Source organism: Actinophytocola sediminis (genome assembly GCF_054779715.1).
The window spans coordinates 115,344-173,014 of sequence record NZ_BAAGXS010000029.1; the positions used below are offsets into that span (position 1 = coordinate 115,344).

Here is a 57,671-nt window from a genome sequence, read left to right on the forward strand (position 1 = left end):
GGCGCTGGGTACCGACCGCTCGATGCCCAGCCGGGCGGCGCGGGCCAGCTCCGGGCCGGGCGACTGGCTGAAGGCCCTGGTGAGCCGGGTGGCCTCGGCGACCTCGTCGCGGCGGGGCGCGTAGGCGGGGGTGAACAGCGCGATCACCACGCCGGCGATCGTCGGGTGCACCCCGGACAGGTACATGGCGATCCACACCGCGACGCCGAACACGAAGTAGGCGGGTCCGCGCCAGACCCGCAGGTAGCGCAGCCCGACCATGAGCGCGAGCCCAACCAGGGACACCACCAACGGCGTGAGGGACAGGTCCTCGGTGTAGAACAGCGCGATGATGGTCAGCGCGCCGACGTCGTCGGCCACCGCGAGGGTGAGCAGGAACATCCGCAGCGCCCCCGGGCAGGCCGGGCCGACCAGCGCGAGCACGCCGAGCAGGAACGCGGTGTCGGTGGAGATCACCACGCCCCAGGCGCGCGCCGCCTCGCCGCCGGGGTTGAACAGCAGGTACACCGCCGCCGGCACCGCGAGCCCGGTGACCGCGGCGGCCAGCGGCACCGCGGCCGTGCGCCGGTCGGCCAGCTCGCCGACCGCCAGCTCCCGCTTGACCTCGAGGCCGACGACGAAGAAGAAGAACACCATGAGCCCGTCGTTGACCCAGTGGCGCAAGTCAAGCGACAGCTCGCCGCCACCAAAGCTGATGGCCAACTCGGTGTGCCAGAAGGCGTCGTAGGACGCCGACCACGGCGAGTTGGCCCACAGCAGCGCGATGACGGTCGCGGCCAGCAGCAGCCCGGCGGCCGCGGCCGGGTTGGCGAGGTAGACCCGGAACGGGCGCGCGAGCTGGGCCAGCACGTCCCGGGTGCGGGTGGTCGTGCCGTCCCAGCTCGGTGGTGGTGCAGACGAACTCACCTGCGGATATTAGCCCGGGACCGGGCCGGATGCCGGCACCCTTGATCGTCGACGGACGCGTGTGTCAGTGTCGGTGCCATGGACATCGAGGTGTCGACCCGGGACCTGCCCGGCCTTGGCACGCGGTACGAGATCGGTTGTGCTGACGGGAGCCGGATCAGCGTGGTGGTCCGGCACAACGGCATGCGCGACCTGTACACGTTCGAGCCGGGCGCGGACACGCCGAGCAGCTCGCTCCAGCTGACCGACGCGCAGGCGCGCGCGCTGAGCGCGGTACTCGCCGGCGTGCACTTCCGCCCGACCGGGGACGAGGCGCCGGCGGCCATCGGCGGCGTGGCCATCGACTGGGTCACCGTCGTGGCCCCCGACCACGCGCTGGACGACCTGGCCGCCGCGCATCCGGAGGCCGCGGTGATGGTCCTGGTCCGCGGCGAGCACACCACGATGAGGCCGGCCGGCGAGATCCTGCGCGCCGGCGACCGGCTACTCGTCGCCGGGACCGGTGCCGCGTTGACCGCGCTGCGCGCCCAGCTCACCGTTTCCTGAACCCGGGATGCGGTGGGTCGGCCTCGGGTAGGCGGGGGCGAACGCCGCGCCGGCCGAGTCCTCGGTGCTGGTGACCCCGCACGCGCGGTCGGCCGCCGCCACCGCGGCCGCGCACGCCCGGTCCAACTCCGCCGGCTGGCAGCCGATCCGCAGGTTGATCGTCAGCCGGGCGCCGAGCGCCTCGACCGGGCCGACCACGTCCACGCTCGGCTCGGCGCCGGCCTCGGTCAGGCTGGCCCTGGTCAGCCCGCCGGCACTCGACACGCTCACCTTGGCGTGCCCCACCAACATCCCGGCCGCCGACGCCCACGCGGACAGCGTCGACAACGCGGCCACCGCCCAGGTCCCGGGGGGCGAACCGGTCCTGGACGGTCATCTCATGGTTCAGCCAGGCCAGTTCGGCCTCGGCGGCCGCGTACCGGTCATAATCCAGGTCGTAATCCGGCCGGTCCGGTGTCTCCGCTTCGCCGAGCCAGTGGTCGACCAACTCGCCGACGGCGCCCGAGCGGGCCGAGTAGCCGACCACGCGCGCCGACGGGTACCGCCGGGCCAGCTCCGCGACCAGCGGGCCGGTGCCCACCAGGTCCAGCTTGTTCAGCGCCAGCACGTCGGCCTCCGCCAACTGGTGGGCGTACAGGTATCCGGTGTCCGGATCACCGCCGGCCGCCCAGACACGGGCGAAGGACCGGTACCGCACGGGGTCGACGACCGCGGTGAGCGGCGCCACCCGCACCGCGTCGCCGTGGTGGGCGCGCAGCGGCCGCACGACGGTCGCCCGCAGGTCCGTGCAGCTGCCGACCGCCTCGGCCAGCACCACGTCGGCGCCACCGTCGACCAGGCGGGTGACCACCTCGGCCAGTTCCGCGAAGCGGCAACAGAAGCAGCCGGCCACCACCTCGCCGACGGCGTCGGTGACCGTGCGCGCCAGCTGGGTGTCGACCAGGTTGTGGCCCTGGTCGTTGGTCACGATCGCCGGCCGGTGGCCGCGCCGGCGCAGCTCGCGCGCGGCGGCGAGCAGGGTGGTGGTCTTGCCGGCGCCGAGGAAGCCGCTGACCGGACAGAAGATCGCGCTCATGGGAATCGATTACCTCAGGTGAGGTCGACGGACAGCGAGGCCCCGGTCTGGACGGTCACCGGCTCGCGCAGGGTGATCAGCACCCGCAACCCGGTGACCGCGAACTCGGCGGCGCCGCCGTTCACCCGCACCGAGGCCACCGGTCCGGCCGCCTCGAACGCGAGCGTGCGCACCCGCAGTCGCCCGTACCGCAGCTCCAGCACGCACTCCTGCCGGCCGTCCTGTCTGGTCTGCCGGTACAGCCCCCAGCCCTCCGCGCCGGTGAACGCGGCGGCGAAGCGCTCCGGTGTAAGCCTGGGCGCGAACCCGATGTGTCCGCGCGGCCCGTGGTACTCGTAGCCGCACGCCGCGAGGTAGACGCCGTAGCTCATCATCGCCCGCGCGTAGTGGTCGCTGCACTCGATCTCGTTGTACGGGTTGCGCCGGTTGGCGTCGTGGCGGTCGTGCACCGCGCGGGTGACCGCGAGTCCCTCGTCCACCATGCCCTCGGCGATCAGGTGCGCGGCGAACTGGTACTCCTGCCCGGTCCACACCTCGTTGAAGTACCCCACGACGAACCCGTCGCCGGCCTCAGTCGACCCGCCGTGGGGCCAGGTGCACATCACCGTGCCGGCCTCCCCCGGCATCGCGTACACCCGCGCGCCGGGGATCCCCGGTGCCCGGTAGGACCCGGCGTCTGGCAGGAAGTTGTTGCGGAACAAGCTGGTCAGCGCTGTCCTGGACTTCTCCGGCGAGAACACCCTTGGCAGGCCGAGCTGGCCAGCGTAGGTCTGCGCGTACAGCTGGTCGATGTGGCAGCCCCGGTTGGAGTTGGGCGCGTCGGGATGGGCCGGGTCGACCTTCTGGAAGAAGTAGCCGTACTCCGCGTTCCACAGTGCACTGTCCAGATAGGCCGAGCCGCGGTCCGCGATCCCCGTGTACCGGTCGGCCAGCGCGCTGTCCCCCAGCTCGGTCGCCATCGCGGCGCCGGCGTGCAGCGCGGCGACGTAGAGCCCGCTGATCCACGGGATCTCGCCGAACCACTGGGCGTCCAGGGTGTTCCACTGGCCGCCGTCGAGAATGCCGTCACCGTCGCCGTCGGCACTGATCACCCACGCCAGTGCCTTCTTCACCGCCGGCCAGACGCCGCGCAGGAACGTGTCGTCCGGCGACATCTGGTGTTCGCGGTAGACCCGCAGGATCGTGCCGCACTGCCCGTCGGCGAACCAGCCCTCGTCCGCCTCTCCCCGGTTGCCGATCTCGCCGTTGTCGCGCAGCGCGATCCCGAGGTCGACCCGCTCGCGGGTGTCCCGCTCCAGTTCGGGGAACAACCTGGCGACCGACTGCGCGTAGTTCCACACGTGCCCGCAGGTGCCCGCGCAGCAGTAGATTCCCTCCCAGGCGTAGAACCGGCCGTTGTCGAACCGGAAACAGGTGTTCGTCGCCAGGGTGGACACTGTGGACAGTGTGCGTTCCAGGAACCAGTGCGGCAGCGTGGAGTCCTGGTACCAGGTGCGTACCCAGGTCTCGGTGCCGCCGGTCAGTCTCGGCAGTTCGGCGGCCAGGTGGGTGACCACCTCACCCGCCGAGGCGAACCGGGTGGCGTAGTGGTGGCGCAGGCGCTGACCGTCGCGCAGCCAGCCGAACGCCGCCGGCTGCGGGATGGGAAAGTGCCAGCCGAGCAGGAAGCGCACCGTGCCCGACTGTCCCGGTTGGACGGTGAGCGGCACCGTGACGGTGCCCGACTCGCCGCCCTCGGTGGCCACCACGGCATCGGGATGGGTCGCGGCCAGTGCGAACGTGCCGAACTCCGGCAGCGTCTCGATGGGCTGGCGGCGCACCGGCCGGTCACCGAACATGATCCGGCCGACGTTGACATGTCCCCAGCCGGCGGCGATCGAGTCGACCACCTCGAGTCGCGCCGTCCGGCCGGCCCAGCGGCTGACGTCGACCGACATGGCGGTGAGCGGCTCCATCTCCCGGCCGGTCATGCTCGCCACGGCCTCGCCGTCGACCACGAGGTTCACACAGGTGCGGCCGGGATGGGCGCCGCCGCCGACCCACATCGTCAGGTAGCGGCGCTCGACGGTGAACTCCCGGCTGGTCAGTTTCCCCTGGTAGGCATCGGGATCCCCGCCTGCGCGGAAGTTGTAGGAGGTGACGAACCGGCTGCCGACCACGTTCAGGTCGGTGATCTCGCCGACCGGGCGGCGGAAGTCCGGTGGCGTCTGCGCCGGCGTGACCGGCCCGGCGCCGAACGCGTCCCCGGTGACCGTCCAGCCGTCGAACGTGCCGGCTTCCCAGTCCTCGAACAGGATGTCGGGTCGGTCGGTGAACACGATGGTGTCGCAGTTGACATGGGCCCACGGCACGCTCGCGCGGTCGGCGATCCGGATACGCGCCGTCCGGCCGAGGTGCTCGCCGAGGTCGAGGGTGGCGGCGACCATCGGCTCACCGAAACGGCCGGTGGCGTTCGCCACGACCGCGTCGTCCACCAGCACCTCGACCCCCACCTCACCCGGCAGGCCACCGCCGCCGATGCCGACCGCGACGTAGCGGCGCTCGACGGTGAACTCCCGGCTGGTCAGCGTGCCCTGGTAGGAGTCGGGATCGCCGCCGGCGCGGTGGTTGTGCGAGGTGGCATACCGGCTGCCGGACAGCAGCAGGTCACCGAAACGGCGGACGTAGCCGGGGACCTCCTGCTGGGTGACCGGCCCGGCGCCGAACGCGTCCCCGGTGACCGTCCACCCGTCGAACGTGCCGGCTTCCCAGTCCTCGAACACGATGTCGGTACTGCCCGGCGTGGTGCCGGCGACGGCGGAGAACTCGACCCCGCGCAGTTGTCTCGCGCGCAACTGTCCGGCGCGCAGCTCGGTCGGCTGCTGGTCGCGCGTGGTCAGGCAGACCGGGTTGGCGCTCGAGGCGACCAGTTCGGCGCGCACCGCCGCGCCGGTGGTGTTGCGCAGGGTGAAGGTGACGGTCGTCGCCGGCAGCGTGGAGTCGTCCACCGCCAACGGGATGAACGGGGCGTACGCGGTCGCGGTGATCTCCAGCGGGCAGTCCGGGGCGCGGTAGGTCACCGTGCCGACCGGGTACTGGCCGACGAACCGCACGTCGGCGAAGCCGTCCGCGTCGATGGTGTGGCTGGTGGTCGCCCGGCCGCTGGTCGTGCGCAGGGTGAAGCCGAGCGGGAACGGTGAGCTCGGGGTCAGCGGCTCGGCGTAGTGCGGGCCGGCCGCGGTGGCGCCGCCGAGCGGAAACGTGGCCGGGTTGAGGATGTCCCAGGCCCACAGCCGCCCGTCACCCGCCAGGTACACCTGACCGCCGCAGCCGCCGCCGACCGGCATCCCGATGCGGGCGAGGGCCTCGCCGGTGTACTCGGTCGGCCGGCCGCGGTCGACGAGCGCGGCCAGCCGTTCCCGCGTGAGGTTCTTGTCGGCCGGCACGACCACCAGGCCGTCCGGGTCGAGCCCGAGTGCCGCCGCCACCGGGGCCGGGGCGGCCAGCGCGCCGAGCCCGGCCATGCCGGCGGCGAGGAAGGCCCGCCGGTTGTGCCCGGCCGGCGGACAGCAGGTGCCGTCGGCGCAACAGTCCACAGTGGAGTCATGGTGGTCGGATGCGGTCGTCATTGAGGCAGCCTCCACGAGTAAACGATTACTCGGGAGCGTAGGTGCTCGATCCGCCTCGGTCCAGTGCCCGCGCTAGCTTCGGTAGGACTCGGGGATGGTCACCACCTCGCCCGAGGTGGTCGCGGTGTCCAGCACGCGCAGCGCCGCGGTGAGGACGCGGTGCTGCTGGGCGGTGTCGTGCGGTGCGCCGAGCGCGGCGCCCATCGGGGTGTCGGCCGAGGCGATGCGGGGCGCGCCGAGCTGCGCGGCCACCGTCGGCAGGGACGCGATGATCACCGTCGGGATGCCGGCCTCCTCGATCAGCCGCTGCAACACCACGGCGGACCGGTGACAACTGCCGCACGCGCCGACCAGCGCGACCGCCGCCGCGCCGCACTCCCCCAGCCGGCGCACCAGCTCCGGGCCGGTGCGGGTCTTCACCAGCTCGATCTCGGTCCCACCGCCCTGCATGGCGAAGTGGGTCCGGCAGACCCCGCCGATCGCCCCCTGGTCGGCCAGTTCGCGCAGCCGGGCGAGCGGGAACAGGCAGTTGGGGTCGGCGTTGACATCGCTGTTGTCGTAGCTGCCGGACGCGAAGGTCAGCTCGGCATCCGTTGTGGTGGCGGGGATCTCGCGCAGGCTGTAGTCGGCGTAGGGGCGGAACGGCTGGTCGCCAACGGTGTGCGCCCCGGCGGAGGACACCAGCGCGATCGTGGTCCGCGCGAGTGGCGCGGCCAGTGGGGTCAACGGCGTAGGCGCGGTCGCGGACACCGGCACCTCACTGCGGACGCCGTCGGTCAGCGTCGGCGGGCCGTCGCCGGCGGCGGCGTCCACGAGCCGTTGGTTGGCGCGCGCCACCTCGGGATCCCACGACGCCGGCGGCGGCAGGGTGTCCTTGCCGTACAGCATCGTCTTCAGCATCGCCACACAGCGCCGGGCGTCGGCGGCGTCGGCGGTGTTCTCGCCGAGCACGTCGGTCTCCTGACCGCCCGTGGCCTTGTTCACCTCGACCAGTGAGTACAGGTACTCGTTGCCCGCCACCATGCCGCGCGCCGCCGACCAGCACACCCCGACGGTCGGCGTGCCGTACTTGGCGATCTCCGCGATCTCGGCGGCGAAGTCGATGTGGTTGTTGCCGAAGCCCTCGGTGGCCACCACCGCACCGTCCACTCCGGACGCGGCGACCATGGCGCCGACCCGCCGGGCGACGAAGTGCTTGGCCGACTCCCGTTCCGGGCTGCCGACCACGATCACCCCGGTCAGCCGCAGCTCGGTGTCCTCGGCGATGGCGGCCACCAGCGGATCCCGGTAGTAGTGCAGCGTGGTCTCCTTGCTGGAGGGCCCGACGCAGCACAGCGAGTGCAGCGCACCGTCGCGCAGTTCGTTGACCCGCAGTTGTTGGGGCAGGTTGCCGAGGTCGATGAGCGAGGCCGCGCCGCGCACGCCACCCGGCTCGGCGGGGAAAACCAGGTTCTCGTGCATCGCGCCCTGGCCCATGACCAGCTTCACCAGCGCGATCCTCGGCCCGGCGCCCGTCGGCTCGGTGTATGTGCGGCGTTCGGTGACCGCGGTGGCCGGGGCGTCGAGCAGCGCGCGCCGCAACCGGTCAGCCACCAGGTCGGCGGCCCGGTGGGCCGCGGCCGGCCCTGGGCGCTCCATCCGCTGGCCGGCCGCGATGGTGACCGCGACGCGGATGATCCAGTCGCCGGGGTCCGGGGTGCCGGCGGCGGCGTCGGCGATCCGCTCGGACAGCGTGCCGGCGGAGTTGCCCGCCTCGCCGAGCTGCGTGCCGTCGGCGTCCACGCCGGTCACCACCAGCACGACGCCGCCGGCGACCCGGGTGCGGCCGGTGCCGATACGGCCGTCGACCTTGGCCGCGAGCGGCAGCACGTCGAGGATGGTGTCGGTCGGCACGTCCCGGCGATCGGGCGCGATCACGTCGACGGCCAGCGCGGTCACCAGGGGGACGGCGAGGCCGGCGGCGATGTCCTCGGCGACGGTCAGCGCGCCGGCCCGCCAGGCGGTCGCCTCGGCGAGGGAGACCGTGTCGACCGGCAGGGTCTCCGTGGTCAGGATGGGCGGCGGCAGGATCTCGCAGTCACAGCGCGGGCCCATGCTGATCTCCATCACGCGCACCTCGATCAGTAGTGAACGGAGTTACACTGCTGACGGTAAGCCGGCACGTTCTCAGGAGTCAAATGAACTTTGGTGCTTACGCTGGCCGGGCGGTGCTCACGGCGGTCGATCTGGTCAACACCCGCGGCACCGACCGCGACGACCTGACAGCCGAGGCGGCCGCCGAGCTGCTGGCCCACCGAGGCTGGGTGGTGACCACCGCGCCCGAGTTGGCGCGGCTGCGGGCGCTGCGCGACACGTTGCGGCACGCCTTCGACACCGAGGACGAACGCGAGGTGGTGCGCCAGCTCAACCACACGCTCGCTGAGCTGCGCGCACTCCCCCAGCTCACCGACCACGACGGCGGTTGGCACTGGCACTACGCCCCGGAGGGCGCCGGCATCGCCGACCGGGTGGCCGCCACCACCTCGGCCGCCCTGCTGGCCGTGATCGCCGACGGCGGCGCCGAGCGGCTGCGGGTGTGCACCGCCGACCGCTGCCGCAACGTGTTCGTCGACCTGTCCCGCAACGGATCCCGCCGCTACTGCAGCTCCCGCGCCTGCGGCAACCGCACCCACGCCGCCGCCTACCGCGCACGACTACGCGACACCCCGCCCTGAGCCGGTGCGGCGCCCTGAATGAGGCATTGGCGACGCTCACCGTCCCGAATGAGGCATTCAGGGCAGTTGACCCGTCCTAGCGCGTCATCGTTCGCAGGTAGTCGGCGAAGCCCTCAAGGCCGTCGAGGTTGCGGGGGCCGCTGATGCCCTCGCTGTAGTCCAGGACATAGAAGTTGTCGCGCACGACGGCCGGCAGTGTCGCGGTGACCGGGGACGACTTCAGGAAGTCGATCTTCTCCTGGGCCGGCTGGTCGCCGTAGTCGAGGATGATGATCACCTCCGGCTGGGCACGCACGACCGCCTCCCAGCCGACCTGGGTCCAGCGCTGGTCGAGGTCGGCGAAGATGTTGCGGCCGCCGGCGAAGGAGATGATCTCGTTGGGCGGCACCTGGTTCCCGGCGGTGAACGGCTGGTCGGTGCCCGAGTCGTAGAGGAACACCGGCACCGGATCTCCCTGCGGCACAGCGGCTTTGACCGCGTCGACGCGCGCGCGGTAGTCGGCGACCACGTCGGCGGCCCGGTCCTCGACGCCGAAGATCCGGCCGAGTCGTTCCAGGTCGGTGTAGAGCGCCTCGAACGGCGTCCGCCGCTCGGGGTGGTTGGGGTAGTTGTAGCAGGACTCGGTGTGCATGAAGCTCTGGATGCCCAACCCGTCGAGGATCTCCGGGGTGATGCCGCGCTGGTCGGCGAACCCGGAGTTCCAGCCGGCCACCACGAAGTCCGCGGCCGCGTCCACCACCAGCTCCCGGTTGAGCAGGTCGTCGCCGAGGAACTCGACCTTGGCGTACTCCTCGGCCCACGGCGACTCCTCGACCGGCGGGTTGGCCGGCGGCATCACGTAGCCGTGCACGTGGTCGGTCAGGCCGAGGGCGAACATCTTGTCCGCGCTGCCCGCCTCGTACACCACCGACCGCCGGGGCGTGGTGTACTCGACCTCCTCGCCGCAGCGCGGCACGGTGACCGTGCGAGTACCGGCCTCGGGCGCCACCTGCGCGCCGCAGCCCGTGAGCACCACCGTCACGGCCGCGAGCGGCACCAGTCCGCGTCTCATCGGCTTCCTCTTCCTGTTGAGTCCTGTGTGGACAGTGAGTGGAGTAGTTGGGGCACACCGGTCAGCGGATGGCGGACGACGGTGACCTCGACGCCGAACACCTCCATGACCAGTTCCTCGGTCAGCACCTCGGCCGGCGGGCCGGCGGCGACCAGCGCGCCTGCCCGGAGCACGCCGACCCGATCGCACGCGGCGGCGGCCAGGTTCAGGTCGTGCAACACGACGAGCACGGTGAGCCCGGACTCGCGCAGCAGCGTCAGCAGTTCGATCTGGTGGCGCAGGTCGAGGTGGTTGGTCGGCTCGTCCAGCACCAGCACCTGGGGTTCCTGAACCAGCGCGCGGGCGATGAGCACCCGTTGCCGCTCGCCGCCCGACAGCGACAGCACCCCGCGCCCCGCCAGGTGCAGCACGTCGAGCCGGGCCATCGCCTGCTGGCACAGGGTGTGCTCGCGCCGGTCGAGCGGGCGGTTGCCGGCCAGGTGCGGGGTCCGGCCGAGCGCGACGACCTCCTCGACAGTGAAGTCCAGTTCCAGGCTGGCTTCCTGGGTGAGCGCGGCCACCGTGCGCGCGCTCTCCCGCAGGCCGACGGTGGCCAGGTCGGTCTGTCCTATCCAGACGGTGCCGTGGCTCGGCGCGAGTGCCCGGTAGACGCAGCGCAGCGCGGTGGACTTGCCCGAACCGTTGGGGCCGACCAGACCCACGATCTCGCCGGCGGGCACGTCCAGGTGCAGCTCACGGACGATGACCTGGCCGTCGACGGTCACCGACAACGCGTCGAGCCGAAGTTCCGCCGGCATGTCAGCGCCCCCCGAACAGGTAGCCCTTGCGGCGCATCAGCATGACGAACACCGGCACGCCGACCAACGCGGTGATCGCGCCGAGCGGTAACTCGCGCGGTGCCACCAGCGTGCGGGACGCGAGATCGACCCAGATCATGAAGACCCCGCCCACCAACGGAGCCACCGCCAGCACCCGGGTATGCCGGGCGCCGACCAGGATGCGCACCAGGTGCGGGATGACCAGGCCGACGAACCCGATGGCACCGCTCACCGCGACCATCGCCCCGGTGGCCACCGCGGTGAGCGCGAACAGCCGCCGCCGCAGGCGACTCGCGTCCACGCCGAGGCTCGCGGCCGTCTCGTCGCCCAGCGCCAGCACGTCCAGTCCCCTGCTGTGCCGGCGAAGTATCCCGATGCCGACCAGCACGACCAGCACCACCACCGGCAGCGCTCCCCAGGTGGCCGCGCCGAAGCCGCCCATGGTCCAGTACAGCACCGTGCTCGTCGCCTCGCTGTTGGGCACCAGGTAGATGAGCACGCTGAGCACCGCCTGGAACCCGAACGCCAGCGCGACTCCGGTCAACACCAGCCGCAGCGGGGTGATCCCGGCGCGCGACCTGGCCGCCAGGTACACCAGCACCGAGGCGCCGAGCGCGCCGAGGAACGCGCCGGCCGACACCGCGTACACGCCAAGACCCGCCAGCCCACCGGTCACGCTCACCCCGACCGCCCCCACCGACGCGCCGGAGGACACGCCGAGGACGAACGGGTCGGCGAGTGCGTTGCGTACCAACGCCTGCACCGCGACCCCGACCGCGGCCAACCCGGCGCCGACGACCGCCGCGAGCAGCACCCGAGGGGTGCGGATCTGCCAGATGATCTGGTAGCGGGTGGCCTCGTCGGCCGGGATCGTGCCGCCGGTCAGCGCCGCCCACAGGTAGCGCGCGGTGTCCGCCGGCGCGACGACCGCGGACCCCAGGCCGATGGCCAGCAGCGCCGAGGCCACCAACACCACGGCGAGGCCGATCGCGAGCAGCACGTGAGTCCGGGGCACCCGCCGAACTTAATGTTTATGGTTTTCGTTTTCAATAGATCTGGATCACAGTTGGGCACCGTGGTAGCTGATCGTCAGGTGTCCGTGGCGGTCGCGGTCGACGCTGGCGTCGACCTGGTACACCGCCGCGAGCCGTTCGGCGGTCAGCACGGCCGCCGGTGGCCCGTCGGCGACCAGCTCCCCGCCGGCCAGCAGCACGAGCCGGTCGCAGTAGCGCGCGGCCAGCCCGAGGTCGTGCAGCGCGACCAGCACGGTCTGGTCGGTGCCGGCGAGCAGGGCCATCAGCTCCAGCTGGTGGCGGATGTCGAGATGGTTGGTCGGCTCGTCGAGCAGCAGCCCCCACGGCCGCTGGGCCAGCACCCTGGCGATGTGCGCCCGTTGCCGCTCGCCGCCCGACAGCGTGCTCCAGTGCCGGTCGCGCAGCCCGGTGAGATCCAGGCGGGCGAGCGCGGCGTCGATGATGGCGTCATCGGCGGGACTCAGCCCACGCCACCGGTCGCGGAACGGGGTGCGGCCAAGCGCGACGACGTCGGCGACCCGCACGTCGCTGTCGCTGTCGCTGGACTGCTCGACGAACGCGAGCCGTTGGGCGATCCGGCGCTGGCTCCAGGTGGCGATGTCGAGCTCGTCGTAGCGCACGGCGCCCGCGGTCGGGGTGCGCAGGCCGGCCAGGCAGCGCAGCAGCGTCGACTTGCCGGAGCCGTTGGGGCCGATGAGACCGACGGTCTGGCCGGGGTCGATCGCCAGGCCGATGTCGTTGATGATCGGCCGGCCGGCCGCGCGCCAGGTGAGGTGCTCGGCGGTGATCCTCACAGCTCACCTCGACGCCGCAGCACCAGCAGGAACAGCGGCACCCCGACCAGTGCGGTGAACACGCCGACCGGGACCTCGCGCGGCGCGAACGCGACGCGGGCCAGCGCGTCGGTCCACACCAGGAAGATCGCGCCGGCCAGCGCGCTGGCCGGCAACAGCGTGCGATGCCGCGAGCCGAGCAGGAACCGGACACCGTGCGGCACGATCAGCCCGACGAACGCGATCGCGCCGACCGAGGCCACCACCACCGAGGTCAGCACCGCGGTCAGGCCGAGCAGCACGAGCCTGGTCGACCGCACGTCGATGCCGAGGGAGGCCGCGGTGTCCTCGCCGAAGGCGAGCCCGTCCAGCGCGTTGGCGTACAGCCACAGCACCACCAGCCCGACCGCGCCGACCACGGCGGTCACCACCAGCGAGTCCCACCGGGACGGCGCCATCGAGCCGAGCAGCCAGTAGGTGATCGCCCGGGTGGTGTCCGCGTCGCTGGAGGCCATCAACACCAGCGAGGTGACCGCCTGGAAGAACAGCCCGATGACGATCCCGGTGAGCACCACGCGCACCGAGCCGAGCCCACGGCGGCCCAACAGCGCCAGCAGCACCGCGAACGAGCCGAGCGCGCCGAGCACCGCGCCCCCGGACACGCTGAGCGCGCCCCCGCCGACGCCGAGCACGACGACCACGACCGCGCCGGTGGACGCGCCGTGGGACACCCCGAGCAGGTAGGGCTCAGCGAGCGCGTTGCGGGTGACCGCCTGCAGCACCGCGCCACAGATCGCCAGCACCGCGCCGACCACCGCGGCCATCAGCACCCGGGGGATCCGCAGGTCCCAGATCAGCGAGTCGAGCAGCCGGGGCAGCGGCTCGACGTCGAACCCGAGATGCCCGGCCAGCACCCGGCCGAGCTCGCCGTAGCCGAGGTCGCCGCTGCCGACCACCGCGCACACCGCGAGCGAGGCCACCAGCGCCACCGCGCCGACCACGAACCACGCCCAGGTCGGCAGGCCGGCGCGGCGGCGGGTTCGCGGTGCGGTGGCCCGCTCGACCGGGGTGGCCGGGTGCAGCAGGTCGGGCACGATGGTGGTGCTACTGGACATGGCCGAGTGCGCGCATGCCGTCGACGAACAGCTCGACCGCGCTCGCCGAGCGCACCGACGGGTCCATGCCGATGCCCGGCACCTCGATGATCTGGTTGTCCCGCACCGCCTTCAGCTGGGACATCACCGGATGCGCCGCCATCATCGCGATCTTCTCCGCCGCGCTGTCCCCCTCGGCGCCGCGCTCGGACAGGTCACCGACCACGATCACGTCCGGGTCCCGCTCGGCGATCCGCTCCCAGGACACCTCCGGCCAGTCCTCGTCCACGTCGTCGAACACGGTGCGCCCGCCGACCAGCCTGCTCATCTCCGCCGGCAGACCGCCGTCGCCGGCGACGTAGGGGACGCCGTTGAACGTCGAGTACAGCCACAGGATCGACGGCTCCCCCGGCGCGTCCCTGCCCGCCTGTTCGGCCGCGGCCACGACCGCGCGCTGCTCGGCGATCAGCGCGGCGGCCCGGTCCTCGACCCGGAAGATCCGGCCGAGGGTCGCGTAGTCGGCGAACAGCAACTCGAACGGCGAGGCGCCGGCCTCGTTGTCTCCCGGGCATTCCACCGCGCTGACGAACGAGGGCAGGCCGAGCTCGGCCAGTTCTTCGCGCGTGCCCACCCGGTCGGGCGTGTACTGCGCGCGGAAGGAGGCCACCACCAGGTCCGGAGTGGCCGCCAGCAGTTGCTCGGCGGTGAGCAGTTTCGGGCTGAGCACCGGGATCGTGGCGTAGTCGGCCTGGTACTCGGGAGCGACCCTGGTCTTCAGGTTGGACGTGCCGGCCAGCCGGTCGGCAAGGCCAAGGGCGAGCAACGTCTCGGTCGACGACTGGTCCAACGTGACCACCCGCGCCGGCACGTCCGGAAAGGACAGTTCCTGGCCGCAACTGGTCACAGTGGACGCGACGCCGGCATCGGCCTGTTCGGCCGCCGGATCAGCGCATCCGGTGACCCCCAGCAGGCTCACCAGCACGGCGGCCAGGCCAGCCAGGACACGTCCGGTCATCGACAACCTCCAGTCAGGAGTACCCGATCTATGGCATTGAACTTGTTTTTGCAACACTGTTGCAAGAACCAGTGGGGAGGTTGGTGTGGTGACTGCGTCGTCGGCGTCGAACGCGGCGAATCGCCGGTCGATCCTGCGCGAACCGAGCTTCGTCCGGTTGTGGGTGGGCACCACGGCCTCCGGTCTGGCCACCTGGGCGCTGCCGTTCGTACTCGGGCTGGCAGTGCTCGAGCATGAGCTGAGCGTAACCGGACTCGGCGTCGTGCTGGCCGCGCGCACGGCCGGCTTCCTGGTCGCGGTGCCGGTGAGCGGCGTGTTGGCCGACCGCCACTCCCGGCGCGGCGTGGTGTTGGCGGCCGGGCTCGCGGCCGCGCTGGCCACCCCGGTGATCGCGGTCGGGCTCGGCTCCTCGGTGCCGCTGATGGCCGTGGCCGCCGCGGTCGTCGGCGCGGGGCAGGGTGCCTGCCGGCCCGCGTTCCAGGCACTGGTCGCCGAGGTCGTCGACAAGCGGCGCCGGCAGACGGCCAACGCGGCGATGGCCCTGGCGATCAGGCTCACCACGCTCACCGCGCCCGCGCTCACGGCGCTGCTGGCCGTCGTGGTCGACCTCGGCGCGCTGCTCGTGGGCACCGGCGTGGTCTGGCTGCTCGCCGCGCTCATCCCGCCGGCCGGCGGGCGCGTCCCGGCCGTGACCGCCCGCGGCTCGTTCGTCCGCGAGTTCACCGACGGCCTGCGGGAGGCGCGGCGGCATCCGTGGTTCCTCGCCGGGCTGGGCGCGCTCACCGCGGTGATCGCCACCGGCTACTCGGCCACCAGCGTCGCCCTGCCGCTGATCAGCCGGGACCGGTACGACACCGAGCTGGTGCTGGCCGCGTCGCTGACCGGCTACACCGTCGGCGGGCTGCTCGGCGCGCTGGTGGTCACCCGCTGGCGGCCCCGCGCCCAGGGCTGGACCGCGCTGGCCGCCCTCGCCTGCTACGGCTTCGCGCCGCTGGCGCTGCTGCTGCCGGTGCACTGGCTGCTGATCGTGGCCGCCTACGTGGTCGCGGGCCTTGGCATCGAGATGTTCAACGTGCCGTGGTTCACCGCCACCCAGCGCGAGGTCGACCCGGACAAGCTGGCCAGGGTGTCCGCGCTGGACTTCCTGCTGTCCTACGGTCTCGCGCCGGTCGGCCTGGTGCTGATCGCGCCGGCCATCGACGCGTTCGGGGTGAGCGCGGTGCTCGGCGTGTGCGCGGCCGTGTGCTTCCTGGTGCCGGCCGCCGCCGCGCTCGTGCCGAGCACCCGCCACTTCGCCAGCGACCCTGTTCCCGACCGCGCAGGAGCCAGCCCATGACTGTTCCCTCCGAGGTCGGCATCGCGCCGGCCCGCGTCGAGGCGCACAACGCCGACAAGGCCAGGCAGACACTGGCCGAGACCGGCGCGGTGGTGCTCACCGGCCTGCCTGCCACCGAGGACGCCCTGGTGGTCGCCGCCGCGCAGCTCCACGGCGGGGGCCTGCGGCAGCTGTTCCCGATCCGGGAGCGGCCCTCCCGCGCCGGCGGTCCGGTGCATCTGCACGCGGACAGCTTCGACCAGGTCGTCGACATCGGCGGGGTGCCGACCCGGCGCCGGGACCCGGACGAGGACGCGGTCCTGGTCCAGTGTGTCCAGCCGCCGCCAGCCGGTGGCGAGTCGTTCGTCGCCGACGCCTACCGGTTCCTGGACACCTGCGCCGACCAGGAGCTGCTCGAGTTCCTGACCGGCGTGGACGTCGACCTGTACGGCGCGTGGGCCGGGCTGCGTGGGCTGCCGGCCACGCCGAGGGTCGCCCGGCACGTCGAGTACACCCGCACCGGGCGGCGGATCGCCCGGCGCACCGACGGGGCCGTGCCGCTGCACCGCGATCCCCGCGCCGACCACGTCACCGCGATGCTCGACCGCTTCGGGCGGACCGTGCACGCGATCGAGCCGGCGCTGCCCAGGATCCCGCTCGGCGAGGGCGACATCCTCGCGCTCGACAACTACCGCTGCTGGCACGGCCGCGACGCCCACCCCGGCGAGCGGTCGGTGCGCATCCTCACCCTGCGCACCGACCAGGCGGCCTGACCGGTCAGGAGAAGGCCGGGTCGTCGATCACCCAGCGCCAGGTGCCGTCGGCCTGTCGCCTGGCGACCTCGGCGGTCGTGCCGGCGCCGTCACCGGCGTCGCCGGCCAGCCGGGCCCGCCAGGTCGCCGAGGTGATCGCGAGGTCGCCGGCGACGATCACCTTGCGGGTCTCGCCGTCGATGTGCTCGATCGTGGTCAGCAGCTCGTCGATCATCGTGCGCAGCGCCGCCTCGCCGGTGCGCGTCGAGCCGTCCAGGTGCACCGCGAGACCGGTCGGCTCGTAGAGCGCGAGCAGCGCGTCGGCGTCCTTGTCGTTGATGGCCGCGGTGAACAGCCGGTGCAACTGGGCGGGGTCGGTAGCCCGCATGCGGAACTCCTTCGTTGTCGTCCGATGCCTACGGCCGTTGATCGTGCTGGCGACGCCGCGTGGTCCGCCATCCCGTGTTCGCGGGGTACCTGCCGGGACGCCGGTCGGCGATACTGGACCCGATGAGCGGTCATGACTCGGCCAGGGCGGCGATCGAGCGCGCGTGCGGCACCGCCACGTCCCTGCCGGAGGTGTTCGCTGGCGTGGCGGCCGGCCTCACCCGGGTGGTGCCCGCCGACGACTTCTGCCTGAACAGCGTGGATCCGGCCACACTGCAGGAAACCTTCTCCCACAACACGTTGCGGCCAACCCCGGACGTGCTCGCCCGGTTCTTCCAGCTCGAGGCCGACGGGCAGGACGTCAACGCGGTGCCCGCGCTGGCCGCCGATCCGGTTGGCGGCGCGACGCTGCACCAGGCGACCGGCGGCGACCCGGCGTGCAGCGCGCGCTACCGGGACGTGCTCACGCCCCTGGGCCTGGACCGCGAGCTGCGCGTGGTGATCCGCGACCGGCGGGTCCCGTGGGGCGTGGTGAACCTGTTCCGGCGCGCCGGGGCACCCGACTTCTCCGTGGCGGAGCTGGACTTCGTCGCCTCCCTCGGGCGCACGATCGCCGACGGCATCCGGCGCACGCTCGTGCTCGGGGTCGCCGACGCCCAGCCCGACGACACCGGCCCCGGCGTGCTGATCGTCGATCCGGCGCACCCCGCCACGGCCAACCACCGCTCCCCCGGCGCCGACCACTGGCTGACCGGGCTCGACGCCGCCGACTGGCACGTGGCCAGGGTCGCGCGCCAGGCGCACACGGTGGCCGGGCCGGCCAGGACGCACGTGTGCACCCGGCGCGGGCGCTGGCTGACGCTGCACGCCGAGCCCTACGGCGAGGGCACGCTGGCCTCGGTGGTCGTCGAGCCGACCCGGCCGGCGGCGATCGCCGACCTGGTGGTCGAGGCTTACGGGCTGTCGGCCAGGGAGCGGGAGATCGTCGGGCTGCTGGCCGGCGGGCACACCAACGCCGAGATGTCCCGGCGGTTGGGGCTGTCCCCGCACACCGTCGGCGACCACGTCAAGAGCGTGTTCGGCAAGCTCGCCGTGCACAGCCGGGCCGAGCTGACCTCACGGCTGTTCTTCCACCACCCGGCCAGCACTGGCCTGACCCGCACCGGGAGCCGACTGCCCTGAATGCCCCATTCGGGACGGTGAACGTCGCCAATGCCTCATTCAGGGCATCGCAAGTGGGGCGCGCCAGACGATTCGGAGGCAGCGTGGCTTGCCGTTGAGCCGCGCCGGGCGGCCGCCCGGCGCCGGCGCGTCGGCGTGCTCGACGCTCTCCCCGCCCCGCGCGGCGTAGAAGGTGCGTGCCGCCGAGTTCTGCTCGAGTACCCACAGGTACAGGCCGGAGGTGGGGCGGCTGCGCTGGACGGCGCGGGCGGTCTCGGCGAGCAGCTGTCCGCCGAGACCCTGGCGCTTGCGCGTGGACCGCACGTGCAGGTTGTCGAGCAGGGCGCCCCAGGCCGGCGACGCGTCGAGCATCGTGTGCGCGAAGCCGACCAGTTCGCCGTCGCACTCGGCGAGCACGGTGTGCGGCGACGCGGTCGCCAGCCGCTCGGCCCACAACGTGGTCAGGAACCCGGGCACCTCGTCGTCGAGGAACTCATCGGTGTACGCGCCGCGGTAGTGGCGCTGCCAGCTGTCGGCATGCAGCGCCGCGACCGCGAGCGCGTCGTCCTGGCCGGCCGTCCGGAACCGCACTGACATCACACCAGTCTGTCAGCAGTCGAAGCGTCCCAGGGGCCGGCCCGGCTCCTCCGGGCTGATCAGGTGCCGACCCGGAGCGTGATCATGTTCCAGGACAGCGCGGGCAGCACCGCGGTGACCGTGCCGTCGGTGATCTTCGGGTCGGCCAGGTGCACCGGGGTGACCCGGTCCGGCGCGGCGGCGGTGTTGGTCGCCTCGGGGTCGTCGTCGAACAGGGCCACGTGCTCGGCGACGGTCAGGTTCGGCAGCGACCGCACGTCCACCTCGAGTGCCAGCGGCTGGTGCTGGTCCCGGTTGACCGCGAACAGCGTGACCGCACCGGACTCCTCGTCGTGCACCGCGGTCGCGTCCACCACCGGCACCTCGCCGAGCGAGGTCGTCTCGTAGGTCGGGCCGACGGGTTCGATCCGCAGCACCGAGCCCCGGCCGTGCCGGGCGGTCAGCGCGAACGGGTGGAAGATCGTCTGCCGCCACGCCGGCCCGCCCGGTTCGGTGCGGATCGGCGCGATCACGTTGACCAGCTGGGCAAGACAGGCGATCTTGACCCGGTCCGCGTGCCGCAGCAACGAGATCAGCAGCCCGCCGACCACCACCGCGTCGACCACCGAGTACTCGTCCTCGATCAGCCGAGGGTGCTCGGCCCAGTCGAGGCTGGCCTCGCCGCCGAACCTGCTCTGGTACCAGACGTTCCACTCGTCGAACGACAGGTTGACCCGCTTCTTGTGGCCGCCGACGGCCCGCACGTGGTCGGCGGTGGCGATCACCGCCTCGATGAAGTTGTCCATGTCGACCCCGCTGGCCAGGAAGCCGCCCCGATCGTCGCCCCGCGGTTCGTAGTAGCTGTGCAGGGACACGTAGTCGACCAGGTCGTAGGTCTCGGCCAGGACCGTCGCCTCCCAGCTGCCGAAGGTCGGCATCTCCTGGTGCGAGCTGCCACAGGCGACCAGCTCGATCGACGGGTCGACCCGGCGCATCGCCCGCGCGGTCTCCACCGCGAGCCGGGCGTACTCCTCGGCGGTCTTGTGCCCGAGCTGCCACGGCCCGTCCAGCTCGTTGCCCAGGCACCACAGCTTGATGCCGTGCGGGTCGGCGGTGCCGTTGCGCCGGCGCAGGTCCGACCAGTAGGTGCCGCCGGGATGGTTGGCGTACTCGACGAGGTCGCGGGCCGCGTCGATGCCCCGGGTGCCGAGGTTGACCGCCATCATGGGCTCACTGCCCATTGCCCTGGCCCACGTGGTGAACTCGTCGACGCCGACCTGGTTGGTCTCCAGCGAGCGCCAGGCGAGGTCGAGCCTGGTCGGCCGGTCGGCCACCGGCCCGATGCCGTCCTCCCAGTGGTAGCCGGAGACGAAGTTGCCGCCCGGATAGCGCAGAACCGGCGGCGCCAGCTCCCGCACGAGGTCGGCGACGTCGCCGCGGAACCCGTCGCCGTCGTCGGTGTCGTGGCCCGGCTCGTGGATGCCGGTGTAGACACAACGACCCATATGCTCCACAAAGGATCCGTAGATCCTCGGGTCCACCTCGGCGATGCGGAACGCTGGGTCGACTGTCAGTGCGGCGTGCAGCATGAACTATCCCTTCAGCCCGGTGCCGGCGATACCTTCCACGATGCGGCGCTGGAACAGCAGGAACACCAGCACCAGTGGCAGTGCGCCGAGGACGGCCGAGGCCATCGTGTCGGCGTAACGGATCCCGTAGGTCCCCTGCACGGTAGCCAGCCCGACCGGGATTGTCATGATCTCCGGATTGCTCAGCGCCAGCAACGGCCACAGCAGGTCGTTCCACGTCCAGACGAAACTGAAGATGGCCACCGCGGACACCGCGGGACGGGCCAGCGGCAACACGATCTGCCGGTAGGTACGGAAGAACCCGGCACCGTCGATCCGCGCCGCCTCGTCGAGGTCCTTGGGGATCCCGTCGAAGAACTGCTTGAACACCAACACCGCGATCGCGATCGGGATCTGCGGCAGGATCACCGCCCAGTAGGTGTTCAACATGTTGATGCTGCCCAGTTCCCGGAACCGGGGCACGATCAGCACCTGGCTGGGGATCATGATGCCCACCAGGATGAACCAGAACACCAGCCAGCGGAACCGGAACCGCAGCCGGGACAACGCGTAGGCGGCCAGGCTCGCGGTGAGCACCGTGCCGGCCGCCGCGAGCGCCGAGGTGATGAAGCTCGCCGCGTACCAGCTGAGAATGTCTCCCTGGGCGAGCAGCGCGCGAAACGAAGCGAACGTCGGATTCTCGATGGCCCAGGTCGGATTCGTGGTCTCGCCGTTGGGTTTGAGCGAGGTGTCCACCGCCCAGGCCAACGGCACCAGCCACAGGATCGCGAACGCGATCAGTACCCCGGTACAACACCGGTTGAACAACCGGGTGCGTCTGTCCGCCGCGGCGACATTCCGTTGCGCGTCGGCCGCGCTCGGCTGCCGAACGTCCTGGTAGGCAAGGATGCTCATGTCACAGCTCCGGTTCCTGGCGGCGGGTCATGACCAGCCAGATGGTGGACACCGCGAGGATCACCACGAAGAACAGCGTGGACGCGGCGGCGGCGTAACCACTGCGGAAGTCGGTGAACCCGACGTCGAAGACGTACTGCAGCACCGAGCGGGTGGCGAAGTTCGGCCCGCCCTGGGTCATGATGTACATCTGGTCGAACACCTTCAGCGACGCGATCACCTGCAGCACAACGACAAGCGAGGTCGTCCTGGCCAGCAGCGGCACGGTGATCAGCCGGATCTGCTGCCACGGCCCGGCGCCGTCGATCGCCGACGCCTCGTACAGCTCCCTCGGGATCTCCTGCAGCCCGGCGAGATAGAGCACGAAGTTGAACCCGAGCGTCCACCACACCGTGGTGATGGCCAGCGACACCATCGCGAAGTCGGGATCGCCCAACCAGTTCGGCTCCGGCAGGCCGAGCGAGGTCACCGCGCGGCTGAGCAGCCCGAGTGCCGGGGTGTACATCCAGATCCAGATCAGCGCGACGACCGACGACGGCAGAACATAGGGCAGGAAGAACGCGAGCCGGAAGAACCACCGCGACCGGCCGGCCCGCTCGGCGAGCAACGCGAACACCAGGCCGAGTGCCACCAGCGGCGGCGTGGTGAGGATGGTGAACCAGAGCGTGTGCCACAGCGCCGACCAGAAGTCGCTGCTGGTAAGGGCTTCCGCGTAGTTGGCGAGACCGGCGAACTCACCGAGCCCCGGGAAGACCATGCTGGTGTGGAAGAAGCTCATCACCAGGCCGTAGATCGCCGGGCCGACGGTGAACAGCAGATACAGTCCGATGAACGGCGCGAGGAACAACACCGCTGGCCGCCCGTGCCCGGCGAGCAGGCGCTCCCGGGGCCGCTGGCGCGGATCGGTTCGCCGGTCGCCGACCATGGCCGGTTCGGTGGTTTCGGTGCTGGCCACGGCCAACCTCCTCATTGAGGGTCACACCGGGGACGCGGTTCTGGCGAGTTCGGACAGCTTCGACCGGATCTGCGCGATCGCGGCCGCCGCCGACAGTTCGCCCGCCTCGACAGCGCCGACGGCCGAGCCCATCACGACCTCGAAGTTCGACCCGGAGCCGGAGTACCAGCCAGGCTGGTCGTAGACGGCGGTGTCGGCGGCCTCGGCATACCGCGACTGCGGGACGAGCCTGGCGTACCGGTCGCTGGTGGCGACGGGTTGCCAGGTCGGCACGTGCCCGCCCTCGGCCCAGGTGAGGCTCTGGTCGAGCATCGAGCGCACGAAGCCAAGCGCGCGGTCCAGACCGGCGCGGTCCTGGTCGGGCCGCACCGGCAGCACGAGCGTGTGCGAGTCGGCCTGCACCGCGTGCGGACCGCCGAAGATGTTGGGTACCAACGCCATGCTGAACGGCATGCCGGCGGTCTGGAAGGTGGAGATCTCCCACTCGCCGTTGAGATGGAACCCCGCCGCGCCGCTGGCGAACAGCGCGATCGCGCCCTGGTAGTCGACGCTGCCCGGCATCAGTCCTTTCTCGACGGTCAGCGTGCGGAGGTAGTCGAACACCTGGGCGGCCTTGGCGTCGTCGAGCACGATCCGGGTGCCGTCGTCGGCGAGCACCTCGCCGCCGAGTTGGGCGTACAGGGTCTGGAACAGCCGCCACGGCGACGCGACGTCGGAGTTGATGCCGTGCGTCGCGCCGTACTGCCCGGTGACCTCCTTCGCCTTGGCCAGCGCGTCCTGGAACGCGTCCGGCCCGACGATCGGCCGGAGGTTGCCCTCGGCGTCGAGCAGGCCGGCCTGTTCACAGATCTCGGTGTTGTAGAACAGGACGAACGGGTGGGTGTCGATCGGTATCGCGTAGATCTTGCCGTCGACCAGGCCGGCCTCCCAGGCCCGCTGGTTGAACCGGTCGGCGGTCATGCCGTGCCGCTCGAGGTCCTCGGGCAGCAGTTCCTGCAACAGGTTTCCCCGCACCAGGGTGGTCATCCTGGTCAGGTGGGCGGCCGCGACGTCGGGCGGGAAGTCGCCGACGGTGGCCAGCGCCAGCTTGGTGTAGTACGGGTTGCCCCACGCGAGCGTGATGGCCTGCAGGTCCAGGTCCGGATTGGCCTTGCGGTACTCGTCCTGCATCTGCTGCATGCGCACGCCGTCGCCGCCGCCGAACAGGTTCCAGTACACCACCGTTCTCGGGTCGGGCGGCGTGCTGAGCAGCCCGGCGCCCACCGAGGAACACCCGGTGACGGCGGCGCCGGCGCCAAGCAGGGTCGCGCGGAGCAGGTCGCGGCGGCTGAGCCCGTTCATGGTCCGGCTCCTTGCGTCGGTGGAGCGGAAGTGAACGCTAACATCATGACGGCCGCGTTGTTATTCCGCAATCATGGCTGCTATCAGCTATCTATGTGAGCGTAAACATCAGATAGGGCAAGATCTGGGCCATGACGATCACCGCACACCGCACCGCCGTCCTCGCGTTGCACTGGCAGGTCAACGTGATCAAGCCGGCGGGCTTCTTCGGCGGAATGCTCAGCGAACCGGTGGCCCGCAGCGGCGTGGTCGAGCGCGCGGCGCGCTTCCACGACACCGCCGCGGCGGCCGGCGCCTCGGTGTTCTTCACCCGGTTCACCATTCCCGCCGACGAGGGCGAACTGGTGCGCAACACCGGGTTCATGCGCGCGGTCGGCGAGGCGAAGGACGCCTTCCTGCCGGACTCCCCCGGCGCGCGGCTCATCCCGGAGATGGCCGCCGGCGCCCGGATCGTGGACAACCAGAAGCTGTCCGGGCTCGCCGGCAACGACCTCGCCGCCCGGCTGACCGCGCAGGGCGTCGACACCGTGCTGATCACCGGCGTGGCCACCAACCTCACCGTCGAGCAGACCGCCCGGCACGCCACCGACCTCGGCTTCGTGGTGCACGTGGTCAGCGACTGCGTGGCCGCGGCCACCGAGGACGCGCACACGGCCTCACTGGCCAACCTGGACCTCGCCACCGCGGGTTGCCTGACGGCCAACCAGGTGGCGGCCAGGCTCGGCGACTGACCCGCCGCCAGCGGACCTCCCCACGGGTATCGTCCGCCCGACGGGGAGGTGTCGACAGGTGCTCGAAGCGCTGGGGTGCACGCCGACCGAGGACGCGGTCTACCGGTACCTGCTCGGCCGGGCGTCGGCCGGCGCCGAGGCGGTCGGCGCCGCACTGGGGCTGACCGAGGGCGAGGCGGCCGCCACGCTGACCGCGTTGACCGCGCTCGGGCTGGCCGCCAAGGCCGCGGGCACCACCGCCTACCTGGCCGCGCCGCCCAACATCGCGGTGCGGGCGCTGCTGCTGCGCAAGCAGGAGGAGCTGGTCGCCGCCGAGACCCAGCTCGAGGACCTCGTCGAGACCTACCGGCGAGGCTCGGCCCTGCGCGGGGTCACCGAGATCGTCGAGGTCGTGGTCGACCCGTCCGCGCTGCGCTACCGCGTCGAACAGATGGTGCGCGACGCCCGGGAGGAGTTCCTCGCGGTCGTCACGCCGCCGTTCGCGGTCATCCCGCCAGAGCAGGGCGGCGCGATCCCGGTCCGGGTCTCCGGCGCGAACCGCACCGTCTACGACCGGCGCGTGCTGGAGGTGCCGGGGGTGCTCGCGATGATGCCGGCCAACCTCGCGCGCGAGGAGGAGTGGCGGGTCCACCCGAACGCGCCGATGAAGCTGTTCATCGTCGACCGGCGGATCGCGCTGCTGTCCGCGGTCTACGCCGACACCGGCCCGCCGGGATCGATGCTGGTGCACCGCAGCACCCTGCTGGACGCCCTGGTCGGCTACTTCGACCTGCTCTGGTCCCAGGCCGTCCCGCTGACCCTGGACGACGACCAGGCGGCGGCCAACGGCTCCCCACTGTCCCAGGAGGACCAGACGCTGCTCACCATGCTGCTCGCCGGCCTGACCGACCAGGCGATCGCGCTGCGGCTGGGGGTCGGGCACCGGTCGGTGCAGCGCAAGGTCCGGGCACTGATGGACCTGGCAAGTGTCGACACCAGGGTGCAGCTGGGCTGGCACGCGCACCGCAACGCCTGGTTGGGGGGCCCGGCGCCGGCCGCGCCCCCCGGCCAGCTCAGCGCGCGCTGACCCGCCAGGCGCCGGTCACCGTCTGGTCGACGACGTTGCCGTCCCGGTCCTCGGCCCGCACCCGGATCGCGACCGCCGACGCGTCCTTCTTCGGCGTGCGCACCCGGAAACTCCGTGCTCCCGTGCCGGTCGGCGGCCTGGCGGCCGAGGTCGGTCCAGCGCCGGCCGCCGTCGTGGCTGACCCACGCCCGCAGCCGGATGCCGCCTGGCCCGGTGCGCACATAGGACGCGGCCACGGTGAACTCGTAGGCCGAGCCGGCGCGCACCGCGTTGTCCATGCCCACCGGCACGTCGTAGGCCAGGTTCATCGTCGGCAGTTCCTCGGTGGCCGGCCCGAACTCGGCGTCGGCCTCCCAGACCGTGCTGGACCTCGTGGCCAGCGGCCGCGTCCACTGCTCGGCGTCCAGCTCGACCCGGTACCGGCCGGGCTCGGTGGCGTCGAGCCGGCAGGTGCCCGAGGTCGCGCACAGCAGCTCACCGTCGCGCAGGTACCGGAACGCGATCGCCCCCGGCGGCGGGCTGGCGTACTCGAACGACATCGCCGGCGTGGTGGTGAACGGCGTGGCCGCCAGGGACACGGCCTGGTAGTAGGACGTGACCACGGTGGTGATGCCCTTGGTCACCCGGGGCACGACGGGCACGTCGAAGTGGCGCTCGGTCACCCGCGCCCCCTCGGCGTAGGTGGTGTCGCTGCGCTCCTGGGACCGGCGGTCACCGGCGGGGAAGAACGTCCAGTGCCGCCACGCCACCCCGGGCGAGACGTACTCGGTACGGCGGAACGGCGCCCGGAACGGGGTGTACCGGTTGTCGCGCATCTCGCGGTAGACCGTGCCGGGGACGTCCGCGTGGTACCGCGCGTCCACCCGCGCGAGATCGTCGCCGTCGTAGCGGTAGGTGATCCCCGCCGGCAGCCGACCGGTCACGGTCTCCTCCAGGTCGTAGACATAGCCGCTTGGCCGGTCGCCGCCGGTGGTGATCGTCGCCGGTCCCCGGCGCAGCGCGGCGGCGAGGCGGTCCGCGCCGGCCTTGGGCAGCACCGCGACCGGGATCGTGGCGCGTTGGTGGACCCACCGGATCGCCGGCCCGGTGTCGGTGAGCCCGTAGGCCACCCCGGTCGCGCCCGCCGCCGCGGCCGCCGCGGCGACCCGAGGGATGGCGTCGACCTCGACCTCACGGACGAACGCGACCTTCCCGGCGACGCCGGCCAGCTCCGCCGGTGTGCCGGTGCCCGCGTCGACGACCCGGTGGCGGCCGGCGGCCACGGTGGGCACGCAGTAGACGACGTCGAAGGCCATGCACTCGCCCCAGGACTCCTCCAACGGATACTGCGCCCCGAGCGATCGCCGGTCCAGGGTCATCGTCAGGTCCTCGGCGGCCAGCCTGGTCGAGAACCTGGCCGCGAAGGTGCCGGTGCGGACAGTGCCGGTGGGCAGCAGGTAGACCTCGGTGCTGTTGAAGGTGAGGGTCAGCCGCAGCTTCTCGTAGCCCGGCTCGCCGACCACCCGGCTGACCACGAGGTCCAGGCCCGGCCCGTCGACCGGCACCCCGGGCCGGGGGGTGGCGAACCGGACCGGCTCGCCCCGCCGCGCGTCGATCACCACGGTCCTGTCCCCGTCGAGCACCAGCTCCGGGTCGCCGCCGATGGTCTCGGCCAGCTTCGAGTACGGCTCACCCTCGGTGAACTCGGAGATGTTGGCCAGCACCGCGTACCGGCCGGCCGGCACCAGCGGGTCGGCGCCGAGATCGCCGAACACGCCGACGCCCCGGTCGAACCAGCCCTGGTGGTAGTCCCCGGTCTCCAGGTTGACCAGGTGCACCCAGGACCACGCGGTGGTGTTCGCCGGGACGCCCGCGCGATCGTTGGCCAGGACGGTCAGGCGGTGCCGCTCGACCTCCTTGGTCCAGCTCACCGCGGTCCGGCTGAGCGGGGTGCCGCCGGTGCCGGTGGCCACCAGCCTGCCGTAGTAGGAGGCGGTGTCGAGGGTGGCGAACTCGACGGTCACCGTCACGGTCGCCGTGGCGCCGGGCGGGAGGTCCACCCGCGACGGACTGATCGTGACCGCGCCGGCCATCGGCGAGTACGGCGACTGCTGGTGTCTGGTCGGGTCGGCCTGGAACAGGTCGAGCGTGAGGTCCGCGTGCACCACCTCGGTGCCCGGGTTGCGCAGGGTGACCTCGCCGCTGGTGGTCGGGTGCGGCGGCTCGATCGCGCCCAGGTTGAGCGTGCCGGTGGACACCAGCCGGGCCGTGGTCGCGTGTCGCAGGTCGACCATGCCGCCGCCCTGCCAGGTGATCGGGTTGTCCTGGTTCGGGGTCGCGGTGCTGACCAGGGCGTCCTTGAGCCGCGCGCCGGTCCAGTCCGGGTGCTGCTGGGCGAGCAGCGCTGCGGCGCCCGCGACGTGCGGGGTCGCCATCGACGTGCCGGTCAGGGACGTGTACCTCGGGTTGGCCGGGATCGCCGGCCGGCTGCTGGTCGCGCTGCGCGCGGCGACGATGTCGGTGCCGGGCGCGGTGATCTCCGGCTTGATCGCGTAGTCCTGGGTCCGGGGGCCGACGCTGGAGCTCTCGCTCGAGCCGTGCGGCGCGGTCTTGACCACGTTGCCGACGGTGAGCGCCAGATCGGCCGCGCCGGGCGTGCTGATCTGGGACGGGCGCCAGTTGCCGTTGTTCCCGGCCGCGATCACGAACAGCGCGCCGGTGTCCGCCGAGATCCGGTTCACCGCCTGGGACATCGGGTCGGCGCCGTTGCTGAGACCGCCGCCGAGGCTCATGTTGATCACCTTGGCACCCTGCGCGGCCGCCCATTCCATGCCGGCGATGATCTCCGAGTCCTGGCCCGCGCCGGTGTCGTCGAGCACCTTGCCGACCACCAGCCGCGCGCCGGGGGCCACGCCGGTGTACGCGCCGGCCGAGGCCGCCCCGCTGCCGAGCACGGTGGACGCGACGTGGGTGCCGTGCCCGTCGCCGTCCTGGACGTCCGCGCCGGGCACGAAGCTCCGCGCGACCGCGATCCGGTCGGCCAGGTCGGGGTGGGTCAGGTCGACGCCGGTGTCCAGCACCGCGACCCGCACCCCGGTGCCGTCCAGACCGGCCCGCCAGGCGTCGTCGGCGCCGATGGCCGGCACGCTGAGGTCCAGTGCCGCGGTCACCCTGCCGTCCAGCCACAGCTTCGCCACGCCGGCGGTCAGGCCGGGCCAGCTCCGCTCGGCCTGGTCCTTGCGCACGCTCAGCGCCCGCGCGCCGACGCTGGGCAACGCGCGGACCTGTCGGGTGCCCGTCGGCGCGCGGGCCGTGAGCGCGGCCTTCGTGCGGTAGGTGGCGATCACCGGCACGTCGGCCAGGTGCTCGTCGTCGTAGCCGGCGGCGCGCAGCGCGGTGAGGTTGAACAGCTCCCGGTCCAGCCGGTCGTCGGCGACCAGCCGGGCCACGTCGGGGGTGAACGCGTGCAGGTCGCCGCCGATCTCCTGGAACGACACGTCGTCGCGCGGGGCGACGTCGTGCACGACCTCGCCCCGCTGGGTGCCGTCGGCCGCCACCCACAGCTCGACCACGTCACCGGTCAGCAGCGTGAACGTCGCGCTGACCGCGCCATGGCCGCCATGGCCGGTCGGCGCGGTCGCGGGTGGGGTGGTCGGTGGGCTCGCCACGGCCGCCGGTGGCACGACGACCGTGGCGAGTAGCGCACCCGCGAGCACGGCGATGGATCTGATCACGCGAAACCTCCGGGGAGCCTGGTGCCTGCGCCCCAGCCTCACACCTGGCCGGCTCGTGGGATCCCGCGGAAATACGCCGTGGCGCAAAGCCGCCCGCGATCACCGCGCGGGTATGCTGGCCCGCACATCCCGAGCCGTACGGAGGACCCTGATGTCCAAGCGCACGTCCAAGCGGAAGTCCCGCAGCAAGAAGGGCGCGAACCACGGCAAGCGCCCCAACGGCAACTGACCCGCTCGCGGTCGGCTCCTCAGGTGGTGCCGGCCGCGGGCGTGGCCCTGGATGGTGAGCTGAGACCGTTGCGCCGCGCGTAGTCCCCGATCAGCCAGGTCAGCTGGTCCAGCCACCAGTAGCGGCGTGGGCGGGCGGGCCATGAGGTTGGCGAACCGTCAGGAAAAGGTGTGTGGTGACCAGGCAGCGTCCCGGGTCAGTCACCCTCACCGACGTCGCCAGGCTCGCCGGCGTCTCGGTGGCCACCGCGTCCAAAGCGCTCAACGGTCGCGGCGAGGTCGCGCCGACCACCCGCACCCGGGTGCTCGCGGCCGCGGAAAAGCTGTCGTTCCAACCGAACGCGCTCGCCAAAGGGCTCATCTCGGGACGCACCAGGACAATCGGCCTGCTCACCGACGAACTCGGTGGCCGGTTCGCCATCCCCATCATGCTCGGGGTGGAGAACGCCCTCGGCAACGAGGAGATGTCGGTGCTGCTGTGCGACGCCCGCGGCGACCCGATCCGCCGCCAGCACCACATCCGCACCCTGCTGGCCCGCCAGGTCGACGGCTTCATCGTGCTCGGCGACAGCAACGACCGGCGCACCTCGCTCACCAGGGACATCCCGGTCCCGGTCGTCTACGTCTACGGCGAGTCGACCGACCGGGACGACCTGTCACTGCTCGCCGACGACGAGGGCGGCGCCCGGCTGGCCGCCGAGCACCTGGTCGCACTCGGCCGGCGGCACATCGGCCACATCACCGGACCGGTCAGCTATCGGGCCGCGCGTGACCGGGCCACCGCGCTGCGCGCGGTGGTGGCCGAGGCCGGCCTGCCGCTGGTCGGCGGCGAGCCGCTGCACGGCGAGTGGTCGCAGGGCTGGGGCCGGCACGCCGGCCGGCTGCTGGCCACCGCCAACCCGCAGCTCGACGCGATCTTCTGCGGCAGCGACCAGGTGGCCGCCGGGGTGGTGCAGGCGCTTACCGACCTCGGCCGGCGGATACCCGACGACGTCGCGATCGTCGGGTACGACAACTGGGAGATCTTCGCCGCCGACTGCCGGCCCCCACTGACCACAGTGGACGTCAACCTCGAGCGGCTCGGCACCACCGCGGTCGAGTACCTCTTCAGCGCACTGGACGGCCGGCGGCATTCCGGCGTGATCCGTCAACCCTGCCGCCTGGTCGTCCGCGAGTCCACCGGACCACGGAGTTGACCATGACTCACGGTCTCGCCCGGGACACCCGCTACTGCTTCTCGATCCGGTAGCCAGCGATCTCGTCGCCGGCTTCGCCGGATCGGGTTACCAGGTACCGGTCGGACATCGCCATCACGAACCCCAACGGTTTGTCGGAAACCACGGCACCCGTACGGTCGATGACGTCCTCTCCTCGGAACAGGTACCCGCGCTGGGGGCTGAGGATTCCGGTACTGCCCTGGGGCTTCGCGCCACGCAGAACGCTTTTCTCGCGACTGTCGACGTCGAAGAGGGTGAGGTCGCGGCCTGTGACCGGGCCGCACACGACGAGGCTCTGCTGATCGCCGAGGCAGCGCATCGGCTCACCGAGATCAGCGAGCTCACTCCCGGTCCGAGCATCGACGACCCGCGACCGCTGGTTCCCGCCACGCTCATCCGCGGTACCGACGACCGCGACGTCGCCAAGTGCCAACTGGAGGTTGGATCTTGGGTACCGATCGGACAGATCCCACCTGCGCGCACCGGTCCGCGCGTCAAGCCCGACCACGGTCGACGCCGATTCCACCGTCGGGTCCAGTGGCCTCAGGCGATCCGTCTCAATGCCGAGCACGGTGTCGGCGACCACGAAGAGAGGCCACACACCAACGGACTCCCACCGCACAGAACCGTCGGAGACGTCGGTGGCCACGGCCCGCGAGCCGCCGAGCTTCTCGTCCGATGCACCTACCAGACTGACCGCCACGTCGCCGCCAACCGCGATGAACCCGACGCGAAGGTTGGCATCCAGCGGTGTCCGCCAGCGGGTCCGCCCATCCTTTCCATCGAAGGCGACAATCCCGTTCCCGGGAGCGCAGTCGGTCGAGGCCGCGCACTCGTATGGTGCGATCACGACCCACTCACCGTTCCCGGCGTCGGCCACCTTCTCCTGGCGCCCCCTGTCCGGCCCGGCCGTGATCTGGCTGTCCACGCTCCACCGCGGCTCCCCGGTGGCGATGTCCAGCACCGCCACCGCCCGGTTGCCGCCGGCGTCCGCACCTGCCCCGTAGACGATCAGCGAATCCTCACGCAGCTCGGGTAACCGACCGGCGGACAGGCCCGCCGGAGCGGTCCACACCGGCTCCGGTGACACCACGAATTTCGCGGGCCCACTATCCGGCGGGGATGTCGCGGGGTCACCCGTACACGCCGACACCATCAATGCCACCATGATCAAACATACGAAACAGCGCGACACCTGAGACACGACTCACCCCCAACTGGGCACCGGGGCCCAGTTCCCACCGTGCACCGACTCCACCCCGTGCTCGTTGTGCGTGACAATGTCGTTCACCGCGCCGACCGCCTGCCGGAGAATCTGGTCACCAGCTGTCAGAAACGAGTCCAACATCTGGTAACACCCATCTTCGGCATTCGCCTCGTAGCCCAACGCCGACGCATCGCCCTTCGTCACGCCCTCGACGACCTTCGTCACCAGACCGTAGAAGGTCGTCACTCCCGCCGCGATGCCGGGGCTGAGTACGAAGCCGAGGATGTCGCCGAAGACCCCGAGGAAGAATGCCACGTTCACGGGCTCTGCGGTGGCCCACTCGTCGAGCGCTTCAACGAGCTTCCCCATCAGCTCGTTGAGTTCGGTTCTGGCCGTGTAAATCACCGCCGCGAACCGCCCGAGGTGCGCCATCATCTCGGCAAGTGCGTTGTCGCGATACTGCTCGTACCAGAGGGTCAGCTGGTCATACCTTGGCCGGACCTTCCCCGCCGCCTCGCCTTCCCAGCCTGGCGTCACGCTCGGGTCGCTCGGGAACAGGCGATTGCACTTCTCCCGGATGTTGTGCCACACGGCGACGCTGTCCTGGCGTTCGGATCCGCCCGCCCGCGGCGCCTTGTAGCGAACCGTCTCCATCATCCTGTACATGTCGCCAAGGAGATCGCCTTCAGGTTCACCGACAGCATTCCGATTTCCAAGCCGCTGACCCGACAGAACCTGCGCGTGCGCGAAGAACCGCACCCCGTCCAGGCCCCTCAGGATGGAACCTTTCTCCTCATAGTGGATGCCGCTTTGTTGTTCTAACGCCCCAGGCTTGCTCTTGAACTCCTTAACACTGTCCGGCACCTCGTTCATGCCGTACCACTGCGACATTCGCCGGGGCCCGGCGTGCTCCTCTGGATGCGTCAGATAAGACAGCCAGCCCGCAAGGGCGGGGGCGTTGCCGCCCTCGCCCGTAAACACCTCATCCAGCCCTTGCAGCAGGAAATGGTCAGGCTGCGCGGCCGGCGTCGACGCCATCAGTGATCACCGCTCAACTGTTTGCCAATATCGTCGAACATGCGCGCGTTACGCATTTCCAGATCCTGATAGAGCTTGTTCGTGCCTTCGAGGCGCGTAGAAAATCCTTCGAGAAATGTGGCGAAATCCCATTCGTCCTCGATTAACTCACCGATTTTGCGCATCCAGGCGTTCCCGAACGCCATCAAGCCATCTCGGAAGTGACCTTCGAGGCCGTATCCGCCCTCGAAGGCGTCTGCGTCACGCATGGCCATCCGCATGTTCGCGAAATCCGCTGCGACCGCACGGTAGTGAGCCACACCCGCATCGATGGCATTCTTGGCCTCCTGCATTAGCTCAGGAGACACGCTGTACCCAGCCATGGCACCCCCATTGACTCCTCACGTAACGTGACAAATCCGACACTAGCAGCGGCACGGGAGACCTCGGGACGGTTTAGCAGGCTCTGACGCCGACGAGCGCGGACGCTTGAGGACAACATTTGAGAACACCGCGCACCTCAGTACAGGGCGATCAGGTTGGCGACTCGCGGGTTCGGGTGGGTGGTCAGCAGTCGCAACGCTTCCTCCGTGCCACGGAGGAAGTTCAGTAACCGTTGGTCGGGGTAGCGGTTCGAGTCGACGTGCAGGTCGAGTGTCGGGCGGGTCGCGTTCGGGACAACACCGTAGATGCCGGCGATCGCCGGTTGGGTGGACGGCGTGATCGCGGGTGACCGGTCGCCGACCGCTGGCTGACTGTCTGATATGGACTGTCGGCGCCAGACCGGTAACTGGTAGTTGAGCACGTAGTCGACTGCTGAGCCAGGGGGCCGTTGGGTGATCACGGCCGCCTCGTCCACGTCATAGCAACCGTTGCGCAGCGCCGCCCTACCGGCGACCTCGACGTACCGGACCAGATCGTGGAACGTGTTCCGCTCGTCCAGTTCGATCCCCGCCGGCACGATCTGGTTCATCGAGGCCACCAGGCCCTGCCAGTCCGGCCGCAGACGGTTGGCCACCATCAGGTGCACCATGATCCGCCCCCGACCGGTGCTCGCCCGGATGCCGATGGCGAACAGGGCGAGCACTACCGTGTGGGCGGTGACCCGGTGTTGGTCGACGATGTTAGACACGTCGCTCAGGTCGATCGACCCGCGCCGACGCTCCCCCGGTGTTTCGGTCCGTTGCCCGGTCCGGTCGGCGAAGTCCTCGGTCAGCCTGGTCCAGTAGACCCGCGCGGCCGACCGGCGGGCGGCCCATCCGTCGGCGTGCTGCTGGCGGGCCAACACGGCGGGCCCGGACGCCTGCCGGGCACGCACGCCCTCGGCCTCTTGGTCGGTCAGCAGCCGATGGAACTCCGCCAGCAGCAGCCGCAACGCCCATTCGTCGGCCAGGACGTGGTGCACCGAGAACGCGACCGCCGCCGTGCCGTCCGCTACGCTCAGCAGCCTGACCCGCCAACCGAACTCCCGGGTGAGCACGAACGGTTGAGCGAACAGTTCCTCGGCGCTGGGCACCACTTCCTCCGCGCTGCCAAGGAAACGGGACTCCAGGACACCGTCCGCGCCGGCGTGTACGACCTGGCGCACGTCACCGCCGCCGTTTTCGAAGGTGGTGCGCAGGCTCTCGTGCCGGCGCCACAACGTCTCCACCGCGACCCGCACCCGCGCCTCGGTGACCCCGGCCGGCAGCGGACGCAGCTCGGTGAGCTGGGACCGGACACCGTCCACCAACGGGTTGGTCTCGATCGACCGCCAGATGGACAGCTGACCGAAGCACAGCGGACTGGTCATCAGGACTCCACGGTCGGGTTGGCGTACGCGGCGCTCTGCGTGCCGTACAGCTCGGCGTACTGCCCGTCCAGCGCCATCAGCTGCGCGTGCGTGCCCTGCTCGACCACCCGGCCGCCGGCGAGCACCACGATGAGGTCGGCCATCCGCACCGTGGAGAACCGGTGGGACACCAGGAGAGTGATCGCGCCGGTGGCCGCCCGCCGGGCACGCCCAGCGCCGACGAACCGCTCGTAGAGGTCGTGCTCGGCCTGCGGGTCGAGTGCCGCGGTCGGCTCGTCGAGCATGGACAGCAACAGGTTCTGGCGCAACACCGCCCGGCCGAGCGCCAGCCGCTGCCACTGGCCGTGAGACAGCTCCTCGCCGTCGAAGATCCGGCCGAGCTGAGTGTCCACACCGGACGGCAGCCGGTCGATGACCGCGCGCGCGTCCGCCTCGTCGATCGCCGTGGCCACCGCCTCCCGGTCCTCGGCGCGCGGCAGGTCGCCGACCCCGACCGCGTACCCGGCGGTCACCTGGAACTTGCCGAAGTCCTGGAACGCCGCGCTGGTCCGGCTCCGCCACTGGTCGAGGTCCAGGCGCCGCAACGGCACCCCGTCGACCAGGATCTGGCCAGCGGTCGGCTCGTACATCCCGGTCAGCAGTTTGACCAGGGTGGTCTTGCCGGCGCCGTTGATCCCGACCAGCGCGACCGCCGCCCCCGCCGGCAGGTCGAGGTCCACCTCGTCGAGCACGCGCAGGTCCGTCCCGGGGTAGCGGAAACCGACCCCGCGCAACGAGATCCCGGTCTCCAGCCGCGCCGGCGGTGGCTCGGTGCCCGGGTGCCGCACGCTCGCCGCGTGTTCCTCGAGCCAGCGCAGCCGGCCCATCGTGTGCCGGCCCTCGGCGAGCCTGCTCGCCCCGTTCACCGTGGTCTGCAACTGGGTGCGCAGATAGCCCGACAGGCTCGCGACCATCAGCAGGTCGCCAGGGCCGCTGCGGCCCCGCGCGACCAGGTGCGCGACGAACGCCAGCGCGGCGAGGTAGCCGACGGCGAAACAGGCCCATCCCGCGGCCTGCCACAGCGCCGCGCGCCGCTGCCCACGGACCAGGCCGTCGGTGACCTGGTCCCAGTAGGCGCCGGCCCGGGCGCTCACCGCCCGGTCGCTGCCGCTGATCCGCAGTTCCTTGGCGGCCTCGGCGCGGGTGCCGAGGCGGTGCAGATGGGCCTCGCGGCGGTCGGCGTCCGCGGTCTGGTCCCGCGCCCGCCCGAGGATGGTGGTCGCCCGCCGGGAGAACACCAGCGGCGGCACCGCCAGCAACACCAACAGGATCAGCGCGGGATGCACCCCGGCGAGCAGCCACACGCTGAGGCCGAGGCTGATCAATGACGACGCCGACTCGGCCGCGCCCCAGCAGGCGCCGGCCAGCGTCTCGGTGCTGGTGCGGAGCTGGCGCAGCCGGTCGAGGAACTCCGTGCGCTCAAGGTGTTGCAGCGTGGGGATGGTCGAGGTCATGGTGAACAGGCGGCCGGAGAGCACCACGTCCACCCGCTCGGTCAGGTCGACCTGGAGGTTGTGCTGCACCCGCTGCACCGCGGCGATCAGCGCGTAGGCCAACGCGCCCACCGCCGCCGCGAACACCAGCCCGGTCGGCTCGGATCCGGACGAGTTGGCGACCTCGCGCACGCTCAGCCCCATCCCGGCGACCGCGAGGGCGTTCACGGCGGCCAGCGAGAGCGCGGTGACCGTGGCTCGGGGATCGGCCGTGTACGCCAGGCTCAGCATGCCGGTGACCACCCGGCCGCGATCCCTCATACCGGTACCCCGTCGGTGGGGTCGGTGGCGAAGCGGTCGGCCTGCAGGCGGTACATGCCAGCGTAGGCACCGGCCAGGTCCATCAACTCGCCGTGGCTGCCCATCTCCGAGATCCGGCCGCGGTCGAGCACGACGATGCGGTCCGCGTGCCGCACGGTGGACAGCCGGTGGGAGATGAGCACGACGGTCACGCCGGAGACCGCCGCGATCACCCGGTCGTAGAACTCCGCCTCCGCACGCACATCGAGGTGGGCGGTCGGCTCGTCCAGGACCAGCACCTGCCGGCCGTGCGCGACCGCGAACAGCGCCCTGGCGATGGCGATCCGCTGCCACTGCCCGCCGGACAGGTCGACGCCACCCGAGTGCTCCCTGGTCAGCAGCGAGTCCAGGCCGTCGGGCAGCCGGTCGACGAGTTCGGTGGCGCCGGCGGCCGCGATGGCCGACGCGATCGCCTCGTCGTCCTCGGCCACCTCGGGCGCGCCGAGCGCGACGTTCTCCCGCACGGTGAGCGGATAGTGCACGAAGTCCTGGAAGACCGCGGTGACCCGGCGGCGCCAGGACTCGATGTCGACGCCGGCCAGGTCGACGCCGTCGAGGGTGATCCGGCCCTCGGTCGGCCGCTGCAACCCGGCCAACAGCTTGATCATCGTGGTCTTGCCGGCCCCGTTGCGCCCGACCACGGCCAGCACCTCGGCCGGCGCGATGGCCAGCTCGAAACCGTCCAGCACGGGCCGATCCGTTCCCGGGTAACGAAAGCCGACACGCTCGAAGTGGATCCGCGCGGGTGTTTCCGGCGCGGGCGCGGCACTATCGGCACCGGCCGACCACGTGCTGGCGCGCCGGTCGAGACGGTCGAGCGCGCGGATCGCGCCGACGGCGTACTCGATGTCGAACGCCTCGTAGCCCATGGCGCCGGCGGCGAACACGCCCCACGCGGCGAGCACCATCGTGATCAGCCCGCCGAACCCGAGCTCGCCCGCGCCCAGCGCGGCACCCGGGACGTACAGCGCGGCGAAGCCGGTTCCCAGCGCGAGCAGGAAGGTCCACCACTGGCGGCGCAGGATGCCCCGGCGATGCCGCCAGACCTCCTCGAGCCACGCCCGCGCCTGGCGCCGGTACCGCTCGGTCAGCCACGGGCCGAGGCCGAACAGCCGGACCTCCTTGGCCGACGGCGACTCGGTGAGCGTGTCGGCCCAGTAGTCCATCCGCAGCCGCGCGCCGGCGTGGGTGTCCCAGGTGGCACTCAGCCGGACCCAGTGCCGGCGGATGCCGGCGCGCATCACCAGCGTGACCACCAGCAGCCAGCAGGCGAGCAGCGGCGCGAACCACGCCAGCACGGCGGCGCACAGCACGGCGCTGGTCAACCGTCCCAACAGGACAAGCTGGCCGACGGCGCCGGTGCCCGGTGTCCTGGTGCGCCAGCCACCGAGTTCGGAGATCCGCGCGACGTCGGTGCCGAAGGCGAGGTCGTCCAGATGCGCGATCTCGCGCGGTCGCGCCACGGTGGCCCGCACCGTGGCGCGCAGTGCGCCGTCGATTCGGCGCGCGGCCAACAGGTCGAGTGGTTCCCTGGCGATCTCCACACACTGGCCGGCCAGCACGAGCGCCGCGACCAGACCGAGTGGTACCAGCACGTCGCCGACGCCGGAACCGGCAAGCGCGCGGTCGAGCAGCCAGCCGGTGGCGACCGCGGTGGCGCCGGCGGCGAGCGCGGTCACCAGGTGTGCCACCGACAACAGCGCCAGCAGCCAACGCCCCGTGCCGGCCAACAGCGACAGCAACCGCCACCGCTCCCCCAGGATCCGGCCAGGCCGCGTCACGTTTCTCCTGTCCTGGCCACGTGCGGCGAACGGCGCGGTCCATTAGGGAAATACGGCACGCACGATTGTCTGGCTCGAACTTCGCGGCATACCGTACCCCCGGACCGTTCCCGGGTGTCCAGCGCGACCTGTCAACATAACTACCGCACCCGAATGAGCTTGTCAATCAACCGCTTTCCCGCCGACATTGCGGCTCGCTGGCACCGAGGAATGCGGTCCGGAACTCACCAGCACACGCGGGCAATGCAACGGACTGACCTGTTTGGCAAGGCACTCGTTGCAGCCGTCGCAGCGCGCCTGGGCCAGGCCGCTGAGCAGCTTGCGCGGCAGATCCGGTTCGGCCACCAGCGGTCGGGCGAGCGAGACGAAGTCCAGGTGGTAGTCGTCGACCGCCCTGGTCGCGCCGGCCGTGCTCCGGAACCCGCCGCAGGTGCCGACGGCCAGGTTCGGGTTCTCGGCCTTGGTGCGCGCGGCGAACGGGACGAAGAACCCTTCGGAGCGGACCTCGACCTCACCACGCCGCGACGGGGTGCGGGCGGCGGGCGCGGCCGGCACCCAACCGCTCCACTCGACGCCGTCCAACCCGCTGTCGGCCAACGCGCGCACCGCGACCAGCGAGTCCCGCTGGTCGTAGCCGGCCGAGACGAAGTCCGAGCAGTTGAGCTTCATCAGCACGGCGAGCCGGTCGCCGACCTCGGCGCGGACGGTGTCGATCACCCGGCGGACAAGGTCGAGACCGTGGTGGCCGGCCGCCGGACCGATGGTGCGCAGCGGCGGCGCCTCGGCGAGCAGTTGGCCGAGCAGATAACCGTGCGCGCCATGCAGTTGGACGGCGTCGAAGCCGGCGGCCTCCGCGGCCTTGGCGGCCCGTGCGAAGGCCCGCACGATCACGCGCTCGTCGTAGGAGCCGGTGGACAGCGTGCCGCGGTAGCCAAGTTGCGCGCAGAAGGCGACATCGGCCTCGCGGCGGCAGGCGGTGAGGATGTCCCGCCAGGCGGCCACGGCGGGGCCTGGCCGCAGCACACCGTTGCTCTGGTTGGCCCTGGCGTAGCGGCTGACCGCGAGACAGCCGGTGATGATCATGCCGGCACCGCCCGCGGCCAGCGCGTGGTACAGCGAGCGCATCGCGTCGGTCGGCAGGCACGCGCGGTCGACCGCGCGTTCGGTGGCGCCGGAGCGGACGATCCGGTTGCGCAGCCGCAACGGGCCGAGCGTCCACGAGTCGGCCAACCGGCGCGCGGCCAGCGGCACGGCCGGTCGTCGCCGGTGGAACTCGCCGAGGTTGGACCGCACCCCGTCCGCGGCCAGCGCCCGGTCGAGCGCGCCGACGACCGCCGGGGTGAGCGCCGGCAGCTCGCGCGAGCACGCCGCCAGCTCACGCAGCTCGGTCTCGTCGTGCGGGCGCTGGACGACCACGGAGACCACGTCGGACAGCAGCACCGCCTGCACGGCGACCTGGCTGAGGGTGCGCTCGCCGGCCTCGGTGGCCAGCCACCGGTCGACCCGGGGACCACCGACCGCCGGCACCAGCCGGACGATCACCGCGCCACCCCAGTCGCGCAACAGCTGCCGACAGCGCAGCAGCAGATTCTGTTGCCGTAGACCGAAAGCCAGCTCGATCGCGGCGAACGCGCCGGTGTCGATCACCCGGCGCACGCCGGCCTCGTCGTGCACCCGCGCGCCAAGCGCGCCGAACCCGCCCGCGTCCATCTCCGCCCGCGCGGCGGTGAGGAACTCCCGGTCCAGCAAGGAGTTGCGGGTCAGGTCGGCGATCAGCAGATCCCACCGCCGCTCGGCCGGCGGGGCCGGTGGAACCCACCGCCCCGCGCGGCGCAGCTCGTCGGCGGTGGCGAGCAGCGTGTCCCCGCCCGCCTCGGCCAGCACCTCGGGCCGCACCGGCGTCGGCAGGCAGAGGAACCGCAGGCCAAGACGCACCGCGGGCGCGACGAGTGCCTGATCCCCGCCCCGGCCCGTCGTGGTGAGGCCGATCTCCGGGACGGTGAGACCGGTCTGACCGAAACGGCGCAACACCGGCGGTCGCGGGCCGGCAGTCACGGCCGCCAGCCGGAATTAACAAGAACGGTCCGGAATTGATCGGCGGAATATACGGTTTCGGCAACCATCGACATGGGCGACCGACCCCCAAAAAAAATCACTGCGGGACAATTGTTTCGCCACGAGAATCAATCTATCGAACATAGCCCACGCGAGAGCCGGGTGTCCAGCACGGACCGTCGGCTCACCCGGCGTGTTGCCGGGCGGCCGTCGCGTCCACCATCAGCGCATTGAACCCACAATACGAATCCGGTAAGATCCGTTGTCGCTTTTATCCGATGGGCAGTGCCCGAGTGAGCGACTCCATGTCAGCCAACAGCACCACCGCTGCCGGCAGCACCTGAAGCTGCTCGGGCACGAAACCGGGCCGGGTCTCGGACACCGCCGCGATGATCTCCGCCATGCGCTCGCCGACCGAGTCCATCGCCGCCCGCAGATCCGAGATCGGGCAGGAGTCCCGCAGCTCCACGTGCACCACCGACAGCGCCGCCACATCCCCGGCGAGGTGTTCCGGCACGATCAGCACGATCCGGTCGTCCGCCCGCCCCCGGACCAGCCTCGGCACCCGGATCTCGGCCACCCGGCGCTTGGAGCCGGTGAGCGCGGCCCCCGCGTCCGCCCGGCTCGCCAGGCCCTCGGCCACCCCGGTCTTGGTGAGCACCGTCAGCTGATCGCCGCCCGCGCCGTCGTGGGTGAGCCGGTAGCGGGTCACGCCCGTCGGCCGCGCCACCACCCTGGCGTGCGCGCGGATCACGTCCAGCACCGGGAAGGTCAGGTCGACCGGGTCGGTGCCGGCCGCGCTCAGCGCGCGGATGATCTCGTTGTCGTACAGGTCGGAGTCGCCGCGCGAGGTGCCGACGGTGACCGTCTTGGCCTGGTGCTTGACCGTGTCGATGGGGCGCGCCAGCTCGTCGAGGGCGGCGGTCAGCACGACCCGCGCCTCCGCCGGTCCCACCGGGTCGGACTGGTAGGCGATGGCCGCCAGCGCGACCGCGGTCTGGCTGCTGAGCACCCCGCGCAGCTCGCCCCGGCCGGCGGCCGCGAGCAGCTGCTGGACCAGCCGCAGGACCTCGATCGGCAGCGGCTGGGCGGCCGCGACGCCCCGGTCGACGGCCGCCTCCAGGCCGGCCAGCGCCAGCCGGACGTCGTCGGCGGTCGCGTCGATGGCCCTGGCCGCGTGGTAGGCGAACAGGTGCCCGGCCGCGGTGGCCATGATCCACGCCAGGTCGGGATGCGCCCGGGGAACCGGCACCAGCGAGTCGGTCGGCCAGAGGTACTCGGTGCCCTCGTCACACACCACCACCGCGCGGTTGCGGTGCGCGTTGAGGATCTCCACCTCTTTGATCAGGTCGCTCATCTGCGCCGGCGGCGCACCGGCCACACACACCACGACCAGCGCCTCGGCCGACAGGTCGATGTGCTTCTTGTCCTCGACCGCGTCCGAGGAGATCGTCTTGTAGCACAGCTCGGACAGCTTGATCCGGATCTCGGCCGCGGCCACCCGGTTGGGACCGGACCCGACGACCGCCCAGTACGGGTAGGCGGCGGCGACCTCACGCGCGGTCTTGGCGATCCGCTCGTTCACCTTGTGCAGGGCCTCGAGCTGGTCGGGAATCCGCAGCAGGCCGCGCAGCAGCGACTCCTCGCGGGCCGGGGCCAGCTGGCCGAGCGCCCTGGCCAGCTCCGCGCCCAGCAGCGCGCCCGCCGCGACCTGGGCGTAGAACGCCTTGGTCGAGGCCACCGACAGCTCGACGTCCCGGCCGTCGGAGGTGTAGAGGATGCCGTCGCTCTTCTCCGCGAGGTCGCTGTCCCGGCGGTTGATGATCGACACCACCAGCGCGCCGCGCTCGCGGGCCAGGTCGACGGCGCGGTTGGTGTCGGTGGTCGAGCCGGACTGGCTGACGGCCACCACGCACGAGTCGGCCATGTCCGCCCGCAGCCACCACGCGGAGAACTCGGTCGCGGGGTAGGCCCGGACCGGCAGGTCGTCGCCGATCATCGACTGCATCGTGTTGGCGATGCCCTGGCAGGCGACCGCGGCGGTGCCCTGGCCAAGCACCACGATCTGGCGCAGCTCACCGGCCAGCAGCCGGCGGCGCAGCTCCTCGGGCACCGAGGAGTTCGGCAGGTTCACCGACGGCCGGCCGGCGTCGTCGGTCGCGATCCGGCCACGCAGCGTCTTGCGGAACGAGGACGCGGCCTCGAAGATCTCCTTCTCCAGGTAGTGCTCGAAGTCACCGAGGGTGAGATCGTGCGTGGTCACCTCGGCCAGCCGCACCTCCGCCTCGGCCAGCGGGCGCACCGTGCCCTCGCCGTCCCAGCGCTCGACCTCGGCCTGACGGCCCGCGCCGGCGCGGTTGAGCCGCACGACGGTGCCCGGCTCGGTCGCCTCCGGCCAGAGCTGACCGTCGACCTTGGCGAACCACGACGTCACGCCGACCAGGCCGTACACCTCGCTGGCCACGAAGTACCCGCTCGGCGCGAAGCCGACATACAGCGACTGCCCACTGCCCTTGGCGGCCAGCAGGACCTCCCCCTGCTCGGCGTCGCACTGGGCCGCGATGGCCACCGATCCGTCACAGGCCGACAGCGCGGCCACCATCGCCGCGTCCGGTGTGCGGCCGGCGGCGAGCTCCCTGGACAGCAACAGCGGGATGAGCTTGGAGTCGGTGGTGACCCCGGTGTCGTCGGGCACGTAGCCGCAGCTGCCCTGCAGGGCCAGGTAGTTGTCGACGTCGCCGTTGGCCACCGCGATGGCGTACCGGCCGGTCAGCGTGCCGGCGGCGTCGCGGCTGTCCACCGGGTGCGCGTTGGCCTCGCTGGTGCGCCCGACGCTGGCCCAGCGGGTGTGCGCGAGCACGGTGACCGCCGAGGAGGGCAGCGCGAGCAGCCGGTGCAGGTCGGCGTCGGCGCGGATGGTGTCGCGCAGGTGGCGGGTGTTGTCGCCGAGACGGCCGATGATGGCGGCGTGCTTGTAGGCGAAGCAGGCACCGTGCGCGGTGCCGACCACCGACCGGTTGCGGAACTGCGGGTCCTGCCTGGCCGGGTCGCCGACGGTTTCCCGGTCGGCGGGGTCGAGTTCTACCCAGATGGTGAGGCCGGCGGAGTCGCGGCCACGCACCTCGAGCCGGTCGATCGCGTCGAGTACCGCGCTCACCGCCGTGTAGGAGGTCACCGAGCGGCCGGTCCAGCCCGCCGGCGTGAGCTCGCCTGCCCGGACCGCGGCGTTCATCCGATCGTGGCGCAGTGCCCACGCCTGGTCACGGACCTGCCGGACCTGGCCCTGGACGTGCTCCATGGCGTCGGCGCCCCAGGCGGCGGTGCGCGCGTCGAGGCCGGCCTCCAGCCGGGCGACCGCGTCGGCCAGCCGGCGCAGCGCGGTGTTCACCGGCTCCGGCTCGGTGGCCAGCGTCCGCATCGCGGCGGCGGTGCCGTACAGCTCGAGCGCGGTGTCGAGCCGGGTGGCGAGCGCGGCGAGCTCGTCGGCCACGGTGTCCGAGGACGCGCCGAACACGGACTCGGGGAACTCGGGCAGCGCCTCGACCAACGCGGCGGGCGGTAGCTCACCCCCGTCTGAGTAGACGGGCAAAGCCACCACAATCCCGCACATCCAAGCCTCCCGAGGATCCATCGCGACGAATGTCAGCCGGTGGCCAAGACTCTCACATGGACCGGGCGCGGCGCCTGGGCGGGCGTGGCGCGGTCGGCGGTGCCGTCCTAGTTCAGGGGAGGATCACCGACCGGGTGAGGTTCCTCGGGTTGTCCACGTCCAGCCCCTTCGCCGCGGCCAGCTCGACGGCCAGCAGCTGCACCCGGACCAGTTCGACCATGGCGTCGTGCCCGCCGATCTCGACGGTCGCGCCGGTGGCGCGGACGTCCGCGACCAGGTTGTCGGCCGGCGGCCCGAAGATCCAGGCCAGCGTGCGCTCGTCGGCGGCGCAGTTGGGGCCGTGGCGGTACTCCATGCCGGGGTAGGACTCGGACCAGGACTGGGTGGACTCGCGCAGCTTGAGGGCGGCCTCGTTGGCCAGGCCGACGGTCCACCCGGTGCCGAGGAAGGTGTACTGCCTGGCGTCCAGGGCGTTGGCCGGCAGCGGTTCGGTCAGCGCGACCTCGGCGGCGGCGGCCAGCGCCTCGACGTCCTGGCCGAGGTGGGCGCGCAGCAGGGCGAGCGTGCTGGTGGCGAACCGGGTCTGCACGATGGACCGCTCGTTGGCGAAGTCGAGGATGACCGCGTCCTTGGCCAGCCCGATGACGTCGCTGGTCGGCTCGGCGGTGATCACGGTGGTCGGCGTGCGGCCGCCGATCTCGGCGAGTGCGCGGACGACCTCGGTGGTGGTGCCGGTCCGGGTGATCGCGAGCACCCGGTCGTAGCGCCGGGCGAGGGGGAACTCCGAGGCCTGGAACGCGTCCGACTCACCGTGGCCGGACTCCTCCCGCAGCCGGGCGTAGGTCTGTGCCATGAACCGCGAGGTGCCACAGCCGATCACGGCGACGCGCTCGCCGGGCTCCGGTAGCCCCACCACGGTGCCGGCGGAGTGCAGCGCGGCCGCCTGGCGCCACCTGTCCGGCTGAGTCGCGATCTCTTCCTCGATGTAGGGCACAACCACTCCACGTGTGATCTCGACGGCCTGCCAGCTTCGCAGCCGCACGATACCAAGTGGTCCACACCAATTGCCAGTGGTCTACACCACTCATACAGGTGGTCAGCCGTCCAGCACGTCGAACAGGATGCCCGCCCCGATCGCGAACACCAGCAGTCCCAGCGCGATCCAGATCCGCTCGACCGCGTACCGCTTGACCTTGGCGACCAGCGACCCGACCGCGAACCCCGCGGCGGCCGCCAGCGGCACCCCGACCACAACACCCACCAGCGTCGAACTGCGCGTGATCACATAGGCCGAGAACAGCAGCCCAACCAGCGCAACGCACTCCGCCACCCGACGACGCAACCGTCGCCATGGATCCTCGGTCATCGCCCCTCCAGCCGAGGGCGACCTCGGAACAATCCGACTGATTCCCGCACGGCGCACCACCCCATCGTGGGAACCTAACACCGCCATGCGTCCACATCTGGGGGAACCTTGGATTTCCTTGTCCGACCCGACGCGCTCGACAAGTACGCGAAACTCGTCGAGCGCAACGGCATCAACCTGGCACTGACCAATGTTCATCTCGCTGACAACTCACGGTTGGCGAACACCGAGGGCGGATGGATTCAGCACCTGGTCGACGCGCACGAGCAGACCGTCGACCGAATGCTCAGCAGCGTCTCCCAGGGCTTCCATCAACTTGGCGCGAGCACGGAGGAACTCACCCGTACGGCGGCGCACTACCGCTCGGTCGACCACGCCTCGGCTGCGAACCTGGACACCACCTACCCCGGCGCTCCCCGCCCGGCGATCGGTGCGCCGGCGCCGGTGCCCGCCCAGCGCCCGGACGTGCAAGGCCCGTTCCACGCGGTCGGCGGTGACGACATCCACAACCCGCTGGTCCACCTCACCGAGCCGGGTGATCCTCCCGACTTCAGCGATCCCATGGCCCTGTTCAACATCATGGGCGACTATCTCAGCCCAACATGGTGGATCAACCAGGTCCTGAACGACACCATCGGCGTGAACCCCATGGAGGAGATCAACAAGGTCGTCGTCGGCGACTGGAAGGGTTTCGCTCGTTGCGGCAGCATGTGGGCTCAACTCGCCGCCGCCGCTGACGATATCGGCGACAACCTGGACAATGGCCTGCGCTGGCTGGGTGCCGACTGGCATGGCAAAGCCGGTGACGCCGCGTTGCACTACTTCGACAACGCGGGAAAGGCCCTGCACAGTCACGCCGAGGTCTTCCGGGCGTTCCATGACAGGTACGTGGAAGTCGCACGGGACGTATGGCTGTGCTCAAAGACCTTGGCCGACATCATCAAATTGATCATGGATACGGCGATAGTTGCCGGGCTCGCGGTGCTGGCCGGTGGGGCGCTCTCCTGGACCGGTGTGGGCGCCGGTATCTCCTGGAGTTTCGCGGCATGGGAGTGCAAACAGATCCTGGACCTGTGGGGAGAGGCCACCAACGTGATCTCCCGCGCACAGATGGTGATCACCGGATTCGTGGGCATGGTGACCTCACCCGATGAGACCGAGCTGCGGGAGATCACTCCGCTGCCGATGCCGGCGGTAGGCTACGACCATCCTGGGGCGGTGCCCGAACCAGCTCGACCACGGCAGCGGGGAGAGTTGTGAGTAATCGTCCGTTCGATCCGCTGGCCGACCTTGCCGTCTCCCCTGCTCACAAGGCGGGCGCACGCAAACAACTGGAGTTGCTCGCCAACCAGACCAGTCATCCCGAGCTGCGGAACCTGGCCCGCGATGTCCTGTCCGGACGGGTGAGCTTGCGCGGAGCCCTCAACGATCCGCGCGCCACCACAGTGCTCGACGAGCAGATCGGTCGGTTCACCGAGCAGTACCGCGAACTGTCGGCCGAGGAACGAGCCGAGCACGAGCGTCGAGCTGAGGACTTCGCCAAAGAAGCACAACGGGAAGAAGCCGACGTCGCCACGCCTCGACGGTCTCGCCCTCGATCGCGCGCGGATGACGAGGACCACTGGGAAAATCCGCCACCCATCCTGAGGAAAAGACGTTGATGAGCAAACTGGTCATTGGTGTCACCGTGCTGGTCGCCTTGGTTGGCTGCACGGGGACGCCGGCGGACTCGGCGCCGACACCAGGGACCACCGAAAGCGCGCCGGAGACCACCGGAGGGACGCCAGCACCCGGCGCGGTGGCGTGGATGACCGGCTTCTGCACCGTCGCGAGTGACCTGAGTCGCGGGATCTACACCAGTTCCCCGGACACCGACGAACTGCGGACGTCGATGCTCGGGCAACTCGAGAACACGGCGAGCGCGATCGACGCCGCCATCGATCGGCTCGCCGAGCTGCCGGCCGCGCCGGTCGATGGCGGGGACACCGCCGTCTCCCAGTTCGGCGACGAACTGACCGAACTGCGGGACGCACTTGCCCGTGGCCGGGACGAAATCGACGCGCTGCCGACGGATGCCGACGACGGCCGACTCGGTCAGGTGTTCGGCACGGTCTGGCCAACCGCGGCCGCCCGCGCCGCCCGGCCGTTGACCGGGGTGACGGTGACCGACGCGATGCGCGGCGCCGCCACCGACATCACGTGCGGCCAGGTCATCTCCTGACCGGAGAACTCAAGTCCTGTGTGGACTCACGGCACCTGGGCGTGCGGCAGTTCGCTGAGTTCCTTGAGTACCTTGGGATCCTGGAGCGCCATCCAGTCGATGACCTGGGTGTAGGTGGCGCACACCGTGTCCTTCGCGACGCAGACCTCGGACATGAAGGTCTCCACCGCGGCGCTGAAGCCGCCACCTGACCACATGTTGAAGTGGTTGCCGATCACCAGCGGCGCGCGGTTGCCCGCCAGCGCGGCCTGGTGCGCGGCCCGGTACGTGCCAAGGGTGTACTCGCGGAACGTGTCGGCCCTGGCCGGTTCGTTCTGCCCACCGTTGAACTGGACCCACAGGTTGTAGTCCATCATGATCGTCTTACGGCCGGTCGCCGGCACCTTCACGTACGGCATGGCGAACTCCCAGACCCCGTGCTTGTACTCCGGCCACGCGATGCCCTCGGACACCTGGCTCGAGTCGTAGGTCATGCCGCGCTTGGCCAGCGTCGGCAGCACGATGTCGAAGTCGCCCTCCAGGCACGGGGTGCGGCCGCCCTTGATCGTCGACGGGTCGACCTGCAGGCCGGGCGCGTCCTGTACGAAGCGGAAGAACTGGTCCAGCTCGCTGTTCCAGTCGGCGGCCGACCACTGGTTCCCGCCAGGCTCGTTGCCAGCGCAGAAGTGTCCGTTGTAGTGGGTGCCGACCTCGACCCCCTGTTTCGTGGCCTGGTTCAGGTCGGCGATCAGGGTCCGCACGTCCTGTGGGGTGCCGCCGAACGCGATGGACGCCTTGCCCGGCTGGTGGCCTGGACCGGTGTAGCGGACTCGCTGGTCGTCGGTGAGCATGTAGATGCCGGACAGGAACGCGGTGAACGAGCCACCGGTGCGGGCCGCGATCGGCAGGGTGCGTTGCCAGTGCGCGTGGGAGCCCGCGCCGTCGAAGGAGAACAGCACGAACTGCGGCGGCTTCTCCCCCGGCGCCAGCCGGTGCATCCACGCCGGTTCGACCGTCCGTTCGGCCTTCTCCACCTCTTCGTCCGAACTGGACAGATGACCCGCCGCGCCCTCACCGGCACCGGCGTCGTCCTGGTTGGTGCCGATCACGATCAGCACGACCAGGGTCAGAGACAGGGCAAGGCCGGTGAGAATCGGACCCCGATGGATTGAGCGGCGTTTCTCGCCTTCCCGACGCTCGTTCATCCCCGCACACCACAATGCCGCATAGCTTCCTCCGTAGTCGTGACGCACACACGATGAGCCAGACGATAAGTCCGGCAGACGTGACTGGCGCGCGAGAACCACGACAACACAAGGGAAATCCACACGGATGAGTGATCATGTCCACAAGGGACCGTGATCACTCGATGGGGTGTGCCTTGTGGACACCATGGTGTCCACAAGGCACTCGCGTGCTCGACGGGTGACGGCGGGTCCGCCGGCGCCTGCCCGTGACGGGTGAACCCCCCGTCACGCGGTGGCGCTGGCTGGCCTCATCGCGTGGTCAGGAGGTCGGCTCGGGGTCACGGCCAGGACGTCAGCCCGGCCCCGTATGGATACAGCGGGTTCCCGTAGCTGGTCGCCGGACTCTGCCCGGCGTCGATCCGCGCCCGGATCTCCGCGCGCTGGGCGGGCGTGGCGCCGAGGTCGTAGGGCAGGTCCCAGTTCTCCGTGGCGTCCGCCGGGACGTCCGTGCCGCCGGGGCGCAACACCTGGTCCAGCGACCGGGGCAACTGCCATGGCAGCCGGCCGCGTGGCACGAAGTCACCGAACAGCAGGCCGGCGGCGGCCGGGCCCATCTCCTCGCCGCCGCGGTAGGTGACCACGACGGCGTCGGCGAGGTCGTGCCATTCGCTGATCACGTACGGCCGGGGCAGCACCAGCAGCACCACCACCGGCACACCCTGGGCACGGAAGCTCTGGATGATCGCGAGCTGGTCCGGCGGCAGGTAGGGCTGTTCCTTCACCCAGTTCGTGCCGTGGGTGTAGGAGGCCTCGCCGACGGCCACCACTGCCAGCTCCGGCGCCGGGCCGCTGTCCTGGTGGACGGTCACCCCCGCGGTCGCCGCCCGGTCACGGATGGCGTCCAGGATCGTGCGCGACCCGTGCTCCTGGTGGAAGTAGCTGGTCCACACGCAACACGACGCGCCGTCGGTCGCCCTCGGGCCGGCCACCACGATGTTGTCGCCCCGGTTGAGCCGCAGCGGCAGCGCGCCGTCGTTCTTCAGCACGGTCAGCGACTCGCGGGACGCCTGGTTGGCCAGTGCGGTGTACTCCGGCGTGTGTTGGCGGTAGGGCCCGTTGACCGGGTCGCCGTAGGGGTTCTCGAACAGGCCGAGGGTGAACTTGAGCGTCAGCACGCGCCGGGCCGCGTCGTCGATCCTGGCGGCCGGGACGTTCGCGAGGAAGCCGGCCATGGTGAAGCCATCGGCACCGGGGTCGGCGCCGCCCATGACGTCCGAGCCGGCGTTGGCCGCGCTCACCCACGCCCCGGACGGCAGCCAGTCGGTGGTGATCAGGCCGGTGAAGCCGAGGTTCTGCCGCAGGTAGTTCAGGATCGGCGCGCTGTTGCCCGCGCCGGGACCGCCGGGGTCCAGGTGGGAGCTGCCGGCGTAGCCGGGCATGATGTTGACCGCGCCGGCCTCCAGCGCCGCCCGGAACGGGATCATGTGGTACTTGATGGTCACCTCGTCGTAGGTGATCAGCGCCTCCCCGCCGGCGCCCTCCCCCGGCCAGTGCTTGACCGTCGCCAGCACCGAGGCCGGGTTCAGCTCCGGCCCGCCCTGCAGGCCGGCCACGAGCGCCTTGACCTGCGCGGCGGCCACGGCGGCGTTCTCGCCACCGCCCTCCTGGATGCGCGGGTACAGCACCTTCGTGCCGACCTCGGCGAGCGGGCCGAGCACTCCTCGGGTGCCGACCTCCAGTTGCTCGCGGCGTTGCAGGTCGCCGAGTCGGTAGTCCAGCGCGTGGTTCCTCGCGGCGGCCAGCGCGCTCTGTGTCGGGTAACTGGTCTGGTAGCCGTGGATGGTGTCCCCGGCGGAGACGACCGGGATGCCGAGGCGGGTGTCGGACGCGGCGAGCAGGACGGCGTGCAGGTCGGCGGGCTGGGCCGGACCGAAGTGCCAGCCGGATCTGGGGAAGCTCTGGGCGTTGTAGAACAGCTGGTAGGCCTTCTCCTCGGCGGTCATCCGCCCGAGGAGGTCGGTGACCCGGGTGGCCACCGGCAGCCGCCAGTCCTCATACGGCTCGATCGCGCCGTTCTTGTTGAGGTCCCGGCTGCCGTTGACGACCGCGACGCCGTCGGCGACGGTCTCGACCGTCGGCAGGTACACGCCGAAGGTCCGGATGGTCGACGTGGTGGTCGCGCCCGAGGCGGGCACCGCGACCACGAACCACCGGTAGGTCCAGCGGTCGGGCAGGTCCCAGGTCGGGGTGTAGCCGGTGCCGGTCGGCTCGGCGACCTTGGTGTACAGGTCGAGCAGGTCGCCGGCGGCGGTGAAGTCGTAGTCGGTCCGGCTGATGTTGATCCAGACCTGGTAGCGCACCGCGCCGGGGACGCCGGCCCAGGACAGCGCGGGGCGGCGGGTGGTGGTGACCAGCGCGCGGTCGGCCGGGGCGGTGAGCGCGAACTGACCGGTGGTGCCCGGCGGGCGGGTCGGCGGCGAGAACAGCGGCGGGGTGGTCGCCGAGTCGTCCACAGTGCCGTGGATCTCGAACTCCCACAACGAGTAGCCGTAGCCGGTCGCCCGCGCGGTGCCGTACATCCGGACGTAGCGGCCGGTGCCGGTGACCGCGAGGTTCTCCACCCCGCCCGGTCCGGTCGTGGTGCTGTGGATCGTGGTCCAGGTGGTCGCGTCGGTGGACACCTCGACGCGGTAGCCGGTGGCGTGCGCGGCCTCCCAGTTGAGCGTGACGCCGCTGACCGTGGCCCGGCCGCCGAGGTCGACCTGGATCCACTGTGGATCGCTGAACGCGCTCGACCAGCGGGTGGTGGTGCGCCCGTCCAGCGCCGCGGCCGGCGCGTTGCCGCCCTCCCAGGACGACGCGGTGACCTTCTTGAACCGGGAGATGACCGGGTCGGCGCTGCCGCCGTTGGTGGCGGTGTGGATGCCGAACTCCCACAACGAGTAGCCGTAGCCGGTCGCGCGGGCGGTGCCGGTCAGCCGGACGTAGCGGCCGGTGCCGGTGACCTCCAGGGTCTGCACGCCGCCGGTGCCCGCGGTCGTCGAGTACACAGTGGACCAGGTGGCGGCGTCGGCGGAGACCTGGAGCTGGAACGCGGTGGCGTGCGCGGCCTCCCAGCTCAGCACGACCCGGCACAGGGTGGCCGGCGCGCCGAGGTCGACCTGGATCCACTGTGGATCGCTGAAGGCACTCGACCAGCGGGTGCCGGGGTCGCCGTCCACGGCGGCGGACGCCGGAGTGGCGGCGTTCTCCGTCGAGGAGGTGGTGGCCGGCCGGTGCAGTGCGGCGTTGGTCGTGCCGCAGGCCGCGGCGGCGGCCGGCGCGGCCTGCACGGTGGACGCGGTGACCGAGGCGGCGAGCGCGACGACGGTGACGATCGCCAGCGCGCGAGGAGAACGGAAGCTCATGGGCCATCTCCTTTGACAGCAGCCCTTCCCTGCGAGGCAGGGTCCGGGAGAGCGCTCTCCCAAGGGTACTGCGCGAAGTCATGACCCGCGTTGGTTCATTCGGCCGAGTTCTTCGCCCGGTCAGGTCCTCGGTAGGCGGGCAGGATCGAGCGCGGGATGGGGCCCTTGTTCCGCAACCCCTGGGTGGTCTCCTCCCACGCGTGGGCCAGGATGCCGACTCCCCGGCTGAGCACGAACAGCCCGCGCGCCAGCTCCGGCGCGAACCCCAGCTCCGCGTAGATCACCGCGGTGGCGCCGTCGATGTTCATCGGCACCGGTTTCGTCCGGCCCTCGTTGAGGAACTCCTCGACGGCTCGCGCGGCCAGCAGGTACCGGCCGGCCACCACGCCGTCCTCGACCGCGCGGTCCACCAGGGTCAGCAGCGGGTCCCGGCGCGGGTCGACGGGATGGAACCGGTGCCCGAAGCCGGGCACGTAGCGGTGGTTCGCGACCACCTGCCCGACCGCGGCCACGCGATCGGTTCCGTTGTCCACCAACGCCACGATCTCGCTGAGCATCTCGACACACTGCTGGCCGGCGCCACCGTGGTGGTCGCCGAGGGCGTTGATCCCCGACGCCATCGCGTTGTTCAGCCCGACCCCACAGGTCGCGGTCATCCTGGCGATCGCGATCGACGGTGCCTGCGGCCCGTGGTCGACCGAGGCGACCAGCGCCGCCTCGAGCAACGCCGCCTGGCGCGCCTCCGGCAGGTCACCGCGCACCATGAGCCAGATCATCGACACGAAGTCGACCGAGCCGATCAGCTCCTGCACCGGTATGCCGCGCAGTTCCACCACCCCAGGCGCCATCCGCACAATCCCGGTAGCCCACCATTGTTCCGCCTCCCCGGGTTTTGATGTGTTGGTTGCGTTGGGGAGGGTGGGTGGTGGTTGGGGGCGTACTTGTGGCTGGGTTGCGTCACGTTCCCCTGAGGTGCGGTTGGGGAGGGGCTGGGGTGGGTTCGATTCTGGGGTTGGTGGGGGGTTGGTGGTGGTGGGTGGTGGCTGGGGTGCGTCACGTTGCCCTGAGGTGCGGTTGGGGAGGGCTTGGGGTGGGTTTGATTCTGGGGTTGGTGGGGGGTGGTTCACCGGTCGGCCTCGGTGGTGTTGAGGGGGGTGCTTCGGCGGTCGGTGAGCCAGCGGGTGACGAAATCCGGGGTTGAGGCGTTGTGCTCGCCGAGTAGGGGGGCCGGGCCGGGTGGGTGCAGTGGCTTTCCGTCGACCAGTACGCCGTTGCCGCTGGTGCGCACCATTCGGTCGGGCACACCGGGGAACGGGACGTCGGTGAAGAAACCGCGGTGGGTCAGCTGTTCGGACGCGACCGCCTGGGGCACCGACAGAATCCGCGCGGCGGGCACGCCGATGGCCGGCAGCACGCGTTCCCACTCCTCGGCGGTCCGCTTGTGCAGTTCCCTGGTCAGTTCCGCATTCAACGCGTCCCGGTGGTGCTTGCGCGCCTCGCGGTCGCCGAAGCGGGGATCGGCGAGCAGGTCGTCGCGGTCGAGCAGGCCACACAGCTTCTCGAACTGGGACTGGCGGTTCGCGGCGATGTTGAGCAGCCCGTCCGCGGTCTCGAACGTGCCCGACGGCGCGGCGGTGACGTTCTGCTGCCCCATCGGCGCGGGCGTCACGCCACTGATCAGGTAGTGCGACACCGACCAGCCCATGGCCGAGATGGACGCCTCGAGCATCGACAGGTCAAGGAAACAGCCCTCGCCGGTCCGCTCGCGGCCGACCAGCGCCGAGGAGATCGACAGCGCGGCCATCAGCCCGCCGACCGTGTCGCAGACCGGGAAGCCGACCCGCAGCGGCGCGGTGTCCTCGGTGCCGGTGATGCTCATCATCCCGGACAGGCCCTGGATGATCTGGTCGTAGGCGGGCGCCTGGCTCATCGGGCCGGTCTGGCCGAAGCCGGAGATCGCGCAGTAGACCAGCCCGGGGTTGAGCTCGCGCAGCCGCTCCCAGTCGTAGCCGAGCCGGCCGAGCACGCCGGCCCGGAAGTTCTCCAGCAGCACGTCGGCACCGCGCACCAGGTCCTCGAACACCGCCCGTTGCGCGCTGTCCTTGAGGTCGATCTCGAGCGACTTCTTCCCCGCGTTCTGGGCGAGGAACGACGAGCCGAGCCCCGCCTCGTTGAGTTCCTCGTCCGGCCCGAGGTGGCGGGCGAGATCCCCGCTGCCCGGGACCTCGACCTTCACGACCTCGGCGCCGAACAACATGAGCTGGTAGCTGCAATAAGGGCCGGCCAGCACATTGGTGAGGTCGAGCACTCGGATTCCGTGCAGCGGTGGTTGTGCCATGCATCTACTCCTTCTGCGGGGAAACGCAGAACTGAGGGGAATTCGCGCCGGTCGGTGCGCTACATGCGGAACGGGTGGTCGAAGCCCCGTTTGTTCATGTGCGCGGCCACCTCGGTGAGGGCGGCGACGAAATCGGTGATCCGCTCGTCCGGGAAACGCACGGTCGGGCCGGACAACGACAGCGCGGCGATGACCGCGCCGGTGCGCCCGGCGACCGGGACGGCGACCGCGGACAGCCCGGCCTCGCGTTCGCCGTGGCTGACGGCGAAACCGCGCACCGCCGCCTCGTCGATCTGGGTGCGCAGCGAGTCCAGGTAGTCGGGTCCGTAGGGAGAGCTCCTGGCCACGCGGGCGAGGTGGGCGGCGTCGGAGTTGCCGAGCAGGATCTTCGAGGACGCGCCGGCCCACAACGGCAGCTCGTCGCCGACGTGCACCACGTGGCGCAGCGGCTGCGGGCTCTCCTGCTGGGCGACACAGACGCGGTAGATGTCGCGCGCCACATAGAGGTTGACCGTCTCGCGATGCCGCTGTGCGAGGCCGCGCATCAGATCCTTGGTCTCCGGCGGGAGTTCCCAGCTGCTGCGGGCCAGATGCGCCCAGCGCCACAGGCTCGGGCCGGCCATGTATCCCTTGGCGGTGGCCCACAGCAGCCCGTTCTGCTCCAGGGTCTGCACGAGGCGGATGACCGTGGTCTTGGCCAGCCCGGTGGCGCGCACGATCTCCGACACCGAGATCGCCGGCTGGGTCTCGGTCAGCAGGCCGAGGATGTCGATGGCGCGCTGCACACTGCGCACGCCCTGGCCCTCGCCATCACCGGCACTGGCCGCCGCGTGCTCAGCGGTCTGGTCGGTACCGGTCGACTTCACCACGACGTCCCCTCTTGCGTCCCCTCTTGTCACGACGATCCACCATCCTCATCGCTCGCCTCCGCTCCGTCCAGTCGCACCGCCGCCGCCATAACGTCTTCGGCTCGAAGGGTTGCCAGCGCTGGTGGCGAGCCGTACGTTACACGCAGTCCGCAGAGCGGTCCAGTTGTACCGCTTGATGGTTCAAGGGAGACTGTGGTGCTGCACGAGGTTCTCGCGTCAGCCACGAGAGACGACCCGACCGATGCCCCCTCCTACCTCGCCGGCCGCTGGTCGACCGACGGCTTACCCAGCGACCGCGTCGGCCCGTACACCCGCACGGTCGTCTCCCGCTCGTACACCGCGTCACCGGCGCGGCTCCGGACCGCGACCGCCTTCGCCGCGACCGGCGCCCGGGCCGTCGCCGCGCTGGCGCCGGCGACCCGGGCCGACGTGCTGGACCGGGCATCGGCGCTCGCGGTCACCCACCGCGCCGAGTTCGCGCGCCTGATCGCCAGGGAGCTGGGCAAGCCGGTGAAGGACGGCATGGGCGAGTTGGACCGCGTCGCGGACACCTTCGCCGTCTGCGCGAGCGAGGCGCGCGCGATCGGCGGCGAGGTGCTGCCGGTGGCCGGCTGGGAGCGCGGGGTCGGCAACACCGCGCTGACCTACCGCGCGCCGGTGGGCGTCGCGCTGGCCATCACCCCGTTCAACGCGCCGGCGAACCTGTTGGCGCACAAGCTCGGCGCGTCGTTCGCCGCCGGCAACACGACCATCGTCAAGGGCCCGCCGCAGGCGCCGGCGACGACCGCGGCGATGATCGCGCTCGTGCTGGCGGCCGGGATGCCCGCCGAGGCGGTGCAGCTGGTGCACGGCGGCGGCGAGGTCGGCGCGGCACTGTGCGCCGCGCCCGAGGTCGGCGTGATCAGCTTCACCGGCAGCCCGGAGACGGGCAACGCGGTCGCCAGGGCCGCGGGCGCGAAGCGGCTGGTGCTGGAGCTCGGCGGGAACGCGGCGACCATCGTGTGCGCGGACGCCGAAGTGGCGCACGCGGCCAGGATCTGCGCGCGCACCGGGTACTCCAACTCCGGCCAGAGCTGCATCTCCGTGCAACGGGTTTACGTGCACCGGTCGCGGTTCGCCGAGTTCCTCGACGCCTTCCGCGCCGAGGTGGCCGCGCTCGTCGTCGGCGACCCGCTCGACCCGGCCACCGACGTGGGGTCGATGGTCGACGAGGCGGCGGCGGCCAGGGTCGAGGCGTGGATCGCGGCGGCCACCGCCAGCGGCGGCCGGCTCGTGGCCGGCGGGAAGCGCACCGGCGCGACACTGTGGCCGGCGGTGGTCGCCGACCCGCCGGCGGACGCGACGCTGGTCACCGAGGAGGTGTTCGGCGCGCTGGTCGCGGTGCTGCCATTCGACGACCTGGACACCGTCATCAAGACCTGTAACAGCAGCAGGTTCGGCCTGCAGGCCGGCCTGTTCACCAAGGACATCACCACGATCCTCACGGTATGGCGGGAACTGGCGGTCGGCGGGCTGGTGGTGAACGGGTCCTCGAACTTCCGCCTCGACCACGTGCCGTTCGGCGGCGTGAAGGACTCCGGGTTCGGACGGGAGGCACCGAGACAGATGATCGAGGACTACACCGTGATCAAGTCGCTCATCCTGCGCGGCATGTCGATCTGGGGGACGGCGTGACGGGCACCGCGGCGGAGGCGTTGGTCGGCCAGCTCGAGGCCTACGGGGTGGAGTACGTCTTCGGCGTCTGCGGCCACACCAACATCGCGTTCCTGGATGCGTTGAGCCGCAGCGACATCAGGTTCGTCATCGCCAGGCACGAGCAGGCCGCCGCGCACGCCGCCGACGGGTACGCGCGGATGACCGGCAAACCGGGCGTGCTGTTGGTCCACGTCGGACCCGGCCTGATGAACGCGGTCACCGGGGTGGCGACCGCCGCGCTGGACTCGGTGCCGCTGATCACCATCGCCGGGGACATCCCCTCCTACTACTACGGCCGGCATCCCCACCAGGAGGTGAACCTGCACGCCGACGCCGACCAGACCGCGATCTACCGGCCGTTCGTGAAACGGGCCTGGCACGTGCACCGGGTCGAGGACCTGGCGCGGTTCACCGAGCGGGCGTTCTGGACGGCCACCGCGGGCCGTCCGGGCGCCGTGCTGCTCAACGTGCCGATGGACCTGTTCTCCCGGCCCGCGCCGGCGAACGCGGCCTACCCGCTCGTCGCGCACTCCCCCGCACCCACGTTGGCGACACCGGACGCGGCCCGCATCGCCGAGGCGCTGGTCACCGCGCAGCGGCCGCTGATCTACGTCGGCGGCGGGTTGCGTGAGGACGCCGGCCGGGCGGCACTGCTGCGGTTGGCCGAACACCTGGACATCCCGATCGCGCACTCGCTGATGGCCAAGGGCACGGTCGCCGACCGGCATCCGCTGGTGATGGGCATGACCGGGTTCT

Annotated in this window: 45 protein-coding genes (2 of these 45 cut by a window edge); 13 read left to right on the forward strand and 32 right to left on the reverse strand. The window is 71.3% G+C overall.

What is annotated here, in order from left to right; translation table 11 throughout:
- On the reverse strand, positions 1-906 hold the beginning of the coding sequence (gene nhaA, locus ACYVIP_RS19975; RefSeq protein ID WP_460398443.1) for a Na+/H+ antiporter NhaA. Its footprint begins 1,701 nt before the window's first position; only the first 906 of its 2,607 coding nucleotides appear in the window; its start codon is at positions 904-906; its stop codon lies beyond the left edge, outside the window.
- Positions 907-984: 78 nt separating this feature from the next.
- Here nhaA and ACYVIP_RS19980 point away from each other — a divergent pair, with 78 nt between their 5' ends.
- Complete coding sequence (locus tag ACYVIP_RS19980) at positions 985-1,452, forward strand: TrkA C-terminal domain-containing protein (protein WP_460398445.1); 468 nt, start codon at positions 985-987, stop codon at positions 1,450-1,452.
- On the opposite strand, the gene ACYVIP_RS19985 is transcribed toward ACYVIP_RS19980, so the two are convergent.
- The 3 genes from ACYVIP_RS19985 to ACYVIP_RS19995 form a co-directional block, all read right to left on the reverse strand.
- Positions 1,439-2,527 (reverse strand): GTP-binding protein, encoded by a 1,089-nt coding sequence (locus ACYVIP_RS19985; protein WP_460398447.1) that lies wholly within the window; start codon positions 2,525-2,527, stop codon positions 1,439-1,441. The two genes, ACYVIP_RS19980 and ACYVIP_RS19985, sit on opposite strands and share 14 nt — an antisense overlap.
- A 14-nt stretch (positions 2,528-2,541) precedes the next feature.
- On the reverse strand, positions 2,542-6,135 hold the full coding sequence (locus ACYVIP_RS19990; protein ID WP_460398450.1) for a GH116 family glycosyl hydrolase: 3,594 nt from the start codon (positions 6,133-6,135) through the stop codon (positions 2,542-2,544).
- Between the two features lie 72 nt (positions 6,136-6,207).
- Positions 6,208-8,241 carry a glycine/sarcosine/betaine reductase component B subunit gene (locus tag ACYVIP_RS19995; protein ID WP_460398452.1) on the reverse strand — a complete coding sequence of 678 codons (2,034 nt, stop codon included), beginning with the start codon at positions 8,239-8,241 and terminating at the stop codon, positions 6,208-6,210.
- Positions 8,242-8,312: 71 nt separating this feature from the next.
- On the opposite strand from ACYVIP_RS19995, the gene ACYVIP_RS20000 reads away from it, so the two are divergent.
- Positions 8,313-8,849 carry a CGNR zinc finger domain-containing protein gene (locus ACYVIP_RS20000; protein WP_460398454.1) on the forward strand — a complete coding sequence of 179 codons (537 nt, stop codon included), beginning with the start codon at positions 8,313-8,315 and terminating at the stop codon, positions 8,847-8,849.
- Between the two features lie 76 nt (positions 8,850-8,925).
- Here ACYVIP_RS20000 and ACYVIP_RS20005 read toward each other — a convergent pair whose 3' ends face one another.
- From ACYVIP_RS20005 to ACYVIP_RS20030, 6 genes are read right to left on the reverse strand one after another with little or no spacing between them, the layout of a single operon-like run.
- Positions 8,926-9,900: an ABC transporter substrate-binding protein gene (locus tag ACYVIP_RS20005; protein ID WP_460398456.1), complete on the reverse strand. Its 975-nt coding sequence runs from the start codon at positions 9,898-9,900 to the stop codon at positions 8,926-8,928.
- Entirely contained in the window at positions 9,897-10,697 is an 801-nt protein-coding gene (locus ACYVIP_RS20010; protein WP_460398458.1) for an ABC transporter ATP-binding protein, read from the reverse strand. Before ACYVIP_RS20010 ends, ACYVIP_RS20005 begins: the two co-directional genes overlap by 4 nt.
- 1 nt (position 10,698) lies before the next feature.
- On the reverse strand, positions 10,699-11,733 hold the full coding sequence (locus tag ACYVIP_RS20015; RefSeq protein WP_460398460.1) for a FecCD family ABC transporter permease: 1,035 nt from the start codon (positions 11,731-11,733) through the stop codon (positions 10,699-10,701).
- 45 nt (positions 11,734-11,778) lie between these two features.
- Complete coding sequence (locus ACYVIP_RS20020; protein ID WP_460398462.1) at positions 11,779-12,546, reverse strand: ABC transporter ATP-binding protein; 768 nt, start codon at positions 12,544-12,546, stop codon at positions 11,779-11,781.
- Positions 12,543-13,640, reverse strand: coding sequence for a FecCD family ABC transporter permease (locus ACYVIP_RS20025; protein ID WP_460398464.1), 1,098 nt, complete (start codon positions 13,638-13,640; stop codon positions 12,543-12,545). The genes ACYVIP_RS20020 and ACYVIP_RS20025 overlap by 4 nt, the downstream gene beginning before the upstream one ends.
- Positions 13,630-14,634: an ABC transporter substrate-binding protein gene (locus tag ACYVIP_RS20030; RefSeq protein WP_460398466.1), complete on the reverse strand. Its 1,005-nt coding sequence runs from the start codon at positions 14,632-14,634 to the stop codon at positions 13,630-13,632. Before ACYVIP_RS20030 ends, ACYVIP_RS20025 begins: the two co-directional genes overlap by 11 nt.
- Before the next feature lie 88 nt (positions 14,635-14,722).
- Here ACYVIP_RS20030 and ACYVIP_RS20035 point away from each other — a divergent pair, with 88 nt between their 5' ends.
- Positions 14,723-15,970, forward strand: a complete 1,248-nt coding sequence (locus tag ACYVIP_RS20035; protein ID WP_460398468.1) for an MFS transporter — start codon at positions 14,723-14,725, stop codon at positions 15,968-15,970.
- Positions 15,967-16,722 (forward strand): TauD/TfdA family dioxygenase, encoded by a 756-nt coding sequence (locus ACYVIP_RS20040; protein WP_460398470.1) that lies wholly within the window; start codon positions 15,967-15,969, stop codon positions 16,720-16,722. Before ACYVIP_RS20035 ends, ACYVIP_RS20040 begins: the two co-directional genes overlap by 4 nt.
- 4 nt (positions 16,723-16,726) lie before the next feature.
- Here the strand turns inward: ACYVIP_RS20040 and ACYVIP_RS20045 are convergent, their stop codons facing one another.
- Positions 16,727-17,089, reverse strand: coding sequence for a YybH family protein (locus ACYVIP_RS20045; RefSeq protein ID WP_460398472.1), 363 nt, complete (start codon positions 17,087-17,089; stop codon positions 16,727-16,729).
- Positions 17,090-17,211: 122 nt separating this feature from the next.
- Here ACYVIP_RS20045 and ACYVIP_RS20050 point away from each other — a divergent pair, with 122 nt between their 5' ends.
- Positions 17,212-18,270 carry a helix-turn-helix transcriptional regulator gene (locus tag ACYVIP_RS20050; protein WP_460398474.1) on the forward strand — a complete coding sequence of 353 codons (1,059 nt, stop codon included), beginning with the start codon at positions 17,212-17,214 and terminating at the stop codon, positions 18,268-18,270.
- 39 nt (positions 18,271-18,309) lie between these two features.
- Here the strand turns inward: ACYVIP_RS20050 and ACYVIP_RS20055 are convergent, their stop codons facing one another.
- From ACYVIP_RS20055 to ACYVIP_RS20075, 5 genes are read right to left on the reverse strand one after another with little or no spacing between them, the layout of a single operon-like run.
- Positions 18,310-18,846: a GNAT family N-acetyltransferase gene (locus tag ACYVIP_RS20055; RefSeq protein WP_460398476.1), complete on the reverse strand. Its 537-nt coding sequence runs from the start codon at positions 18,844-18,846 to the stop codon at positions 18,310-18,312.
- 59 nt (positions 18,847-18,905) lie between these two features.
- On the reverse strand, positions 18,906-20,414 hold the full coding sequence (arfA, locus tag ACYVIP_RS20060; RefSeq protein ID WP_460398478.1) for an arabinosylfuranosidase ArfA: 1,509 nt from the start codon (positions 20,412-20,414) through the stop codon (positions 18,906-18,908).
- Positions 20,415-20,417: 3 nt separating this feature from the next.
- The gene (locus ACYVIP_RS20065) at positions 20,418-21,308 is read right to left on the reverse strand and encodes a carbohydrate ABC transporter permease (protein WP_460398480.1); all 891 of its coding nucleotides are present in this window, start codon (positions 21,306-21,308) and stop codon (positions 20,418-20,420) included.
- 1 nt (position 21,309) lies between these two features.
- The gene (locus tag ACYVIP_RS20070; protein WP_460398482.1) at positions 21,310-22,263 is read right to left on the reverse strand and encodes a carbohydrate ABC transporter permease; all 954 of its coding nucleotides are present in this window, start codon (positions 22,261-22,263) and stop codon (positions 21,310-21,312) included.
- 21 nt (positions 22,264-22,284) lie between these two features.
- Positions 22,285-23,604 carry an extracellular solute-binding protein gene (locus ACYVIP_RS20075; RefSeq protein WP_460398484.1) on the reverse strand — a complete coding sequence of 440 codons (1,320 nt, stop codon included), beginning with the start codon at positions 23,602-23,604 and terminating at the stop codon, positions 22,285-22,287.
- Positions 23,605-23,735: 131 nt separating this feature from the next.
- On the opposite strand from ACYVIP_RS20075, the gene ACYVIP_RS20080 reads away from it, so the two are divergent.
- Positions 23,736-24,335: a cysteine hydrolase family protein gene (locus ACYVIP_RS20080; protein ID WP_460398486.1), complete on the forward strand. Its 600-nt coding sequence runs from the start codon at positions 23,736-23,738 to the stop codon at positions 24,333-24,335.
- A gap of 759 nt (positions 24,336-25,094) precedes the next feature.
- Here ACYVIP_RS20080 and ACYVIP_RS20085 read toward each other — a convergent pair.
- On the reverse strand, positions 25,095-29,114 hold the full coding sequence (locus ACYVIP_RS20085; RefSeq protein ID WP_460398488.1) for a S8 family serine peptidase: 4,020 nt from the start codon (positions 29,112-29,114) through the stop codon (positions 25,095-25,097).
- Positions 29,115-29,265: 151 nt separating this feature from the next.
- Here ACYVIP_RS20085 and ACYVIP_RS20090 point away from each other — a divergent pair, with 151 nt between their 5' ends.
- Both ACYVIP_RS20090 and ACYVIP_RS20095 read left to right on the forward strand, forming a co-directional pair.
- On the forward strand, positions 29,266-29,343 hold the full coding sequence (locus ACYVIP_RS20090; RefSeq protein WP_460398547.1) for a 50S ribosomal protein bL37: 78 nt from the start codon (positions 29,266-29,268) through the stop codon (positions 29,341-29,343).
- A gap of 175 nt (positions 29,344-29,518) precedes the next feature.
- Positions 29,519-30,538: a LacI family DNA-binding transcriptional regulator gene (locus ACYVIP_RS20095; RefSeq protein WP_460398490.1), complete on the forward strand. Its 1,020-nt coding sequence runs from the start codon at positions 29,519-29,521 to the stop codon at positions 30,536-30,538.
- Positions 30,539-30,569: 31 nt separating this feature from the next.
- Here the strand turns inward: ACYVIP_RS20095 and ACYVIP_RS20100 are convergent, their stop codons facing one another.
- The 10 genes from ACYVIP_RS20100 to ACYVIP_RS20145 all read right to left on the reverse strand — a co-directional run bounded on the left by ACYVIP_RS20100 (position 30,570) and on the right by ACYVIP_RS20145 (position 45,219).
- Entirely contained in the window at positions 30,570-31,763 is a 1,194-nt protein-coding gene (locus tag ACYVIP_RS20100) for an outer membrane protein assembly factor BamB family protein (RefSeq protein WP_460398492.1), read from the reverse strand.
- Positions 31,764-31,766: 3 nt separating this feature from the next.
- Positions 31,767-32,804, reverse strand: a complete 1,038-nt coding sequence (locus tag ACYVIP_RS20105) for a hypothetical protein (RefSeq protein WP_460398494.1) — start codon at positions 32,802-32,804, stop codon at positions 31,767-31,769.
- Positions 32,804-33,136: a hypothetical protein gene (locus ACYVIP_RS20110; RefSeq protein WP_460398496.1), complete on the reverse strand. Its 333-nt coding sequence runs from the start codon at positions 33,134-33,136 to the stop codon at positions 32,804-32,806. Before ACYVIP_RS20110 ends, ACYVIP_RS20105 begins: the two co-directional genes overlap by 1 nt.
- 167 nt (positions 33,137-33,303) lie before the next feature.
- Positions 33,304-34,575, reverse strand: a complete 1,272-nt coding sequence (locus ACYVIP_RS20115) for a condensation domain-containing protein (protein WP_460398498.1) — start codon at positions 34,573-34,575, stop codon at positions 33,304-33,306.
- The gene (locus ACYVIP_RS20120) at positions 34,575-36,368 is read right to left on the reverse strand and encodes an ABC transporter ATP-binding protein (RefSeq protein WP_460398500.1); all 1,794 of its coding nucleotides are present in this window, start codon (positions 36,366-36,368) and stop codon (positions 34,575-34,577) included. Before ACYVIP_RS20120 ends, ACYVIP_RS20115 begins: the two co-directional genes overlap by 1 nt.
- Entirely contained in the window at positions 36,365-38,188 is a 1,824-nt protein-coding gene (locus tag ACYVIP_RS20125) for an ABC transporter ATP-binding protein (RefSeq protein ID WP_460398503.1), read from the reverse strand. The genes ACYVIP_RS20120 and ACYVIP_RS20125 overlap by 4 nt, the downstream gene beginning before the upstream one ends.
- 162 nt (positions 38,189-38,350) lie before the next feature.
- On the reverse strand, positions 38,351-40,243 hold the full coding sequence (locus ACYVIP_RS20130) for an oxidoreductase (protein ID WP_460398505.1): 1,893 nt from the start codon (positions 40,241-40,243) through the stop codon (positions 38,351-38,353).
- Positions 40,244-40,514: 271 nt separating this feature from the next.
- On the reverse strand, positions 40,515-43,832 hold the full coding sequence (locus ACYVIP_RS20135) for an SIS domain-containing protein (protein ID WP_460398507.1): 3,318 nt from the start codon (positions 43,830-43,832) through the stop codon (positions 40,515-40,517).
- Between the two features lie 133 nt (positions 43,833-43,965).
- Positions 43,966-44,853, reverse strand: a complete 888-nt coding sequence (locus ACYVIP_RS20140) for an SIS domain-containing protein (RefSeq protein WP_460398509.1) — start codon at positions 44,851-44,853, stop codon at positions 43,966-43,968.
- Positions 44,854-44,949: 96 nt separating this feature from the next.
- On the reverse strand, positions 44,950-45,219 hold the full coding sequence (locus ACYVIP_RS20145) for a hypothetical protein (RefSeq protein ID WP_460398511.1): 270 nt from the start codon (positions 45,217-45,219) through the stop codon (positions 44,950-44,952).
- A gap of 108 nt (positions 45,220-45,327) precedes the next feature.
- On the opposite strand from ACYVIP_RS20145, the gene ACYVIP_RS20150 reads away from it, so the two are divergent.
- Genes ACYVIP_RS20150 through ACYVIP_RS20160 form a run of 3 tightly spaced genes read left to right on the forward strand, consistent with a single transcriptional unit; the run spans position 45,328 to position 47,440 of the window.
- A complete protein-coding gene (locus ACYVIP_RS20150) occupies positions 45,328-46,479 on the forward strand; it encodes a hypothetical protein (protein WP_460398513.1) in 1,152 nt (383 codons plus the stop codon).
- Positions 46,476-46,880 carry a hypothetical protein gene (locus tag ACYVIP_RS20155; RefSeq protein WP_460398515.1) on the forward strand — a complete coding sequence of 135 codons (405 nt, stop codon included), beginning with the start codon at positions 46,476-46,478 and terminating at the stop codon, positions 46,878-46,880. Before ACYVIP_RS20150 ends, ACYVIP_RS20155 begins: the two co-directional genes overlap by 4 nt.
- Positions 46,880-47,440: a hypothetical protein gene (locus ACYVIP_RS20160; RefSeq protein ID WP_460398517.1), complete on the forward strand. Its 561-nt coding sequence runs from the start codon at positions 46,880-46,882 to the stop codon at positions 47,438-47,440. The genes ACYVIP_RS20155 and ACYVIP_RS20160 overlap by 1 nt, the downstream gene beginning before the upstream one ends.
- 26 nt (positions 47,441-47,466) lie before the next feature.
- Here ACYVIP_RS20160 and ACYVIP_RS20165 read toward each other — a convergent pair whose 3' ends face one another.
- The 5 genes from ACYVIP_RS20165 to ACYVIP_RS20185 form a co-directional block, all read right to left on the reverse strand.
- Complete coding sequence (locus tag ACYVIP_RS20165; protein ID WP_460398519.1) at positions 47,467-48,624, reverse strand: polysaccharide deacetylase family protein; 1,158 nt, start codon at positions 48,622-48,624, stop codon at positions 47,467-47,469.
- Positions 48,625-48,944: 320 nt separating this feature from the next.
- On the reverse strand, positions 48,945-52,013 hold the full coding sequence (locus ACYVIP_RS20170) for a discoidin domain-containing protein (protein ID WP_460398521.1): 3,069 nt from the start codon (positions 52,011-52,013) through the stop codon (positions 48,945-48,947).
- 95 nt (positions 52,014-52,108) lie between these two features.
- On the reverse strand, positions 52,109-53,140 hold the full coding sequence (locus tag ACYVIP_RS20175) for a citryl-CoA lyase (RefSeq protein WP_460398523.1): 1,032 nt from the start codon (positions 53,138-53,140) through the stop codon (positions 52,109-52,111).
- A complete protein-coding gene (locus ACYVIP_RS20180) occupies positions 53,137-54,351 on the reverse strand; it encodes a CaiB/BaiF CoA transferase family protein (protein WP_460398525.1) in 1,215 nt (404 codons plus the stop codon). The genes ACYVIP_RS20175 and ACYVIP_RS20180 overlap by 4 nt, the downstream gene beginning before the upstream one ends.
- A 59-nt stretch (positions 54,352-54,410) precedes the next feature.
- On the reverse strand, positions 54,411-55,250 hold the full coding sequence (locus ACYVIP_RS20185) for an IclR family transcriptional regulator (protein WP_460398527.1): 840 nt from the start codon (positions 55,248-55,250) through the stop codon (positions 54,411-54,413).
- 165 nt (positions 55,251-55,415) lie between these two features.
- Here ACYVIP_RS20185 and ACYVIP_RS20190 point away from each other — a divergent pair, with 165 nt between their 5' ends.
- Together ACYVIP_RS20190 and ACYVIP_RS20195 are read left to right on the forward strand one after the other, a co-directional pair.
- Complete coding sequence (locus tag ACYVIP_RS20190; protein ID WP_460398529.1) at positions 55,416-56,894, forward strand: aldehyde dehydrogenase family protein; 1,479 nt, start codon at positions 55,416-55,418, stop codon at positions 56,892-56,894.
- Positions 56,891-57,671 carry the beginning of a thiamine pyrophosphate-binding protein gene (locus ACYVIP_RS20195; RefSeq protein ID WP_460398531.1) on the forward strand. Its footprint extends 968 nt past the window's final position, so the window shows 781 of its 1,749 coding nt (coding positions 1-781); it begins with the start codon at positions 56,891-56,893; the stop codon falls past the right edge of the window. The genes ACYVIP_RS20190 and ACYVIP_RS20195 overlap by 4 nt, the downstream gene beginning before the upstream one ends.

Excerpts from the sequence above, each read along its gene's own strand:
- ACYVIP_RS19980 (WP_460398445.1), top strand. The coding sequence starts at position 985 with ATGGACATCGAGGTGTCGACCCGGGACCTGCCCGGCCTTGGCACGCGG.
- ACYVIP_RS19985 (WP_460398447.1), bottom strand. The coding sequence starts at position 2,527 with ATGAGCGCGATCTTCTGTCCGGTCAGCGGCTTCCTCGGCGCCGGCAAG.
- ACYVIP_RS19990 (WP_460398450.1), bottom strand. The coding sequence starts at position 6,135 with ATGACGACCGCATCCGACCACCATGACTCCACTGTGGACTGTTGCGCC.
- ACYVIP_RS19995 (WP_460398452.1), bottom strand. The coding sequence starts at position 8,241 with ATGGAGATCAGCATGGGCCCGCGCTGTGACTGCGAGATCCTGCCGCCG.
- ACYVIP_RS20000 (WP_460398454.1), top strand. The coding sequence starts at position 8,313 with ATGAACTTTGGTGCTTACGCTGGCCGGGCGGTGCTCACGGCGGTCGAT.
- ACYVIP_RS20005 (WP_460398456.1), bottom strand. The coding sequence starts at position 9,900 with ATGAGACGCGGACTGGTGCCGCTCGCGGCCGTGACGGTGGTGCTCACG.
- ACYVIP_RS20010 (WP_460398458.1), bottom strand. The coding sequence starts at position 10,697 with ATGCCGGCGGAACTTCGGCTCGACGCGTTGTCGGTGACCGTCGACGGC.
- ACYVIP_RS20025 (WP_460398464.1), bottom strand. The coding sequence starts at position 13,640 with ATGTCCAGTAGCACCACCATCGTGCCCGACCTGCTGCACCCGGCCACC.
- ACYVIP_RS20030 (WP_460398466.1), bottom strand. The coding sequence starts at position 14,634 with ATGACCGGACGTGTCCTGGCTGGCCTGGCCGCCGTGCTGGTGAGCCTG.
- ACYVIP_RS20040 (WP_460398470.1), top strand. The coding sequence starts at position 15,967 with ATGACTGTTCCCTCCGAGGTCGGCATCGCGCCGGCCCGCGTCGAGGCG.
- ACYVIP_RS20045 (WP_460398472.1), bottom strand. The coding sequence starts at position 17,089 with ATGCGGGCTACCGACCCCGCCCAGTTGCACCGGCTGTTCACCGCGGCC.
- ACYVIP_RS20050 (WP_460398474.1), top strand. The coding sequence starts at position 17,212 with ATGAGCGGTCATGACTCGGCCAGGGCGGCGATCGAGCGCGCGTGCGGC.
- ACYVIP_RS20055 (WP_460398476.1), bottom strand. The coding sequence starts at position 18,846 with ATGTCAGTGCGGTTCCGGACGGCCGGCCAGGACGACGCGCTCGCGGTC.
- arfA (WP_460398478.1), bottom strand. The coding sequence starts at position 20,414 with ATGCTGCACGCCGCACTGACAGTCGACCCAGCGTTCCGCATCGCCGAG.
- ACYVIP_RS20065 (WP_460398480.1), bottom strand. The coding sequence starts at position 21,308 with ATGAGCATCCTTGCCTACCAGGACGTTCGGCAGCCGAGCGCGGCCGAC.
- ACYVIP_RS20075 (WP_460398484.1), bottom strand. The coding sequence starts at position 23,604 with ATGAACGGGCTCAGCCGCCGCGACCTGCTCCGCGCGACCCTGCTTGGC.
- ACYVIP_RS20080 (WP_460398486.1), top strand. The coding sequence starts at position 23,736 with ATGACGATCACCGCACACCGCACCGCCGTCCTCGCGTTGCACTGGCAG.
- ACYVIP_RS20090 (WP_460398547.1), top strand. The coding sequence starts at position 29,266 with ATGTCCAAGCGCACGTCCAAGCGGAAGTCCCGCAGCAAGAAGGGCGCG.
- ACYVIP_RS20105 (WP_460398494.1), bottom strand. The coding sequence starts at position 32,804 with ATGGCGTCGACGCCGGCCGCGCAGCCTGACCATTTCCTGCTGCAAGGG.
- ACYVIP_RS20110 (WP_460398496.1), bottom strand. The coding sequence starts at position 33,136 with ATGCAGGAGGCCAAGAATGCCATCGATGCGGGTGTGGCTCACTACCGT.
- ACYVIP_RS20115 (WP_460398498.1), bottom strand. The coding sequence starts at position 34,575 with ATGACCAGTCCGCTGTGCTTCGGTCAGCTGTCCATCTGGCGGTCGATC.
- ACYVIP_RS20120 (WP_460398500.1), bottom strand. The coding sequence starts at position 36,368 with ATGAGGGATCGCGGCCGGGTGGTCACCGGCATGCTGAGCCTGGCGTAC.
- ACYVIP_RS20145 (WP_460398511.1), bottom strand. The coding sequence starts at position 45,219 with ATGACCGAGGATCCATGGCGACGGTTGCGTCGTCGGGTGGCGGAGTGC.
- ACYVIP_RS20160 (WP_460398517.1), top strand. The coding sequence starts at position 46,880 with ATGAGCAAACTGGTCATTGGTGTCACCGTGCTGGTCGCCTTGGTTGGC.
- ACYVIP_RS20165 (WP_460398519.1), bottom strand. The coding sequence starts at position 48,624 with ATGAACGAGCGTCGGGAAGGCGAGAAACGCCGCTCAATCCATCGGGGT.
- ACYVIP_RS20170 (WP_460398521.1), bottom strand. The coding sequence starts at position 52,013 with ATGAGCTTCCGTTCTCCTCGCGCGCTGGCGATCGTCACCGTCGTCGCG.
- ACYVIP_RS20180 (WP_460398525.1), bottom strand. The coding sequence starts at position 54,351 with ATGGCACAACCACCGCTGCACGGAATCCGAGTGCTCGACCTCACCAAT.